This window comes from Spirosoma gilvum (assembly GCF_054776815.1).
On the sequence record NZ_BAAHBH010000025.1, the window covers coordinates 1 to 49,199 of the forward strand.

General features: G+C 49.4%; 39 protein-coding genes. 13 read left to right on the forward strand and 26 right to left on the reverse strand.

The genetic code is table 11. The features are described 5' to 3' along the window. Positions 1-226: 226 nt before the first annotated feature. The 3 genes from ACYVFD_RS35035 to ACYVFD_RS35045 all read right to left on the reverse strand — a co-directional run bounded on the left by ACYVFD_RS35035 (position 227) and on the right by ACYVFD_RS35045 (position 2,479). Positions 227-574, reverse strand: a complete 348-nt coding sequence (locus ACYVFD_RS35035; RefSeq protein WP_461095279.1) for a YciI family protein — start codon at positions 572-574, stop codon at positions 227-229. 93 nt (positions 575-667) lie between these two features. After that, on the reverse strand, positions 668-1,441 hold the full coding sequence (locus ACYVFD_RS35040) for a helix-turn-helix domain-containing protein (RefSeq protein ID WP_461095280.1): 774 nt from the start codon (positions 1,439-1,441) through the stop codon (positions 668-670). Positions 1,442-1,684: 243 nt separating this feature from the next. Further along, a complete protein-coding gene (locus ACYVFD_RS35045) occupies positions 1,685-2,479 on the reverse strand; it encodes a hypothetical protein (RefSeq protein WP_461095281.1) in 795 nt (264 codons plus the stop codon). A 59-nt stretch (positions 2,480-2,538) separates the two neighbouring features. On the opposite strand from ACYVFD_RS35045, the gene ACYVFD_RS35050 reads away from it, so the two are divergent. After that, complete coding sequence (locus ACYVFD_RS35050; RefSeq protein ID WP_461095282.1) at positions 2,539-3,252, forward strand: pseudouridine synthase; 714 nt, start codon at positions 2,539-2,541, stop codon at positions 3,250-3,252. A 447-nt stretch (positions 3,253-3,699) separates the two neighbouring features. Further along, positions 3,700-4,815: a type I restriction endonuclease gene (locus ACYVFD_RS35055; RefSeq protein ID WP_461095283.1), complete on the forward strand. Its 1,116-nt coding sequence runs from the start codon at positions 3,700-3,702 to the stop codon at positions 4,813-4,815. A gap of 225 nt (positions 4,816-5,040) precedes the next feature. Here the strand turns inward: ACYVFD_RS35055 and ACYVFD_RS35060 are convergent, their stop codons facing one another. From ACYVFD_RS35060 to ACYVFD_RS35095, 8 genes are all read right to left on the reverse strand, one after another. Continuing rightward, positions 5,041-6,108 (reverse strand): PDDEXK nuclease domain-containing protein, encoded by a 1,068-nt coding sequence (locus ACYVFD_RS35060; protein WP_461095284.1) that lies wholly within the window; start codon positions 6,106-6,108, stop codon positions 5,041-5,043. A gap of 107 nt (positions 6,109-6,215) precedes the next feature. Continuing rightward, the gene (locus tag ACYVFD_RS35065; protein WP_461095285.1) at positions 6,216-7,265 is read right to left on the reverse strand and encodes a glycoside hydrolase family 43 protein; all 1,050 of its coding nucleotides are present in this window, start codon (positions 7,263-7,265) and stop codon (positions 6,216-6,218) included. Positions 7,266-7,538: 273 nt separating this feature from the next. Then, positions 7,539-9,062 carry a RagB/SusD family nutrient uptake outer membrane protein gene (locus ACYVFD_RS35070; protein ID WP_461095286.1) on the reverse strand — a complete coding sequence of 508 codons (1,524 nt, stop codon included), beginning with the start codon at positions 9,060-9,062 and terminating at the stop codon, positions 7,539-7,541. 29 nt (positions 9,063-9,091) lie between these two features. Next, the gene (locus tag ACYVFD_RS35075; protein WP_461095287.1) at positions 9,092-12,553 is read right to left on the reverse strand and encodes a SusC/RagA family TonB-linked outer membrane protein; all 3,462 of its coding nucleotides are present in this window, start codon (positions 12,551-12,553) and stop codon (positions 9,092-9,094) included. A 51-nt stretch (positions 12,554-12,604) separates the two neighbouring features. Beyond that, positions 12,605-13,663, reverse strand: a complete 1,059-nt coding sequence (locus tag ACYVFD_RS35080; protein WP_461095288.1) for a FecR family protein — start codon at positions 13,661-13,663, stop codon at positions 12,605-12,607. Positions 13,664-13,910: 247 nt separating this feature from the next. Then, positions 13,911-14,507, reverse strand: a complete 597-nt coding sequence (locus tag ACYVFD_RS35085) for an RNA polymerase sigma factor (RefSeq protein WP_461095289.1) — start codon at positions 14,505-14,507, stop codon at positions 13,911-13,913. A gap of 179 nt (positions 14,508-14,686) precedes the next feature. After that, positions 14,687-15,013, reverse strand: coding sequence for a nucleotide pyrophosphohydrolase (locus tag ACYVFD_RS35090; protein WP_461095290.1), 327 nt, complete (start codon positions 15,011-15,013; stop codon positions 14,687-14,689). A 97-nt stretch (positions 15,014-15,110) separates the two neighbouring features. Then, positions 15,111-16,346, reverse strand: a complete 1,236-nt coding sequence (locus ACYVFD_RS35095; protein WP_461095291.1) for a M16 family metallopeptidase — start codon at positions 16,344-16,346, stop codon at positions 15,111-15,113. A 29-nt stretch (positions 16,347-16,375) separates the two neighbouring features. Here ACYVFD_RS35095 and ACYVFD_RS35100 point away from each other — a divergent pair, with 29 nt between their 5' ends. Then, positions 16,376-17,416 carry a glycosyltransferase family 9 protein gene (locus ACYVFD_RS35100; protein WP_461095292.1) on the forward strand — a complete coding sequence of 347 codons (1,041 nt, stop codon included), beginning with the start codon at positions 16,376-16,378 and terminating at the stop codon, positions 17,414-17,416. 527 nt (positions 17,417-17,943) lie between these two features. Next, entirely contained in the window at positions 17,944-19,098 is a 1,155-nt protein-coding gene (locus ACYVFD_RS35105) for a pyridoxal phosphate-dependent aminotransferase (protein ID WP_461095293.1), read from the forward strand. A gap of 93 nt (positions 19,099-19,191) precedes the next feature. On the opposite strand, the gene ACYVFD_RS35110 is transcribed toward ACYVFD_RS35105, so the two are convergent. After that, complete coding sequence (locus tag ACYVFD_RS35110; protein ID WP_461095294.1) at positions 19,192-21,330, reverse strand: alpha-glucuronidase family glycosyl hydrolase; 2,139 nt, start codon at positions 21,328-21,330, stop codon at positions 19,192-19,194. A gap of 567 nt (positions 21,331-21,897) precedes the next feature. Between ACYVFD_RS35110 and ACYVFD_RS35115 the strand changes: the two genes are divergently transcribed. Beyond that, positions 21,898-22,377 (forward strand): RidA family protein, encoded by a 480-nt coding sequence (locus tag ACYVFD_RS35115; RefSeq protein ID WP_461095295.1) that lies wholly within the window; start codon positions 21,898-21,900, stop codon positions 22,375-22,377. A 178-nt stretch (positions 22,378-22,555) separates the two neighbouring features. On the opposite strand, the gene ACYVFD_RS35120 is transcribed toward ACYVFD_RS35115, so the two are convergent. The 6 genes from ACYVFD_RS35120 to ACYVFD_RS35145 all read right to left on the reverse strand — a co-directional run bounded on the left by ACYVFD_RS35120 (position 22,556) and on the right by ACYVFD_RS35145 (position 28,313). Continuing rightward, positions 22,556-24,679, reverse strand: a complete 2,124-nt coding sequence (locus ACYVFD_RS35120; protein WP_461095296.1) for a GDSL-type esterase/lipase family protein — start codon at positions 24,677-24,679, stop codon at positions 22,556-22,558. A 186-nt stretch (positions 24,680-24,865) separates the two neighbouring features. After that, entirely contained in the window at positions 24,866-25,702 is an 837-nt protein-coding gene (locus ACYVFD_RS35125) for an alpha/beta hydrolase (protein WP_461095297.1), read from the reverse strand. 328 nt (positions 25,703-26,030) lie between these two features. After that, positions 26,031-26,171, reverse strand: coding sequence for a hypothetical protein (locus ACYVFD_RS35130; RefSeq protein WP_461095298.1), 141 nt, complete (start codon positions 26,169-26,171; stop codon positions 26,031-26,033). A gap of 125 nt (positions 26,172-26,296) precedes the next feature. Then, positions 26,297-26,428, reverse strand: a complete 132-nt coding sequence (locus ACYVFD_RS35135) for a hypothetical protein (protein ID WP_461095299.1) — start codon at positions 26,426-26,428, stop codon at positions 26,297-26,299. Further along, positions 26,429-27,478, reverse strand: coding sequence for an Atu2307/SP_0267 family LLM class monooxygenase (locus ACYVFD_RS35140; protein WP_461095300.1), 1,050 nt, complete (start codon positions 27,476-27,478; stop codon positions 26,429-26,431). It lies immediately after the preceding gene. Positions 27,479-27,551: 73 nt separating this feature from the next. Then, complete coding sequence (locus ACYVFD_RS35145; RefSeq protein WP_461095301.1) at positions 27,552-28,313, reverse strand: SDR family NAD(P)-dependent oxidoreductase; 762 nt, start codon at positions 28,311-28,313, stop codon at positions 27,552-27,554. A gap of 122 nt (positions 28,314-28,435) precedes the next feature. Here ACYVFD_RS35145 and ACYVFD_RS35150 point away from each other — a divergent pair, with 122 nt between their 5' ends. Beyond that, positions 28,436-29,050, forward strand: coding sequence for a 2,3-bisphosphoglycerate-dependent phosphoglycerate mutase (locus ACYVFD_RS35150; RefSeq protein ID WP_461095302.1), 615 nt, complete (start codon positions 28,436-28,438; stop codon positions 29,048-29,050). Between the two features lie 76 nt (positions 29,051-29,126). On the opposite strand, the gene ACYVFD_RS35155 is transcribed toward ACYVFD_RS35150, so the two are convergent. From ACYVFD_RS35155 to ACYVFD_RS35170, 4 genes are all read right to left on the reverse strand, one after another. Further along, positions 29,127-29,582, reverse strand: a complete 456-nt coding sequence (locus tag ACYVFD_RS35155; RefSeq protein ID WP_461095303.1) for a RidA family protein — start codon at positions 29,580-29,582, stop codon at positions 29,127-29,129. 47 nt (positions 29,583-29,629) lie between these two features. After that, positions 29,630-32,110 (reverse strand): DUF11 domain-containing protein, encoded by a 2,481-nt coding sequence (locus tag ACYVFD_RS35160; protein ID WP_461095304.1) that lies wholly within the window; start codon positions 32,108-32,110, stop codon positions 29,630-29,632. A 436-nt stretch (positions 32,111-32,546) separates the two neighbouring features. Further along, on the reverse strand, positions 32,547-34,886 hold the full coding sequence (locus ACYVFD_RS35165; RefSeq protein WP_461095305.1) for an FdhF/YdeP family oxidoreductase: 2,340 nt from the start codon (positions 34,884-34,886) through the stop codon (positions 32,547-32,549). Positions 34,887-34,934: 48 nt separating this feature from the next. Then, on the reverse strand, positions 34,935-35,993 hold the full coding sequence (locus tag ACYVFD_RS35170; protein WP_461095306.1) for an App1 family protein: 1,059 nt from the start codon (positions 35,991-35,993) through the stop codon (positions 34,935-34,937). 49 nt (positions 35,994-36,042) lie between these two features. On the opposite strand from ACYVFD_RS35170, the gene ACYVFD_RS35175 reads away from it, so the two are divergent. Then, the gene (locus ACYVFD_RS35175; RefSeq protein WP_461095307.1) at positions 36,043-36,930 is read left to right on the forward strand and encodes a diacylglycerol/lipid kinase family protein; all 888 of its coding nucleotides are present in this window, start codon (positions 36,043-36,045) and stop codon (positions 36,928-36,930) included. A gap of 33 nt (positions 36,931-36,963) precedes the next feature. Here the strand turns inward: ACYVFD_RS35175 and ACYVFD_RS35180 are convergent, their stop codons facing one another. Next, positions 36,964-37,395, reverse strand: a complete 432-nt coding sequence (locus ACYVFD_RS35180) for a DUF1801 domain-containing protein (protein WP_461095308.1) — start codon at positions 37,393-37,395, stop codon at positions 36,964-36,966. Between the two features lie 84 nt (positions 37,396-37,479). Then, positions 37,480-38,325: a formate dehydrogenase accessory sulfurtransferase FdhD gene (gene fdhD / locus ACYVFD_RS35185; RefSeq protein ID WP_461095309.1), complete on the reverse strand. Its 846-nt coding sequence runs from the start codon at positions 38,323-38,325 to the stop codon at positions 37,480-37,482. Positions 38,326-38,586: 261 nt separating this feature from the next. Between fdhD and ACYVFD_RS35190 the strand changes: the two genes are divergently transcribed. Both ACYVFD_RS35190 and ACYVFD_RS35195 read left to right on the forward strand, forming a co-directional pair. Beyond that, positions 38,587-39,672, forward strand: a complete 1,086-nt coding sequence (locus tag ACYVFD_RS35190; RefSeq protein ID WP_461095310.1) for a sensor histidine kinase — start codon at positions 38,587-38,589, stop codon at positions 39,670-39,672. Between the two features lie 5 nt (positions 39,673-39,677). Further along, positions 39,678-40,712, forward strand: coding sequence for a sensor histidine kinase (locus ACYVFD_RS35195; protein WP_461095311.1), 1,035 nt, complete (start codon positions 39,678-39,680; stop codon positions 40,710-40,712). 68 nt (positions 40,713-40,780) lie between these two features. Here ACYVFD_RS35195 and ACYVFD_RS35200 read toward each other — a convergent pair whose 3' ends face one another. Next, positions 40,781-43,354 carry a DUF5686 and carboxypeptidase-like regulatory domain-containing protein gene (locus tag ACYVFD_RS35200; RefSeq protein ID WP_461095312.1) on the reverse strand — a complete coding sequence of 858 codons (2,574 nt, stop codon included), beginning with the start codon at positions 43,352-43,354 and terminating at the stop codon, positions 40,781-40,783. A 120-nt stretch (positions 43,355-43,474) separates the two neighbouring features. Further along, positions 43,475-44,014 carry a bifunctional pyr operon transcriptional regulator/uracil phosphoribosyltransferase PyrR gene (gene pyrR / locus ACYVFD_RS35205; protein ID WP_461095313.1) on the reverse strand — a complete coding sequence of 180 codons (540 nt, stop codon included), beginning with the start codon at positions 44,012-44,014 and terminating at the stop codon, positions 43,475-43,477. A gap of 128 nt (positions 44,015-44,142) precedes the next feature. Between pyrR and ACYVFD_RS35210 the strand changes: the two genes are divergently transcribed. The 4 genes from ACYVFD_RS35210 (at position 44,143) to ACYVFD_RS35225 (ending at position 48,793) form a co-directional block, all read left to right on the forward strand. Then, positions 44,143-45,999 carry a T9SS type B sorting domain-containing protein gene (locus ACYVFD_RS35210; RefSeq protein ID WP_461095314.1) on the forward strand — a complete coding sequence of 619 codons (1,857 nt, stop codon included), beginning with the start codon at positions 44,143-44,145 and terminating at the stop codon, positions 45,997-45,999. A 63-nt stretch (positions 46,000-46,062) separates the two neighbouring features. After that, positions 46,063-46,623, forward strand: coding sequence for an aminoacyl-tRNA hydrolase (gene pth, locus ACYVFD_RS35215; RefSeq protein ID WP_461095315.1), 561 nt, complete (start codon positions 46,063-46,065; stop codon positions 46,621-46,623). 240 nt (positions 46,624-46,863) lie between these two features. Further along, positions 46,864-47,304: a hypothetical protein gene (locus ACYVFD_RS35220; RefSeq protein WP_461095316.1), complete on the forward strand. Its 441-nt coding sequence runs from the start codon at positions 46,864-46,866 to the stop codon at positions 47,302-47,304. 409 nt (positions 47,305-47,713) lie between these two features. Beyond that, positions 47,714-48,793, forward strand: a complete 1,080-nt coding sequence (locus ACYVFD_RS35225; protein ID WP_461095317.1) for a sensor histidine kinase — start codon at positions 47,714-47,716, stop codon at positions 48,791-48,793. Positions 48,794-49,199 lie beyond the last annotated feature (406 nt).

Below are 49,199 nucleotides of genomic sequence, written 5' to 3' on the forward strand. Positions count from 1 at the left end.
CTTTGGTAGCAGTATTCTTGTAGTTACCGAAGATGCCGCTTCGGCGGTCCGATTCGTTCCTCAGCATGACAAAAAAGCGACCCAGCTTTAACGAAATTGAAAAAGTTTAAACAGGTTCATTCCGATGAACAACCGGGCCGCCGGAGCGACAGAAAATTTAGATTACAATGTCATTAGTCAGTGGTAATTAGAAGACCAATCAGCATTGACAAATGACACGAATTAACTAAGCAAGAACGGGTCTTGCTTGCACTTCCCGAACTTCTATTTTACCCTGATAGGCCAGAATCGGGCAGGATTTTGCCATCTCAACGGCTTCGTTCAGGTCGGCGGCCATGACCCGAATCGCGCTTACGACCCGAAAATCTGCATTAGGCAGATACCCCTGCGAAACCGTCCGCTCTGGTCCCGAAATGACAACCCCCGGCTGGTTGATAAGGCTACTGCCAACAAATACACCCTGTTCGGTCCAGTGTTGAATTAACTTCCCCCAATCGGCAGAATTTTGCTTTTGCTGTTCCGGGGTTAACGTCTGTTGAAGGCCAAACTGCACTAAAAACACATATTCTTTCATGATCGTCATTGTTTTGTTAGGGCAACGCATCCCGCGTCTGACATGGCAAAACTACTCCGGCGACCCGTGCTGGAATTGTAAAAAATCATTGATTTACCAGTAGCGACCCGCCTTGAAAAATTGCTGCGGGGCCTGCCCGGTAAACGACTTAAAATCGTTGATAAAATGTGCCTGATCGAAGTAGCCAGCCGCATAGGCCGTGTCGGTCAGGCTTGTTTCTGGTGAGTATTTGCTGATAATATGCCGGAAGCGAACAATTTCAGAAAACTGCTTGGGTGAGGTTCCTACCAGTCGACGAAACCGTTTTTCGAACGGATCGCGACTGATAGGTAAGTCAGCCAGTAGTTCTTTTATACGCATAGTCCCGTTGGTCTGCTGAATGTTCTGAATCGCATTCGAAACAAGCGGATCGGTCGGAACACCAGTCATTCGACGAATCAGAAATTTCTCCACAATAGACACTCGCTGTTGGTTGCTTTTTGCTTCGGCCAGTTGGTCTTCCACATCGCGGATTGTTTGTTGAGGAAATAATATATCGAGCGACACGTTTAAGCCGAATAGTTCGTGGATCGGCTCACGCAACAGTGCAGCCGCCCTACCTTCCTGAAAAATGACCAGCAGATTAGCCGTTTCGCTAGCGTAGTTTACCAATCGGGTCGTATTTCGAAGGCCCGTAATGACCGATGTCGGTAAACGGGTATCGCTATTATCGGAAGCATAGCTTACTCCTCCTCTATACCGAAAGGCCATCACCACCGACGTGGCGGGTAGAATTTTATTGACCATCCCCAGATTACTTTCAATGATCATAAACCGTTTTACCAGGTGATTCAATTGGAACGTGGGGAGAAATAGCTCGGTATTCATGTAAGGAGATTTACGAAACTAACCACTCCCTGCAACAGATTTTGAGACTATTTCATTCAACCAGGGAAGCTATTTTAAACTTCACCTAACCGAGTCCTAATGGGCATTTTTTGTCCTCCCGACGCAGGAGGGATCTTCGGATGAGCCCATTGAATAGTCAGTCACCGAAGATCCCTCCTGCGTCGGGAGGACAAAAAAACTACTATAGTAAAAGGCTAAACAGCTTTAGGATTAACCAGAATGTCACTCTAGTGTCGAAACGACCACATAATTATCGTTTCGCGTAATGCCATACAGGATCACCTTATTTTTTACGCTTCGGTCAATCGCAAACGCCTGTCCTTCACTGAGGGTCGGAATGGTTTTCACGTAGTGCAACGTGTGGCCGCGCTCGGGCAATTTGAGCACATATAACTCCGGCTTGTCATGACCGGTGCAATAGATGAAGCCATCGTTGCTCCAGGTTCCGCCCGACGTACTGTAAGGCGAAAAGCTCTGTAATACATTGGCAGGAAACGCCCAGGCTTCCACCTGCTGCCAGGTTGAGGTGAACTTAACTAACGTTGTCCACCGATTATCGCGCCCCTCAGCCATGGCTTTGTTCGAGTAATTAGCAAAGGCGACCCACCAATGCCCCTGATAAAAATCAGCCCAGGTCACCGAACCCGGAAACAACCCAAAACTATGATTCCCAATGTGCTTCAGTGTACGGGTATCGAAAATCTCGATCGAGCTAGCCATCGGAACATCCGGGTAATTGGAGTGCGTACAGTACAGTTTTTGCCCGATCACAACCCCACTGTTCATGTGTTTGAGTAAGCCGGTCGTATCTTCCCAGGCTGCCACCTGTTTGCCATCGACTTTCGCATGTTTGGTCAGCGAATGGTTGTTGATGACATAGAAATGTGTTTGATCGACCGCTACGCCCTGTTGCACCTGCTTGAGTTGGAACCGTCGGATTTCAGAAGCCTTCTGTGCCCGACCAATTAAAGGGAAAGTCAGACAGATCAGTATACCCAGTACTGGATAAAATCGCATAGTTTTGAGGTTCGATAGAAACGGCGGTAAGTTACAAGTCAGCCGTTATTTCTCCACATATGCCTGATACGAGTCCATCCAAATCGCTCCCACTTTCCATTCTCTATCAATCGACCGATCTGGTAGCGATCAACAAGCCGCATGGATTACTGGTCCATCGGTCGCCAATTGCGAGTGATGCCAGTGAGTTTGCCGTTCAACTCCTACGCGATCAATTGGGCCAGCGCGTGTATCCCGTACATCGACTGGACCGTAAAACCGGGGGTGTGCTGTTATTTGCGCTAACCGAATCCATGAATTCCGCCATGCAAACCCTCTTTGCCGAGGGTGGTGTTCAGAAAACATATCTGGCGATTGTGCGCGGCTACTCACCCGATGAACAGACCATCGATTATGCGTTACGAAACGATGAAACGGGCGTAGTTCAGGACGCCGTGACCCACATCAAAACGCTTCAACGCACCGAAATTCCCCTACCGTTTGGCAAACATGCTACGTCCCGTTATTCGCTGGTCGAACTAACCCCAACCACTGGCCGGATGCATCAACTGCGCAAGCACATGGCCCATATCCTCCATCCCATCATCGGCGACCGCCCGCATGGCTGCAACAAACAGAATAAGCTTTTTCTGGAGCATTTTCAGATGAACACCATGCTCCTCCACGCCCAACAGCTTGCGTTTACTCACCCTGTAACGTCGGAACAGATTACGATTTCAGCCCCCTGGCAAGCAGAATTTGAGCGGATGAAGAGGGAGTTGTTTGGGAATTGATTAGCTTTTTATACCACTATTTTCACAAATTCCCTGCTGTTTAACATAACTAGCTACGGTCATTCGGTGTACACCCAATACACCTAAAATAAGGCTGATTCCGTATACCGATATTTTCTTGTCAAACAGTCAATGGATTCTATTTTTCTTGCCAATTAACTTTAATTATTTCGACTGTTACTGAACAGAGTAGTTTTCCAAACTCACCTCTAAATGTATTATAGCACTAAAGTAAAAGAATAGAAAAATACCTTAATTAGTAGAATATCTATTAGCTATCTCAGGTCTTTAGGAAATTGATATTTTGGAAGATCATGCGCATGAATGCGTGACCGGCTAAGGTACTTGCATACGACCCGACTAGCTGTTTTTTGCACAAAACAAGCAGCCGATTTATCTATTGTTACCTTTGACTTTTCGACTATTCGTTAGTTCTAAACCTACACCATGCAGGCAGATTTACAAAGCTACATCGAAACAAAAAAAATAACCGGTTCGCTACCGCAGCAAAGTGAAGAAGCCACAAAACAAGGTTTTATTCTGCCAGTGTTTCAAAAGCTGGGCTGGAATCCGTTCGACGTGCAGGAAGTATATCCTGAATTCAGCGTTCAGAACGGCCGAGTTGACTATTCACTGCGTGTTGATAATCGCAACAAAGTGTTTGTTGAGGTAAAAAAACTAGGCGAGGATTTGGATAAACACCAAGAGCAATTACTCCAGTATGCCTTTAAACACGGGGTAAAGCTGGCGATTCTCACGAACGGCACCATCTGGTGGTTTTACCTGCCATTGCACGAGGGTAGCTGGGAACAGCGACGCTTTTACACAATTGACATACAAAGTCAGGCGTCGGCCGACATTGCCGAAAAACTAGTGTCTTTCCTAGCTAAGACAGCCGTGGTCAGCGGTCAGGCCGTATCGAATGCGGAGAACGTTTATTCCAGTCGGCAACGGAAGGAAGTAATCGAGCAAACACTACCCAGAGCATGGCGCAAACTGCTGGCCGAAAACGATGAATTACTGACCGACGTTGTGGCAGAAGCCGTTGAAAAACTAAGCGGCTACAAACCGGAACCAACAGTGGTCATTCAGTTTTTGAAAGATATTTCCGGCAACACTTCGTTACCATCAACTCCTTCTTCAGCAAAACCGGCCAGGGTTAAAAAAGACATGCCAAAAGTTGTCTACGCTGCGCCAGCCCCGCCAAAAATAGAGACTAAATTTCTGTCTTTCGAGTACAGCAAGCCAACCGCGTTTCGAGTTGATGGCAACGAATACCCAGTTTCAAACTGGGCGAATTTATTAAAAACTTTTGTTCAACTTATCGCCCAGAAGCACCCCGACAACTTGAAAAATCTTACGGCACTGGTTGGCAAAAAACGGCCTTATTTCACCACCGATAAAAGTTTATTGAGGCAGGCTATACAAATCTCTGGCACAGATCTCTACTACGAAACGAATCTGAGTGCCAATAACATCGTCCAATTGGTTTATCAAATTCTCAACACGATGGGCTATCCAAAAGAAGCCCTGCAAATTGATATTTCTGCGGGCACAATTTAACCTATCCAAGCAACTTATTGACGATCGACAGGATAGCCTGCGTAGGACTTTATAATACAATTTCTAAGTATTAATGATTATAAGCTGAGCTTTGTAAATCAGCACTGACTTTGACTGAATTATCAGTAAGAACTAGATAATCAACCAAATATCTGTTAATCGATATCCTCGAAAAATTGTCGTATAAAATTTTCAGCTATACTTCATGATGCATGATAGGAGAAGTTAGTTGAGAAGCTTTTTAAGAGTGTCAGGATCAGGCAATACGTTGCGCAGGTGATCGGGTAAGTCTGAACTGAGTTGATATATTGCTACGCCCATTGGGTTGTCGATAGACTGGAAGGCGTACTCAACGATCTTGTCATTCTTCTCCTTGCAAAGCACAATGCCAACAGCAGAATTTTCGTCGGGAAGTCGTTCCTGATCGTTCAATACGTTCAGGTAAAAATTGAGTTGTCCGGCGTAACTGGGTTTGAATTTGCCTTTCTTCAGTTCAACCGCAACCAGGCACTTCAATTGCCTGTTATAAAACAGCAAGTCTACAAAAAACTCCTCATCATCCACTAGCAATCGGTGCTGATTGCCGATGAACGCAAAGCCTTTACCCGCTTTTAGTATAAATTCTTTAATGTTCTGCACAATGCCTTTCTCGACAACCCGTTCATCGTCGGTTTCTACATTAATGAAGTCGAGGAGATATTCATCTTTGAACGCTTGCAAGGCCGTGTCGTGGATGGTCTCGGGTAACGTTGTATTAAAATTATTCGGTAATGTTTGGTCTCGTTTTTGATAAGCCTTCACCTTAATGTGCCAGTCGAGCATCTCAACGGTCCATTGCCGATCAACCGCTTTTTGCATATAAAACCATCGTTCATCCCAATCCGAACAACGGTTAAGGAGCAGGATGTGATGCGTGAAACTGACACTTAAGAAAACGTTGAGTCTCTCTTCATCTAATTGGCCAGTTAACAACTGGCCAATTGGGTTCTGTACTGCCGCAAAACCTAATTGGCTATAAACTTCGGCGAATTGCCGCATATTTTTGAGGTTAGTGGCTGAGAATCCTCTTAATCCTGGCCACTGCTTCTGCAAGTCGATGGAGAGTTGATTTATTACTTTAGCTCCCCACTTTTCAGCAGCAATTTTTTCAGATATCCGTTTACCGACTTCGTAATAGAGCCTCAATAACTCACGATTAACCAGTCTAGCGGCCCGATAGCGGCTCTCCCTTATCTGGCGATTAATATCCTGAAGTAATAGCCCATACTGTTCTGACGAATCATCTTTTACCATAATAGCATCTTTATCTAAGCTTTTATTAGCAACGATAAATATACTATTAGCATAATTATAAATACATATAATATTTACAAACACTCAGCTCTAATTAAATAAAACCCTTAATCACCACTCGGGCGTTTGATCCAATCCGTGAGGGGTGTTGGGGAGCCGAAATCGGGGGAGCCGTCGGCTTTCCAGGTGAAGGGTTGTATTCGCATCGAGCGTTGATCGCCACAGCCCTGACCCGGTCCGGCGTTGGCATGGTAGACGAGCCAGTTCTGTGACCCATCGGGCGTTGTGAAGAAACTATTGTGCCCGACGCCGTAGGCCCCGTTTCCGCCGTTGGGACCGAAAACGGGGTTGGCGGCTTTTGCCCAGGCTTTTGTGTCAAGTAAGTTGGCGCTGGTGTCGGCGGAGAGTTGGCCTAAGGCGTATAAATCCGTACCGCAATAACTGGCTGAGTAAATCAGAAATACTTTCGCATTGTGTACTAAAAATTCAGGGCCTTCATTCACGCCGAAGCCCTGTTTCTCCCAGGCATAGTCCGGTGTTGATACGCGAATTCGGGATGTACTACTTACGGTGTATGGATTGGTAAGGCTGGCCAGATAAATGTTCTGTGAACCACCGAGGTCAGTCTCCCAACCCGACCAGGCCATGTATAGCTTGCCGTTCAGTTGCAGAATAGTCCCATCAATAGCCCATTTGTTATCGGGTAGGTTGAGTTGGCCCCGGTCTGTCCAGGTGCCCTGTGTCGGGTCGGCCGAGCTGTTTTCGAGCACGAACATCCGGTGGGTTGCATCGACGCCATTGTTGTCGGCCGTGTAGTAGATATACCATTTCCCGTTGATGAAATGTAGTTCAGGCGCCCAGATGTCGCGTGAGTTGGGACCGGTGGCGGGTGGTGTCCAGACCGTTACGGGCCTTGCCTGATTTAGTCGACTCAAAGCCTGCGTCTTGTAAATCCGAAGACTATTGCCTGTTGTGTGCATAACGTAGTAAAACCTATCTTTAACGGTCACCCACGGATCGGGGGCTGAGGTCAGGAGTGGATTCTGGAATTTACCAACGGTATCAACCGCCGTTACGGGAGGGTTCGGCGTGGGTTTATCGGACGACTTACAGCCGTACAGAACAATCAGGAGAAGAAACAGCGTAGTTTTCATCATTGAGTGGAAATAAGAATAGCGGCCCCAAGGCTGCTCTGGGAGGATTCTGCCTTTTTTGAACTGCGAGGACGCGAAGACGCAAGGAATGGTCGATTCTTTGCGTCTTCGCGTCCTCGCAGTTCATTGAAAGCGCATTAAGTTATTTTTTGTCATGCTGACGAAGGAAGCATCTTCGTAGGTAAGATAAAAGGATATCTACGAAGATGCTTCCTTCGTCAGCATGACAAAAATGCTTTTATAGGGTACTCTTAACTATTTATACTTGAGCACTTATTAATAATTCGGGTTCTGAACCAGATTTGGATTCAGGTCCCGGTCCAGTTGTGGAATGGGCAATAGTTCGCTTTTGCCTTTCACAAACGTGGAGAATGCTGCGTCTCGGGTGGCAATTTGTGTCCCCAGGTCACCCCAGCGGGCAAGGTCGTTCCAGCGGGTGCCTTCGCCCGAAAGTTCGGTGACGCGCTCGTGTTTCAACTGAGCCAGAAACTGATCCTGGGTAAGGCCCGGTTTAGCCATCGTGAGCGTAGGCAGACCTGCCCGCTGACGAACCTGATCCACATAGGTATAGGCTTGCGTCGTTTTACCGGTGGCGTTCAGCGCTTCGGCATACATCAGCAACACATCGGCATAGCGTATATACCGCCAGTTGTTGGGAGATCGATAGCCCTCTTCATTTTTCCAGTGATCGTTCTGAAACTTCCTGAACCAAACCCGCTTATTATCCCGTCCATAGCGTTGCGTAAAGGTCTGGCCGTAGATCATCGTAAAATCCGGTCCCCGAACGTCGGTCGAATCGAACAGGAACGAGGCTTCCAGACGAGGGTCACGACCACCCGTTGTGGTTTTTTCGTAGAACTCACGCGTTGGCCAGCGCTGCGCTTCCCCATCCGACCAGCCGATGCCACTAGGGCCGAAAAACTGCGCCAGCGAGGTACCATAGTTCTGGTTGGGTGTTTCCGTATCGTCGTCGGTGTATTCGGACGGGTTCATCTGAAATTGCCACTCAAATATCGACTCTTTGTTGTTTTCGGTCGTGATCAGGAAATTGTCCCGATAGTTGGGCATCAGCGCATACACGCTTTTGCCCTCGCCTTCCACCAGCCATTGTAGCGGAGTCAGTGCTTCGGTATATTTTCGTTGCTGCATCTGCGCCCGTGCCAGCAAAGCATAAGCGGCTCCTTTAGTTGCCCGGCCCAGATCGGCAGAGCCATAGGTATTCGGCAACACGGCGGCTGCTTCGGTCAGGTCTTTTTCAATTTGCGCCCACACCTGCGCAATGGTAGCCGAACCCGGTTTATCGCCCACAACCGGTGTTTGGAGCACCAGCGGCACATTCCCCCAGAGCGTTACCAGGTGATAATAGAACATGGCCCGCATAAATTTGGCTTCGCCCAGATACCGGTTTCGCAGGGTCGCGTCCATCTGGATATTCGGGACATTTTCAATCACCTGGTTAGCCCGGTTAATCCCGATGTAGTTGTCGTTCCAGATACTGTAGGCGTTTCCGTAATTGTAATCGGTGACCAGAAACTGATCCATGTTGTTGACAATATCGGTAGCCGGACTCTGGCTACGTCCTTCGTCGGAATGGATGATGTAATAAAACGGCATCCAGCGGGAAATGCCCCCCCGGTGCGTAGTGCTGTACACGGCGTTGACCCCAGCCAGGGCATCATCGCCCGTTTTCCAGAACGACTGGGTCGTCACCTGGTTGGGGTTCACAATATCTAAACTCCGGTCGCAGCCGGTTAGTAAACCCACAGCGACAATAGCCAGCGAAATGAATGTATGTTTCATAATTGGTTTCAGAACTAAATACGTTGGCATTAGAAATCACAGGTAAGCCCAATCGATGTCACGCGGGGTGACGGCCAGTGCCCATTATCGACACCCCGTTCCTGAATATTCGCGCCCGTTACGTCCGGATCAAGCCCTTTGTACCCCGTGATCGTAAATAGATTTTGTCCACTGATGAATGCGCGGGCATTGCGTACGTTGATCCGGCTAAGGAATGCCTTGGGAAGCGTGTACCCGATCTCGATGTTGCGCATTCGCACGTATGACGCATTCTCCAGCCAACGATCACTATAGGCGAAATTGTTGGAGATAATGCCCTGATCGCCCGCTTCCAGACCCAGACGTGGATCGCTGGTAGCCGTATTGCCTGACGACCACGGACTCACATCCCGACGGAAGTTGGTTAACTGATAGGTATCCAGACTGCGACGCACGTCGTTATACACTGTGTAGCCAAACACGCCCGTCAACTGAACGTTCAGACTAAACTGACCATAAGAGGCATTGAACTGAGCACCCGCCTGTAGCTTGGGCCAGGGCGACGATACAAATTGACGGTCATCGTTCTGGGTGATCTGTCCATCGCCGTTGGTGTCTATGTATTTAATATCGCCGGGTTTGGCAAACGGCTGAATGGGTTTGCCATTGGGACCTTTATAGTTGTTGATCTCTTCCTGGCTCTGGAAAATCCCGGCCGTTTTCAGTACGTACCATTGCCCTACGGGTAAGCCCACCTGCGAACGGGTGTTGCCACTCTGGATGTAGTTGATGTTCTGTCCCTGATTCCCTACGTTTTCGACCCGGTTTTTAATCGTGGTGAAATTGCCCGACACATCCCACTTCAGCTTGTGCTCGTTGTTGCGATAGGTAGCCGAAAACTCAACCCCTTTGTTTCGGATCGATGCGGTGTTGACATAGGGGTTGCCGCGTAGATTACCCAGATAACCCGGTACGGCCAGGTTCAGGATGGCATCGTTCGATAACGAGTTATACACGTTGATTTCGGTCGTGATGCGGTTGTTGAGGAAACTGGCCGATACGCCGTAGTTCTGCTGAATGCGTTCTTCCCAGCGCAGATCGGGGTTAGCTAACTGGGCCTGATAGGCGCCCACGTTGGGAGTTTGATCAACACCGAAAATAGCGCGGGGATTACTGTTGATAAAGGCTGTATAAGGGAACGAACCCAGTGTTGGTACTACAATGCCCAGTTTACCATACGACGCATTCAATTTCAGATCGGAAATCCAGTCGACGTGGAAGAATTTCTCCTGACTGATACGCCAGGCTCCCGCGATAGACGGGAAGAAACCTGTTCGGTAATTAGAGCCAAACCGCGAATCCTGATCGACCCGGCCGGTCAGCGTCAATAGGTACTTGTCGTTGTAGGCATAGTTGACCCGGCCAATGTAGCCCAGTATCCGGTAGTCGTCGGGGGTGCTTCCGGCGGAGTTCGAGATACCCGTGGCGGCATTAATCGTCGTGAAGTACTGGCCACCCGCAAAGCCCAGATTGGTGCGTGAGCCCGAGGTAATATCCCGACGAGTCGTTTGCTGGCTAATCCCCAGTACGCCGTTGATGCTGTGCAGGCCAACCGTTTTGTTGAAGTTCAGCGTATGCTCGAACAATAAGCTCAGGTAGCGCGACCGATCTTCGCTGACCGAGCTTGGCACCGGCGAAGCACTATACTGGTAGGTCCCGAGCTTCCGAAGGTTCTGGGTATAGTCGAAACTAACTTCCAGACCCGCATTGGCCCGGTAGGTCAGCCAGTCGGTCAGTTTGATGTCCAGATAGGCATTGCCCACCATCTTGGCAAAGTTGCTCTTGTTGCTGGCCAAATCCCGAACGGCTACCGGATTGTAGTAGTAGGTTACCGCATCGGGGTTCGTGCCGATACCGTACCCGCCCGGATTACTCGCATTAACATACCGTGGGTCCTGAACCGGGATCACCGGCAGCATACCGGCCATGTCGTAGATCGGGTTACCCGCCGGGAAGTTCTCTATATTGGAGTTGGTCAGTACGGCATTTTCGCCAAATGTAAACCGCCCGATCTCACTACGAGTGTTGATCCGCAAGCTGGCCCGCTCGAAACCACTGCCAGTAACATAGCCTTTATTATTGAAATAGCTCCCCGAAATCAGATACGTACCCGTTTTGCTACCGCCCGATAAGGTCAGGTTATAATCCTGCAAGCTGCCCGTCCGCAGCACCTGATCCTGCCAGTCGGTATTGATATTCGGATTGAATGTTCCGGTAGCTACACTGGCGGGTGGGGTCTGTCCGGCATTCTGATACTGCTGCCGTTGGAGAGACGCAAAACCGGCTGCATCGGTCAGGTTCCATCGTTTATAGACCTGTTGAATGCCGTATTTACCCGAAAAAGAGACTTTAATCGGCCCTTCTTTCCCCTGTTTGGTCGTGATAATCACCACGCCATTGGCCGCCCGTGACCCGTAGATAGCCGCTGCCGATGCATCTTTCAGGACTTGAATACTTTCAATATCATCCGTATTGATGGTTGGGTTGGCGTCGGCAATCATGCCATCGATCACATATAACGGATCGGTATTCAAAAAGCTGGCTACCCCGCGAATCTGAATCGATGCCTGCTGACCCGGTACACCCGTATTCCGAACTGTCACACCGGGCGATAAGCCCTGAATCGACTCGGCCAGTGAGTTGGCCGTTACCTTAGCCGCCTGAGTGGAACTGATGACGTCGTTGGCCCCGGTCACATCGCGTTTTCGGACGGTCTGATAACCGATTACCACCACTTCGTTCAGCGTTCGGTCGTCAGGAACGAGCTTTACATTCACGACCGAATTGCTGCTAATCGGTACTACCTGCCGGGCATACCCAACACTCGAAACGGTTAGGGTTGTGGCCCCGTCGCTGACATTCAGGATGAAATTCCCGTCCGCATCCGAACTGGTTCCGTTGGTAGTTCCTGTCTCGATGATGTTAGCGCCTGGTAAGCCCTGATTGTTTTCGTCGGTAATCTGGCCTGTAATCCGCCGGATTTGGGGAGCCTCTTCAACGGTTGTAGCAACGTCAATCGGGTCGTTTACGAGCGTTTTGGTTGGTTCGGCCGGGAGTCCGGCTCCGGCGTTTTTTACAGGTAATGCCTGAATCGCGATGAGTGTCGAATTGACCTTGCGGTAACGTAATCCCTGCGATTCGGATAGTTGGATCAGTGCCTGATCGAGCGACAGGCCATCAATATCCAGTTCCGACTGCCGGGTAGCCATCAATTGTTCATCGTAGGCAAAATTGACATTGAACCGCCGTTCCAGTTCGCTCAGGACTTTCTTGAGTGAACGAGTCCGGTGAGACCGTTGGCTGGTCGGTACGTCGAGTACCGACGGCTGTTGACGACTGGCCGTACTGGCACTCAGAGGTTGGGCGCGGGTCAATAGCTGCGCAACGGAAGGTTGCGGCAGCGTATAGACCCCGACCAACAGCATCGAAAGGGTAATGTACTGATTTTTCATAGGTTATACAGAATAATAGGCTTTGTCATGTTCAGGAACTCCATAGTAAAATCAGGGATTATGGCGTAAACTGATCTGGTCGCCATTACGTTGAACGTTGAGATCAAATGTGAGCGAAAGGGTTGTCAGCAGCGTTTCGATGCTCTGATTCGAGAGGTTACCCGTAAACCGACGGTTAGCCAGGTCGCTGTCTTCAAAGACCACATCCAGTCCGTAGGTGTCGTGCAACTGCTGGGCAATCTCGCGAAGGGCTGTGTTGTCAAAAACGAACTGATGAGCTATCCAGGACGTATGCATCTGGGGTTTTTCGTCGCGCACTTCTACCTTTTCGATGTTGGGCTGTATGGACGCAAACTGACCGGGCTTCATATCAATAATCTTCCCGCTATGCTCCGTTGGCTTGGTGAGCTGTACCCGTCCTTCAACCAGCGTAACGGCTGTACTGCCCCGCCGGGTATTGACGTTGAATTGCGTTCCGAGAACCGTAATGTCCAGATTAGGTGTGTGGGTCACGAACTTGATACGGCCATCGGGTGCCTGCTTTTTCGTGACCTTAAAAAACCCTTCCCCATCGAGCCAGACTTCCCGTGGTTTGTCGTCGGTCCATCGATCGGTATAGGTAAGTGTCGAATTGCCGTTCAGCAACACGGTCGAACCATCGGGAAGCGTCACACTCCGGTTTTCGCCAAAAGCGGTATGAATACTCTGCTGCTTTGGCTGTAACTGGTAGTAAATAACTCCGCCCGCTATCAGCAGGACACCCGTCAGTGAAGCTGCTACCTGCCAGATGGCAGCCGGGTAAGCCGTTCTGAACCGTTGCCAGCGCGAGAGGGGCACCACAACCGACTCCGTAACCAATTGGTCGTCAAATGCCTGCTCCAGCACCTGCCAGATACGCTGCTGGCTGGCCTCGGTCAGGTCGTCGTACCGGGCGTTGAGGTGCAGCAACAGTGAGGTCGCTTCATCGATCAGTGCCTGCTGTTCGGGATTCCGGAGCATGTAGGTGTGCCAGAACGTCATGTTCTGCTCGTCGGGCTGAAACACCCATCGGCGGAACGCATCGTCAAGCACAAAATCGCGAAGAGTATAATTCTGGTAAGGCTGCGCCATGCGATGGAAATGGTCTATTTACCACCAGAAGAAAGCGGATCGCCGAATTATCCCTCGGAAAGTGAAAATTTTTTATCAGAAAAATGACAGAGTAGCCAGAAGTCGTTATTCGTCAGACAGTAGCAGTATCCGCTTGTGGCGTCAGATTCTCAAATCTGATGGGTGAGGTTTCTCAAAACCCAGCCAACAGCAATACGTTCGTTTCGAGAAACCTTGATCGTCGGTTACTTATAACCGACGCCACCAATCAACTAAGAACAAAGCTCAACAGGACCAGTAGATCGGCTGGCATTCGTTTCTGGAGAGAGGCAATAGCTTTGTAGATAACTTTGTAGGCCGAGGTGGTTTCGATGCCCATGATACCGGCAATCTCTTCGTAGCTTAGGTTGTCGAAAAACTTCAGGAACAGGGCTTCTTTTTGCCGGGCAGGCAGGTGATTCAGCTCGCGCAGAACGGCCTCGGACTGCTCCCGACTGATCTGCGAATCGAGCCAGGTAGGTTCGTAGTGAAATTCGACTTTAAAATCGATCTCGTCTTCGTGGCCCGACTGAAATCGGTGACGTTCGTTGATCTTCCGAACCAGGTCGCGCCGGAGCGAACGCATCAGGTAAAATTTTATGGAATCGGTTTGCCCCAGTCGTTCGCGCGTTTCCAGAATGGTCAGAAACAGGTCTTGCAGACAATCTTCGGTCAACTGGCGATCCTGGGCAATCTTGTAGCCATAGTTGTACAGGACTCGGGCGTACTTTTCGTACATAAACGAATAAGCGGCCTTACTGCCGTGCAGAAAGTCGTCCCAAAGCTGGGCATCTGTCGCCTGATCGTAGTTGAGTCCCGAATCCATTGTCACTATATCCGAATGGATGGTTAAAGCTATGCAATTTCAGGCATACCCTTAGTGCTTTCCTGCTACTATTTCTGCGTATACTGCTATCTTTCGTTTTAAGCTGTGCCACAGTTTGCATACGCATTTGGGAACCGTGGCACGGCTTAAAACGAAGTAGTCCTGATCGTACCGGCGAATTATTTCAGCTTTTCGTTGTTCAGGTGCCGAGTGGCATCGCGGATGTTCTTTTTATCCAGATTCTTCTGAAAGGCTTCGGTGAGGTCGATGCCGGTCTGGTTGGCGAGGCAGATGAGTACCCACAGCACATCGGCCATTTCGTCGCCCAGATCCTTCTGTTTATCCGACTCTTTCTCCGACTGTTCACCATACCGACGGGCAATGATCCGGGCCACTTCACCGACCTCTTCGGTCAGCATAGCCAAATTGGTCAGTTCATTGAAATACCGAACGCCAACGGTTTTAATCCACTCGTCGACAGTTGTTTGGGCGTCTTTAATGGTCATAACTTGGCTACTACACAGAGATGCACGGAGTAAAAAGAGATGCGCTGAGAACTCTGTGTATCTCTTTTTACTCCGTGCATCTCTGTGTAACAATCCTTTATTTTTCCGGCATAAAGGTCAGCGAGCTGAATTGACTTTCGTCGAAGGCTTCCTGCGCCAGGGTTTGTAGCTGTTCGGAGGAAACGGCGTTGATGTCGTTGAAAATATCGGTCAGCGCTTCTACCCGGTCGATGTCGAGCAGGCTTTTGGCCATCATCAGCATAAAGCTGTTGTTGCTTTCTTCGGCCATGGCCAGTTGCCCGATCAGTTGCTCTTTCGTCTGATGAAGTTGCAAGGTCGTTAGTGGTTGATCACGAAGGCGTTTCAATTCTTTCATGATCAACGCGTGTGCCTTGTCTACTTTTTTAGGATCGGTGCCAAAGTAGATACCCAGAAAACCCGTGTCCAGATAAGGCGTATAGGAGGCATCAATCGAGTACACGAGTCCGTATTTCTCCCGCAAATTCAGGTTTAGTCGCGAATTCATGCCGGGGCCACCCAACAGGTTGATCAGCATAAAGAAGGGTAGCCGTCGGGCATCCGCCAGTCCATAGGCGGGGCGGCCCAGCGCACACTGTGCCTGCGTAATGGGGCGCTCCACACGGGTCTGGCGGGGGACATAACCGGTTGGAGTTTTACGATGGCGGGTCGTATGCTGGGCAGGCACATCAAGGAAGTACTTCTCGGCCACTTTTACCACCTGCTTAAACGGCAATTTACTGACCGACGAAAATACAATCCGGCTGGTGTCGTAATTCTCAGCAATAAACCGCTGGAGATCCTCCCGACGAAACGACGCTACGGTTTCAGTTGTCCCCAGAATGTTGCCGCCCAGGGCGTGGTTCGGGAAGACGAGTTCGTCGAAATCGTCCTGAATAGCATCTTCGGGCGAGTCGTAATACATGGCCATTTCCTCCAGAATCACCCCACGCTCACGCTCGATCTGTTTCTCCGGGAAAACCGAGTGAAAGGTAATATCGGCCAGTAGTTCGGCCGCTTTTTCAAAGTGTGCATCCAGCACCGACGCGTGAAAACAGACTTTTTCTTTGGTCGTATAGGCATTTAGTTCCCCACCCACCGTTTCCAGACGGGTGATGATGTGGTAGGATTTTCGTTTCTCCGTACCTTTGAAGGCCATGTGTTCCCAGAAATGGGCCAGCCCCTGCTGGTGAGGTTGCTCATCGCGGCTTCCGATGTCGAGCATAATGCCACAATGGGCAATCTGCGTATGTGGTATTTGTTTGTGCGCAATCCGAATTCCGTTGGGCAGTGTATAAACCTGGTAATCTTCCATTCTAAAATTTTTACGCCTTAAGCGTACTAATGATAACCGCAACAACTCCACCCCGGTTCCTGATTATTCAAACTGCTTTCATCGGCGATGTGATTCTGGCAACCGCTTTGCTCGAACAACTTCATGCAACTTACCCCGAGGCTGTCCTGGATGTGCTCGTTCGCAAAGGTAATGAGATGCTGCTGGCCAATCATCCATTTCTGAACGAGGTGCTGATCTGGCACAAAAAGGGCTCCAAATATCGAGATTTATGGCGACTGTTGGGCATCATTCGGGGCAGGAAATATGATGCGGTACTGAATCTGCAACGCTACGGGTCTATGGGTTTACTGACGGCCTTATCGGGCGCAGGTATTACCATCGGCTTTGATAAAAATCCATTCGCCCGCTTTTTTACCCATCGGGTCGAGCACCGTTTTGAGTCGGGTGTTCACGAAGTGGATCGAAATACGGGCTTGCTTACGGCCCTACAGTCCGTTCCTGCTTTTCAGTCGCACGCACCAGGCCGTCAGTTGCCTGCCCGCCCAAAGTTATATCCATCCGAGGCCGATTATGCCGCTGTTCGCTCGTATCAGGCAGAACCTTACACCTGTATGGCTCCGATGTCGGTCTGGTTTACGAAGCAGTATCCGTCCAAACGATGGAACGAGTTAATCAACGCTTTACCGAACGACCTGACCATTTACCTGTTGGGCGCGCCTACAGATGTACAGGCCTGCGACGCCATTCGGGTATCGGCCGGTGAAACACGAAAAGTGGTGAACCTGGCCGGAAAACTAAGTTTGCTCCAATCGGCAGCCTTGCAGCAGGGGGCCATGATGAATTATGTAAACGACTCGGCTCCGTTGCACCTTTGTTCCTCCATGAATGCACCCACCACGGCGATTTTCTGTTCGACCGTACCGGAGTTTGGCTTTGGTCCGTTGGCCGATGTATCGCGGGTCGTACAAACGCCAGAGCCTCTGGAATGTAAACCCTGTAACTTACACGGTCGAACCGCTTGTCCGTTAGGCCATTTCCGCTGTGCCTGGGGCATTCAGCTAGACGAATTGACGAAGTTAAGTTGGTGACACAGTTGGTAAAGTTTTTTAACAGTAAACGACTAGGCTAATTTTTATAAGTGGGGTCGTGAAAATTTTCTGTCATCCCGAGGAACGAGGGATCTTCGGAGATTACCTTTTATGTCCTCTCCGAAGATCCCTCGTTCCTCGGGATGACAGAAACGGCCTTGCAAGCATACTTTAAAACTATTTCCACTTAAGTACTCATTTACCGTCCCATCGGGGTCATACACAATAAGCAAGCTTGAGCAACCTAATGATTTAGGTTCATAACGTCTTGAAATTCAACGAACAGCTTCCGTTTAAGCCTAACTTGCTCGCATCAGCAACCATTCATTATATTTTATTTTTAATTTATTGCATTAAATAGAAGATTATACGATAAAATAATAAAAAACAAAAATAATATTTGAAACACATGCCATTAGAACCTATTTTTGACTTATTAGCATCCGATACAGCGAAACAAGATATTGTCTAGCATTAATTCTACTGCCTTCATCCGTTCATTGACGCATTAAGACCGAACTTATCTTATGTCTATCAACCGTCGAGACTGGCTCCGGGCCAGCCTATTGTCTGGCCTTAGTCTGACTGCCGCTCCTGCCGCCTTTTGCGAACCGGAACAAGAAATCCCCCTGGGCTACAAAGCCCCGAAAGGCCCTCTGAAAGCTCGATTGTCAGCGAATGAAAACCCGTATGGCCCATCGCCGAAAGTGCTCAAGACCATTACCGAAGCGGCTCCCGACGGCTATCTCTACGCGATGGAGCATGCCCGCAAATTCCGGAAACTGGTTGCCGATACCGAAGGTGTACCCGAAGAATATGTGCTGCTGGGTGCCGGTTCGGGCGAGTTGCTGACAGCCGCTGCGCTCTGGGCGGCTTATCGACCCAACCGCGTCGGCGGACCGGCCGGACGGACCATTGTAGCGCCTGATCCGACGTTCGACCAGCTTCCCCGCGCGGCCATGAAACATAATGTCACCATTGATCGGGTTCCGCTGGTGGCGGCTGATGGCTACGACATCAACCTGAACAAACTGAACGAACGGGTGAATGCACAGACGGGTATGGTGTATCTCTGCAACCCCAACAACCCGACGGCTATTATCGTCGATCCATCCAAACTGCGGGCGTTCTGCGAATCGGTAGGTGCCAAAACCCCGATCCTCGTCGATGAAGCCTACATCGACTACACACCCGATCCGAAAGCGTATTCGATGGTCGATATGGTGAAAAAAGGCCACAATGTGATCATCACCAAAACCTTCTCAAAAGTCCACGGCTTTGCTGGATTGCGTACGGGCTATATGATCGCCAAACCGGAATTGCTGGAAGAAATCAGCAAGTTTGCTACGGGCGGTGGTTGCATCAGCATGACGACCCTGCGAGCAGCTATGGTCAGTTTACAGGATAAAGAGTTCATCAACTACTCGCTCGGCAAAGCGAAAGAATCGAAAGATTTTCTGTTGGGTATTCTGAAACAAACTAACTACGAACCACTGCCATCGGGCGCTAACTTCGTAATGTTCCCCATCCGTATGAAGGGCGAAGATTTCGTAACCCGCATGATGGACCAGGGCGTGAGCATCCGCCAGTGGAAGTTCGATGGTCAGTACTGGTGCCGCGTTAGTCTCGGCACGATGGACCAGATGAAAGCCTTCGCCGATGCGCTGAAACTAATTTCGTAACGTTCAACCTTCCTCTTTTTTAATGATAGAATGATTGAATAAAATAGCTTGCGCCAGCTTATTCAATCATTCAACAATTCAATCATTCTATCATTACCTTAATAGGTACACATTCACTGACTGTTTGACCTCGTCCAGGGTTCGGTCGGGTTGTTTGAACGGGGCTGGAATGGGTTGTTTTGAGAATGTTTGCAGGTAAAGTACCCAGGCATCGCGCCACCAGATTGCTTCTTTTTGTTGGGTAGTCAGTCGGGAAGCTACATCGGTAAATGTTTCGGGGGCGACCACATTTTTGACCTGTGCCCATTCCTGCTGCATCCACCGTACCGAATCGGCTCCGGTGTAAAAATGCGTACAGAGTTCATCCCACAGGGTTCGACCAGTCGACAGCTTTTTAGTCCAGGGTACATGATGAAACCAGAGTAAGTAGGAAATGGGACAGGTTTCGGGATTGCTCCACTGCTGCTGCACCTCGGGTCGGTATTGCTCCAGTGCCCGGCTTCCCGAAGTGGTCCGGTCGAAGCCAACGCCATTGGAATCGGCTCGGTGGTAATAAACGGCGGTCCAGTCAGGCCGTGGGCTTCGGGCTTGCCAGGGTTCGGGGGCAAAGTGAACGCCCGTCCAGGGCCGCGAAAGCCCCATTGGTGTATTGTAATTGACGTAAATATCCCGCGATTTTTGCATCAGGTTCACAATCCGTTTGGTAGCCTGCGGTTCGTGCGTCAGCGTCATGGCCACCCACTCGTTGGCAATGGCTTCCGACGATAACGTATGATCCCAGGCCAACCGTCCAAAGGCATACCAGTTGGCTTGCGCCATCGGGTGCCCCGTCCAGTTCAGGTTCGAGCCCGTATTGGCAACACCTGCCATCACACTCATCGAATAGCCGTGCAAGCTTCCATCCACTACCTTCGCCACGGTAGAACCTTTGCCGTTCACATACGTGTCGGCCTCCAGACATTCTTTAAACAGGGGTGCTTCGTAGACCAGATGCGTAGCAAAGCCCAGGTACTCCTGCGTCAACTGGAATTCCATCCCTAACGGTGTTTTGGGCATATTGCCGAACAAAGGGGAGAAGGGTTCACGCGGTTGGAAATCGATAGGGCCGTTTTTTACCTGTACAATCACTTTTTTGTCGAACTGGCCATCCAGAGGAACAAACTCTTCGTAGGCTGCTTTGAATCGATCGGCTTTGGGGTCGGCTTTGTAAACGAACGCTCGCCAGATCACCACGCCATCGTATGGTTTCAGAGCTTCAGCCAGCATGTTAGCCCCATCGGCATGCGTACGACCATAATCCTGCGGGCCGGGCTCCCCTTCGGAGTTGGCTTTGACCAGAAAACCGCCAAAATCGGGAATAACTTTATAGATATCCTTCACTTTATCGGCCCACCACTGGCGTACCTGCGGGTCGAGCGGGTCGGAGGTTTTCAGGCCACCCAGGGTTTTAGGAGCGGCAAAGTAAACTGACAAGTACAACCGAATACCATACGGCCGAAACACGTTGGCCAAGGCCGCCACTTTCTCGATGTACTCGGTCGTCATGAACCGGGCACTGGCATTTACGTTGTTCACCACCGTACCGTTGATGCCAATGGATGCATTGGCACGCGCATAATCCCGATAGCGCGGGTCGATGCGCTCGGGCAGTTCATACCATTTCCAGAGCGACGAACCCGCATACCCCCGCTCAATAGAGCCATCCACATTATCCCAGTGATTGAGCATTCGAAATTCAACCTTCGGGTTACTCATCAACGACATATTTTGAATTGGCTGAAGGGTCTGCATCTGCCGCAATAGCACAAACGCACCGTACAACACGCCAGCGTCCGACTTGCCGGAGATAATTAGATTACCCCCTTTCGACTCAATCCGGTAGCCTTCTTTGTTTAGGGATTGTACAGCAGCATCTGTTGCATTTACTGATAAAATAATACCGCCTGTCCGGCTGCCAGCACTGCCAACAATGGGAACTGTTTTCCCTAACAAGCCCTGCAAGCCCATCTGTAATTCGTCGGCGGCTGATTTCAGAATAGGACTAGCCGCTTTTGTGGCTATATATTGGGCCGTTTGTGCATACATCTGACGCTTTGCTACGTCGTTGATGAGATCATATTTTAGCCACAGTCGATAGCCATCGGCATAAGCTGGGTCGTTGGCAAAACCCTTTAGTACCGAAGCCAGGGCTATCAGAAGGGTTACACTAATTCGTTTATACGTCTTTGTCATTCTGTTTATCAGCTTTCTACAAGCTACCTAATCTGAACATGAGTATGCACATTTACCGAAACCATACCCTCGCGGATCGAAACTTTAATTTTAAACTGGTTTGACGCTAAAAATCTACTCAGCACGGAATCATTTTTGGCATTGAATCGCGCTAGAGGCTGCTCGCTGAACCGTGGCACGGCTGTTACAGACATCTTATGATCTGGGATGAAATCAGCCGTGCCACGGTTTTGTGGTGTCGGTTGCTAACAACCGACACAGCGAGGTTTCTCAAAACCTCACTAAGCCAGCTTGATGAACCGACACCCATTTCAGTCTTATGGCCTCTAAAAACAAGTAAGGTCTCCGACAGAGCCAGAGACCTTCACCAAACCAACCTATGATAAACAGTATTTCAGAAAACCGTAATTGTGCCGGTCACTGCTAACCTGTATGTAATAGGCTGATTTAGCCATTTCGTACCCTTCCGGTCAATAATTTTTTTGCGCAGTAGGCATCTTCGGCCTGGCTGTTATTTTTACAAAAGTCAACTACTAATCAATTCGTTAACACAGCCCAATGACAACCATGAAAAAAGTACTCTACACTCTTGCCGTAAGCGGCTTAACCCTTCTCCTCTCAGCCACGCTTCCAGCCAACCTTACCAAACTGACCGAAGGAATGGCTGACAGACCCGGTCAGCAAACCCCCTCGTATCCGTTCTCACGCGCCATGCGAGCCGGTGATTTCGTCTACATATCCGGGCAGATCGGCGTTAAGGCCGACGGTAAACTAGCCGACGGCTTTGAAGCGCAATCGAGACAAACCATGGACAATATCGTCGCGGCTTTGAAAGAGCAGGGACTGACCACGGCCGACGTCGTAAAATGTACGGTGATGATTGGCGATATGGCCAAATGGCCGGATTTCAACACCATCTACCGGGGCTACTTTAAAGAAGGGCATTTCCCGGCTCGTAGTGCCTTTGGAGCCAACGGACTGGCCTTAGGTGCCGCCCTCGAAGTGGATTGCATTGCCTACGCTCCGCTGAAGGGCAAAGCGAAATAGTAGGCGATTACGGCTCACGGCTCGTCCGCGATTGCATCGCGGATGCGCGAGGTTCGCGTCTGCGACGCGCAGGACAGTCAATTCATGTAGCATCGCGTCACAGACGCGGACCTCATCCATCCGCGATACAATCGCGGACGAGCCTTATACTTACTAAACCTTGTGAGACCTCTCCCAATTAATGACGTGACAATCCGATCTTGTCAATCGTCTGACGTAGTGTCGTAGCCCAAATTGTATAGCCTTTTCTGGCTAGATGGATGCCATCGCCCGAGTAAGCGCCAGAGACCAGGTTGCCCGTGTTGGCATCAATCAAGGCTGCTGATGGGTCGCAGAAGAAAACGGTTTTGTTGTCGACGAATGGCTGAATCTGCTGATGGACTACCGTATATTTTTTTCGTTTGTCGTCGTCGGCAGTTGTACCAGCGGGCAAGGGCCCAACCAGCACCAGCTTCGCCTGTGGTAGTTTCCGACGGAGGGCTTTCAGAATGGCACCGATCCCAGCGGTAATGTCTTCAGCTTCGTCTTCCCGGAAGTTATTGACGCCAATGGTAACGACAACCAGTGCCGGATTGGCTTTGGTAAAGTCCAGGTTTTCGACACGCCAGAGCAGGTGCTGTGTTTTATCGCCCGAAATAGCCGCGACGCCGTATCGATACCCCGCCAGCGCACTGTCGAACGGAGCCTGACCAGCATGATGAACAACTAAACTGCGCTTGCCGATAGCCTGCGTAATGGAGTTGCCCATCAGCAAAATATCAAGCTTACCTACGCTGTCGAGCGTTTGCTGAATATTGCTGTAGTTGTCCCACCAGTCATTACCCGGTTTCCACCCACCAGCCGACCGATACTCTGAACCCGGCATAGCCATCAGCGCATAGTGTGGATACTGCCCCGATGCTTTCAGAATAAAATCAACAATGGGCGACGGATTCGGCAGACTATGTGGATGATGGTTAACGCCCGGCTTATGGATGACGGTAATCCGACCACCGAGTGCCAGCGCCTGCTTTTCAAACGGTTCGGTATTCTCGCTGACGGGTACAGCATCGTCGGCATCACCCACCACGTGCAGCATCGGAAAGTTACCTTTGACAATCTCGGGAACCCTATCGAGCGGATTACCTTTAAACTGAAGGGCTTCTTCTTCTGATTTCAGGCCGTAGTCTTTCTTGAAAATCTCCCAGTCGCTGGGGCTCCCCTTGCTTTTTCCTTTACCACCCGGCCAGCTTTCCAGGTCCAGTACCGGCGCGTCCACATACACGCAAGCTACTTTCTTCGGGTTTTCGATAGCCCAGTTATAGGCATAGACACCGCCCCGGCTCAAGCCTTCCAGCGCAACTTTATCGGCCAGTCCAGCTTTATGCATGTATCGGTAAAATTTGTTCCAGAGCCCAATGGCTTCGGCATTGCCAAAGAGTTCGGCCACATCGCAGTAGACCAGATGAAAGCCGTGGTCGAGCAGGGCGATGTCGGTTTGCGGCTCATGCCCCCAAAAACGCGCCCGCCAGATCCAAGGCTTATCTTTCGCTACAATTCTCGGTTTAACCACCTTACAGGCCCGCCCTTCGAAGGTAAAGTCGGCACAGTCGTAGCCATAAAACGACGTTATTTTTTTGGGCTCTTTGATCTTCCGGAAAATGTCGAAATCAGGCTGGGCTTTCGTCGTAACCACTTCGTACAACCGACGGGCAATGCGGGTCATCACCAGCGAAGCCGGGTGGAGTTTATCCGGAAATAACAGGCTATCTTCCAGGGTCAGCGAATGCAGATCGACCAATTCCAGCTTCTCCTCAAAGGCCACCTGCCGAATTCGGGGCAGGATGTGCTTTTTAATAGCGGCTTCGGTCTGGCGAGTCGTATCGGTCAGAAAGGAAGCGACCGGCAGCAAGAGCACAATGCGGGGGTGGGTCGGCAGGTCTTTAAAGGATTGAACCAGTGCTTTGTAATCGGGAATAAACTGGTCGATCTTCAATCGGTAAGGTAATCGGCTGTCATTCGTTCCCAGCTTGATGAGTACAATATCAGGGTTGCTTTTCAAGGCTTCCTGGTATTTGTCGGTTGACGTATAAGGTGCTGTTGTCTCCCGAAGTACCGTTCGTCCGCTGACGCCAAAATTCATGACCTCATAACCCGAGCCAAGCAGATACTGGAGTTGAGCCGGAAATGAGTTCTGCTCCCGATGCGTCAGTCCAGCCCCATATGTAATGCTGTTGCCCACACAGGCAATCCGAACAACTTTCTGGGCTCGAACCGTAAATGAGAGAACCAGTAAAAAAGCTAACGAGAGCGAAAAGCGCATAGTAAAGAGTGATTAACGGCTCAATATCGAAAGAAGAATGGAAAGCAGTTTGTCCGCGATTACATCGCGGATGGGTGAGGTCCGCGTCTGTGACGCGACAATATACAGATCGCCTGTCTTTCGCGTCACAGACGCGATTCTCGCCCATCCGCGATTGTATCGCGGACGATCAGTGGACGAGTTGCTTCAACGAGTACTTGCCGTGTTTTGCTTGTCGAAATACTGGCGCATGAACAGCAACTGGTACGTGATGGCATTGGTCCAGTAAGTCCAGTTGTGGCCACCGGGTCGGGTGATGTAATCATGTGGGATGTTTCGCTCCAGTAGTTTCTCATGCAGGTTGTTATTGACCCGGAAAAAGAAGTCTTCGCTACCACAATCGATAATCAGCGACAGTGAATTAGGGGTAAGCAAATGGAGTAAATTTATGACCGTATTCTGCTCCCATCGGTCGGGGAACTGCGCATAGGTACCCAGCCGTTTGGCCATGTCCCAGTTGTTCGGAAATGGTCGAATATCGACGCCACCACTCATACTGCCTGCTACCCCAAATACATCCTGGTGGCGCAAAGACAGATACAGAGCGCCATGACCGCCCATGCTCAGGCCCGTTATGCCCCGCCCCTGACGGCTTTTGATGGTTTTGTAATGACTATCAACCCAGGGCACCAACTCGCTGGCTACGTAGGTTTCATACTTAAACGACGGATCGGCGGGACTATCCCAGTACCAACTACCGAATGCGCCATCGGGACAAACGACAATCACCTGGTTTCGTTCGACAAGCTGGGCCATATTCGGTGATTTTTTAGCCCAGTCGCTGTAGTTGCCGCTGTAGCCATGCAGCAAATAGACGACTGGAAACTCGGTTCCGACGGTATACGAATCGGGCGTCATCACAACGGCCTTGATGGTCTTTTTCATTGATGGACTGTAGGTATCCACCGTATCAATCTGAGCCGCCAGACAATAGCTGCCCAGGGATAAAAAACTAAGAATAAGTAGCGAACGAAAGAAGGTCATGAAGTACTGGTTTAAACAAGAAAAGCAACTACGCTTGTTAAGAAACGAGTCGGCTGAACCTACCCATACTGATTCACGATTACCAAACCTATAGACAGCCAAGATGTCAAGTTTCCAGTCGTTTTACCGGATAATTTGTAAAATTTTCAGACAAATTATCCGGTAAAATGGTCGATTAGTTGACAAATAAGGAAGCAGTTTAAACTTTTAAAGGAAATTCAAAAATGCGTGTTTTTGTCATGCTTCCTGCGACTACGCGTCCCGGTCAGCATGACAAAAAAAGCTACCCGGTTTTAATGAAATTTGAAAAGTTTAAACAGCTTCAAGATCACTTTTTGACATACTTATCCATAAAGGCCAGATACTGCGCCCAATCGTAGGCCGTTACATCGTGTCCTCCAGTTCGGATATGGTAGCCAATTTGCCCCTGGACGGCCTGGTTTAGAGGTGGGCGCTGTGTAGTAGGCAATCGCCTAGCGCCCTCGGATCGGTATCGAAAACCTCAAATCGCATCTGGGCAGGTTTCGCTGGCGAATAACCATACATCTGGCTGGTAAACAGTTCCAGTAATTCAGGGCGTCGCTGAGTTCGCCATTATTTTACGGAAGTAACCCGTCTCCCATTAGTCAATACGAGTGGATCAGGCAATGGCGTTTGTTGCTGCGCCTGTAGTACCTGAGCGTATCCGTATAGAACCGCGAAAAAGGCAAGGGTTTTATTCAGCATTTACACGTTGGTCGTTTTCTGTTCAAGTGCTTTCCGAACGGCCGGCGCCACTTTTGTTCCGAATAACTCAATAGCGTGGAGCGTTTTGGCGTGGGGTGTACCATGCCCGCTGATCATCTGCGCCAGATAGCGGGTGTTGCCAAACAATTCATGGAAATACAGAATCTTGTCGATAATCTGCTGCGGACTTCCGACCATAAGTGGGCCATGTTGCCGCATCTGTTCGAAATGCATGCGGGTAATGGGCGACCAGCCCCGTTCCCGACCAACCCGATTCATCAGCAGTTCGTAAGGCGGAAAAAACTCATCGGCCGCCTGCTGCGAAGTGTCGGCAGCATAAAACTGTGAATTGATTCCTAACTGCAACTGGCTCATGTCGTGCCCAGCCCGTTCGGCCGCCTGACGGTACAGATTCACAAATGGAACAAAACGGTCAGGTGTACCGCCCAGAATAGCCAGCATCATCGGCAGATTCATCGTTCCGGCCCGAGCCGCTGAAGCCGGAGTTCCGCCTACGGCCAGCCAAATGGGCAATTTCTCCTGGTAAGGTCGCGGATAAACACCCCGGTGCGGAATACCCGCCCGGAATTTACCCGTCCAGTCGATGACTTCCTGTTCGTTGATGTTGACTAGTAAGTTCAGTTTTTCGGTGAACAGATCGTCGTAGTCTTTCAGGTCGTATCCAAACAAAGGAAACGACTCGATGAACGACCCTCGACCCGCCATGATCTCCGCCCGTCCGTTGGAGATCAGGTCCAGCGACGCAAAATTCTGAAACGTCCTGACCGGATCAGCCGAACTCAGTACGGTTACCGAACTCGACAGCCGTATGTTTTTGGTAATGGCAGCTGCAGCCGCCAGAATCACCTCCGGGGCCGAAATAATGAAGTCGGGCCGGTGGTGTTCGCCCAGCGCAAACACATCCAGCCCGACTTCATCAGCCAATTTTATTTCTTCGAGAATTTCCTGCATGCGCTGGTGCGCATTGATCGCTCTGCCCGATACACCATCCGGTACAATTTCGCCAAAACTGCTGATGCCTAATTCCATGATTGTGGTTGCTGATATGCTGTACAATCACTTACCCGTTCCGACAGTTCCTCACACCGAACAAATCGATGGATTAGCGGCCCATCCAGCCTCCATCGACGGTCAGAAGCGTACCGTGGACATAAGCACCAGCATCGGAAGCCAGGAAAACAATCGGCCCTTTAAAATCGGATGGATCGCCCCAGCGACCCGCCGGAATTCGGTCGAGAATAGATTTAGACCGGTCGGGATCGGCCCGTAAGGCAGCCGTGTTGTTGGTGGCAATGTAACCGGGCGCAATGCCGTTGACGTTTACCCCTTTCGAGGCCCATTCATTGGAAAACGCTTTTACCAAACCCGCTACGGCACTTTTACTGGCCGTGTAACCGGGCACCGTAATGCCGCCCTGAAAGCTCAGCAGCGAACAGGTGAAGATGACCTTACCGGCTCCTTTGGCAATCATGTCTTTCCCAAATTCACGGGCCAGAATAAACTGGGCATCCAGGTTCACCGCGATCACCTTATCCCACCAGTCATCAGGATGTTCGGCCACGGGTTTACGCAGAATCATCCCGGCATTATTAACCAGAATATCGACCGAGTGAGCCGCTTTTACTGAATTAATAAATTGATACAGTCCTTCCCGATCCGATAAATCGACTTTATACCCGCTGAACTGACGACCCAACTCTGTAACGGCCTTCTGGGTATCGCTCAGGTCGCCCGTGTTGGCCGTGCTGATAATATCGGCACCTGCTTCGGCCAGTGCGATGGCCATAGCCTGCCCTAATCCGGTATCGCTTCCGGTCACTAAGGCTGTTTTACCGGCCAGATTAAACTGTTCTAAAACACGCATGAAGAATTAACTAGAGAAGCTTTTGGAAACACTTACTAGGTAAGAATAGTCGTTCGGGACAACCGAATACCCTTGAAAACCGTTTTTTTGTAACAGATTACCGTTTAACAACCTGAAGAAATATGCCCTTATTCGTCATCGTCCGTCACGGCCAATCGCAATGGAATGCAGAGAACCGGTTTACGGGTAATACCGACACGCTACTAACTGACCTTGGGCGGCATGAAGCGCGCGAAGCCGGGGTACTTCTTAAAGCCCATCAGCCGCCTGATTTTGGTATCGGTTTTACATCCGTACTGCAACGAGCCGTTGAAACTATGGCTATTATTCTGGATGAAATTGGCCAGGCCGATTTACCGGTCGAACGAAGTGCCGCCCTGAACGAACGCATGTACGGCGATTTACAGGGAATGAACAAAGCCGAAGCCGAAGAGCGGTTTGGTGCCGATCAGATATTCTGCTGGCGACGCAGCTATACGGAACGCCCTCCGCACGGTGAAACACTGGAGGAAACCCGGACTCGGGTGGTGGCTTATTTCCAGTCAACGATTCTACCGCATCTTCAGGCCAATCAGTCGGTTCTGGTAGTAGCCCATGGGAATAGCCTGCGGGCCTTGTTGATGGAGCTGGAGCATATCAGCCCAGAAGACATCGAGAAAGTAGAGTTAGCGACCGGAATCCCACGTCAGTACCATTACGATGTTGAAACGGGAGAATTTCAGTTGCTACCTAAGTAGTTTAAACACAGAGACGCAGAGAACACGGAGGGAAAAATTAAAACTCTGTGTTCTCTGCGTCTCTGTGTTTAAACCATCATTTCACAGCGATTACTTCAATTTCGATCAGCACATCCTCGCGGACGGTTTGTGAAACACCTTTTTGCTCAACCAATTTAGGCGACTGTGCAAAATAGGATGCTTCTACAGCCTTAACCGACTGCGCGTTAACGGAACTCACCTGAGTAGTACCAGTTGCTTCTTTTACTGAATACGTAATCTGGGTGATGTCCTTAAGGGTCATATCTACCGTTGCCAGCGATTTTTTTATATTTTCAAACACCTGTCGAGTCTGCGCCGTCAGGTTACTGGGGCCTACCAATTCCCCAGCGTCGTTGAAGGGACGCTGCCCACATATATACACGATTTTTCCAGGAATACCCGGTTCAACTTTATAGAGGTAACCCATAGGTACCTTAGGCAGGGCGGGCGTCTGTGCCTGGCTGCACGAAGCCAATGCCAGCCAGATGAGCACATTACGAAAATAATTCATCGAGGTAATATCTAGTAGTTCAATGGTTCAAGTTTCAGGTTTACTGTTTACTCACTCGTTCGTAGCGAGGTGCTGGTTTGATCATCTTCGCCGTTTGTATACCCATTACCGGGTGTAGAGTCGGGGTCCGATTGATCCGCCGTAAGAATCTGTGCCCGATTGGTAAACATACCTGCCGTTGTTACCTGAACCGTAAACGTTACACTAGCCGATTGCCCAACGGGAATTTGGGCAATCGTTCCACTGACCACCAATCCGTTGACAGTCATCCCCGATGCCGAACTCACAAACTGCAACCCGGCAGGCAATGTATTGTTCAACACGACATTGGTTGCCGCTAATCCACCCTGATTTTGAACAGTAAGCGTCACGCTGAACGTTTGGCCTACGCGAATCACCTGGCTGCTTAACTGCATACGCAAGCTCAAATCAGCTTTGGCCGGATTGGGCGCCGGTTGGTTCGACTGAACCGGCGGCAAAGGCCCCTGATTCGGATTGGGCGACACATATACAGCCGAAGACGCGTTTTTTGTTCGTAAATCGACCTGTGCTTCGTCAGATTCGCCATTGCCAGTACCATTATTCGGGGTTGCATTGGCCAGCGGACTGGTCGAAGCCGACAAGTCGGCAGCGGCCACATAGGTTCCTTCAGCGGTCAGTCGGGCTATGTATCGCCGGGTCATAAACGCACCCGACGGAAGCCCACCGACGGACCCATTTACGACATTATTAGCCGCATTCAGATTATCTGTCGACGATACGAAGTTCATATTTGGCGGCAGCCGATTTTGAATGGCAAATGCGCCCACATCGCAACCGCCCGTGTTCTGAACGGAAAGCCATAAACTGACCGTATCGTTGACAGCCACCACCCGCCGGGAGGTTTGCATCGATAGGCGCAGGTTTGCGGCAGCCAGGCTAACCGTTTGCGATGACGGATTCGACAAACAACCGTATACCGGGTTTTTAGCCTGTACACTGTACGTACCGGGGGCAGTTACCGTAATTGACGTGGAGGTAACGCCAGTACTCCACTGACTTGGCCCGGAATAGGATGAGGTAAGTCGTAACCCCGTACCGTTACAAATAGACAGCGTTCCGGTATTCGATGAGATGGTTGGCGCAGCAGGCTGAACCGTTGATGGCACAACAACTGCAGGTGGAAAATATACTTTGTTTTGCGCCGTGAGCAGCCGGGCCGAATAGGTACCCGCGCCAACCGTCAGGCTACTGGCACTATTGCCCGTATTCCAGATGTACTGATAGCCACCGGGTTGGGTCAACGTAAGCTGATTGGAAGATGCGCAGGAAATGCCCGTGAGCGGCTCCGTCTCGGCCGGATACGGTGAAATACTGGCCAGATACGCATCACTAATCGCATTAGACCAGGCATCGCCTACTTTCGTTTGGCCCGATGGTGAAAAATGGATGCCATCGGGTCGATCATCGAGCGAGTTGACATTATCGAGGTCGGGGCCCTGGTAGGCCATATTCCCGGGTTTACCAATAATTTGAAACTGGGCCGACCGAACATTATCGAAGCGGGCGCCAACAAACGACGAAAGCGCAACAATACAGGCCAGGTTCGGTTTGCCGAACTCCCCCCGGATTTTATCGATCACTTTCTGATAATATTTCGCCGTTGAGTCAGTTGGGTTATCCCGGTCGTTTTCACCGTGTTGAATCAGAAACGCCCGTATGCCGGTACTTGGCACATACAGGTTCATCAGGTTCCGAAAATTGGCATAGGGCATGCGTAAATCATAGCGAACAAACGAATGCTGAAACGGAATGTCGTAGGCAGCCCAGTAGGTTTGCTGCATGTTGGTGCCACCAAATCCAGCATTGTACATCAGAACAGGGACATTGATCCGCTGTACCAGTACATCGCCCATATGTGCCCAAAACCACGGAACACTGGCAAAGGGCGAAAAGCCACTGTTCGACTGCAACTGACTAAATACCATACCCGGCAGGTAACGCGTATCGGCGGTGTTGAGATACTGCTGCTGATAAACCGTTCCATTATTGTCAACCGGCACAACGGTCACCCGGTCGTCAGTAGCTCCCGGAAGCGACGGGCACATGTTGACGCCATTTACCGTACAACCCGACCCCTGCGCATTGGAATGGCCCATAATGGCAAACACCTCGCCTACCCCGAAACGATCTACGGAGTCTGTCGCCACAACCACGCCACCGCTTAAACCCCGCACATACACACTGTACCACCCTCCCCGAACGGTGAGGGTCCCATTGAATTGCCCATTGGTTGGATTGGTCTGGATGGTTGTCCAGGGAGTTGTTGTTCCCTGCCCTGCCACACGAGCAACGGCCCTTGCCTCGATGGCATCCAGCGGTTGTGCGTAGCTACCGGCTATCTGTACGGCGGCCTGATTGGCATTGTTACGCTGTACTACCAGTCGACTAACCGGGAAAGTAATTTTGACCTGTGCATTTGCTTGAAATGCGCCAAAAAATAAGGACACGAGTGTTACATACACCGCCACAATCGCCCGCACATCCATAATGTAAACACATATAGAATTTTATCAACTCTATATTTCCCGTTATATTAGTTCAGTGCAAAAATTATAGTAATATTTTAAACAAAAAAGGTATTTAGTGATAAAAGTTTACCGTTTAATCATAATCTGCTCATTATGAAACTTTTACACTGCATATTATATCTATCAAGTAGATTACTAAAACACAACCGCTTAATCAATGATTAGTTAATTAGTATATTATTTTGTATACTATTAGTTAACTACGTTTAAATGTCCATTTTTCCCTGTGAGGAAAACCTGATACGCATCTTTTCGATAGCTATGCACCTTATTTTTCAGGCAATGCAGTAGTGCTTCGGGTCAATAATAAACCGAATAATAACCCTATACTCAAGTCGAGAAACCTGATGATTTGCCAGCCCGATAGCGATGGTATATCGCCTTGCTGGCTAGCTTAGGCCGTTGTTGGCGTTAGGGTGATGATGATCGATTTGGAAGTAGGTGTATTACTTTTCTCCGCCGTCGAATCGATAGGTACCAGCACATTCGTTTCGGGGAAATAAGCAGCGGCACAGCCTCTTGGGATATTGTAGGAAACCAGCACAAATCGATGGGCCGTCCGCGTTTTGCCGTCATAATGACTATGCAAGTCTACCACCTGTTTTTCGTGCAGACCCAGATTGGCCATATCGTCGTGATTGATAAAGACAACCCGCCGTTCGTTGTGGATACCCCGGTACCGGTCGTCGTTGCCGTAGATGGTCGTGTTGAACTGATCATGGCTGCGAATGGTCATCAGCATCAGTTCGCCGGGTTGCAGTTGGTGGTGCGTGGGTGTATTGATCGTGAAGTGCGCTTTCCCATCAGCCGTTTTGAATTCTCGGACACGCGGGCCGTTCGGAATGTAAAAGCCTCCCTCCTGACGTACTTTTTTGTTGTATTGGTCAAAACCGGGAACAACCTTCTCGATCAGGTCGCGGATCAGATCATAATTCCCCACCAGCGCATCCCAATTGATGTTGGGACGTCCTAACGAATCAACCGATGCCCGTGGATTATTTCCCAGGGTTGCTTTGGCCAGTTCCGCAATAATAGCCACCTCACTTTTCAACGTCGACACAACCGGCTCGACTACTCCATGCGACTGGGCCACTACGCCGGTTGTACTCTCACAACTGACAAATTGCTCACCAGATGCCTGCATGTCCCGATCCGTACGACCCAGGCAGGGCAGAATCAGCGCGGTTTCACCATGAATCAGATGGCTCCGGTTCAGTTTGGTCGACACATGTACGGTAAGTTTGCATTTTTTTAAGGCTTCGGCGGTGTAGTTCGTGTCGGATACGGCCATAGAGAAATTACCACCCAGGGCGAAGAATACTTTTGCTTTCCCTTCATGCATGGCCTGAACGGCCTTTACGGTATCATAGCCATGCTCGCGGGGCGGTTCAAAATCGAACGTCTTTTTGAGTGCGTCCAGAAACTCGGGTTTGGGCTTTTCCCAGATACCCATCGTTCGATCACCCTGTACGTTGCTATGACCACGAATCGGGCTGGCCCCTCCCCCTTCAATACCAATGCTTCCTTTCAGCAGGAGCAGATTAATGACTTCATTAATTGTGGGCACCGCATTCCGATGTTGAGTCAGTCCCATCGCCCAGCAAATAATCAGCTTGCGGGTATGCTTAAACAGGTCGACAGCTTCCTGAATCTGAGAAATGGTCAGTCCACATTGCGTCGCTAAATTGGAGAGGTCAAACTGATCCAGACTTTTCACAAAATCGTCGTAACCGGCGGTGTATTGCTGGATGAAAGCATGGTCCAGCACGTTGCCAGGCCGGTCGGCCGTTGCGGCTTTTTTCTCTTCTTCCAGCAAAAGCTTACACATCGCTTTCAACAGGGCCATGTCGGAGTTGATGGGCACTTGCAGGAACAAATCCGCCATTTTTTCGCCCCCAAACAACACATCCCGTGGACTTTGTGGGTCACGGAATGCCAGCAATCCGGCTTCGTGCAAGGGATTGACGGCAATGATTTTGGCTCCGTTACGCTTGGCTCGTTCCAGTGGAGTTAGCATACGTGGAGCATTTGTACCGGGATTTTGGCCCATAATCATGATCACGTCGGCCTTTTCGTAATCTTCGTATCTGACCGACGCTTTCCCTAAGCCAATCGATTCTGTCAACGCTACACCAGTCGACTCATGGCACATGTTGGAACAATCAGGCAGGTTGTTGGTACCGTACATCCGCACAAAAAGCTGATACAGAAAAGCCGCTTCATTACTGGTCCGACCCGACGTGTAGAAAACCGCTTCGTTGGGCGAATCGAGGGCATTGAGCTGATCGGCAATCAGCCGGAATGCATCATCCCAGGCAATGGCTTCATAATGCTGTGCGCCCGGCCGTAAAATCAGTGGCTGCGTCAGACGCCCCTGCTGACTTAACCATAAATCCGTTTTTTGCAGTAACTCGGCTACCGTATAGCGCTGAAACAACACGGGCGAGGCCGTATGCTTGTTCATGACTTCTTCAGCAACCGCCTTAGCACCACTCTCGCAGTATTCAGCAATTCGGGAGCGGTGACCATCGGGGTCAGGCCAGGCACAGGACGGGCAATCGAAGCCATTTTTCTGATTCATGTTGACGAGTGCTTTCCAGCCACGCGCCAGATCGGCCCCTTCAAAGACGTGCTTAAACGATTGAATCACTGCGGGTAACCCAGCGGCTTCATCATATGGCTTTGTTACCTCAAGCTGGCCAGTGAGTTCTTCGGGGGGCGTGTTGGTATTCATAAATCAGATCGAAATGAATGATAAGGGTCTAAAATCCAACTGAATTGATTACGAAGCAACCAACCCAATATCGATGGAATGTTTCTGCGCATCGGCACTATGTGCAAAGTAACAATAAGGAATGCCCAATGCCTCAATTCGTTTCAATATGGCTTCGGTTTTGAGTTTATTTTTTGCCCGTACCTGTCGGATATATACGCACCGAATCTGTGTCGGGAAATGTTCAGCCACCGACGCGTAAATAGTTGGATCTTCCTGCGTATCGTCGCCCAGGAGCACAAATTGCTGCTGCGGATACATTTCCAGAATGCGCACAATCCGCATAAATTTCGTCATGTGTTTTCCCTGTCCTGTTTTCAGGACTTCGGCCAGTCGTTTGAGCGGACTCAGCAGGTACACGCCAGTGGGCAACCCATTTTTCTTCGAGAAGTCGATGATGTAGTCGTACAGATTCCATTCGCTGCTCGACACGTAAAAGAACGCATTGGTCGCATTAGGGCCGCTGTTGGCCTGAGCGAGAAGTTGATAATGCGCTACAACCCCTTCGAATGGGGCTCGGGTATGGGCATTTTTCGTAATCAGTACATTCAGGCGTTTCAGCAAATTAGCCGAGTGCGACACCAGAAACGTATCGTCAATATCCGAAATACAGACAAACGGGGTCGGATCGGGCACCAGCACCTGTCCTTCACCTTCAGCCGATACCTCGTCGGTCAGTAGTTTTACCCGAATGGTATGCCAGCCCGATGCGAGTGGTTTACTTAAGGGAACATCGACCCGGAAATAGCCATCTGTATCGGATTGCGTATCAACCGATTGCCCGTCGACAACAACCTGAACAGTCGCCCTGGGGTAAGGCTGGACTAAAAAAAGTCGAATCAGGCCAAACAGATTAACCCATAGGCTACTGCGATACTTAATCCGGGGCAACGCACTTCGCTTTAGCGCACTGCCATGAATGGTAAGCTGCTGGGCATTGCCAAAACTACGATAAACCTTTACGGTTGGCTGGTCGGTTAAACGCAACCACGATAAAATATGACCCTTCAGCTTACCCTTCAGGCTTAAATTTTGTTTAGGTATCAATTGAACTTGCGTGGCTTCCATAGCGCATCAATCAGTACATCCCATCTATAACTCATAATTCACGGAGAAGTTGACTTTTTTATTCATAATTAATCCCGTTTCGGGCGGGCACGACAAATCAGACTGGGAAAAACGTATCGATGAATTCTTTACCGATAAGCCCTATACCGTTCACCGCTGCTACCTCGACGGCAAGACCGATACCGAAACCATCCAGAAGCAACTCGCTCAAGGCAAACCCGACCGGGTCGTGGCTGTTGGGGGCGATGGAACGATCAAACTCGTCGCCGAACAGTTGCTCGATAACCCTATCCCACTGGGAATCTTGCCGGGAGGGTCGGCCAATGGTATGGCTAAGGAGCTGGGAATTCCAACCGATCTACAGAAAAGTCTGGAGTTGCTGATTGACGGGAAACCCAAACCCATCGACGTTATTTCGGTAAACGACGACATCTGCCTGCACCTGAGCGATATTGGGCTGAATGCGCATATCGTAAAATATTATGAGCAGAACAATTTACGTGGCAAACTGGGCTACCTGCGAAGCGTTCTGAACGTGTTGCGTAAACGACGGTTGCTTCGACTGGAAATCAAGACCGACGACGAGTGTGTGCAGCGGGTTGCCTTTATGGTAGTGCTGGCCAACGCCCGTATGTATGGCACCGGAGCCGTTATCAATCCCGATGGCGACCCCTCTGACGGACGCTTTGAAGTTGTCATTTTTCGGCGACTATCATTCGGTGAGATCCTGAAACTGTTCTGGCGTTTCCGGCCTTTCGATCCCAAACACATTGAGATTTACCCGGCCACGTCTGTCACCATCGAGACCCACAAACGCGCTTATTTTCAGGTAGATGGCGAATACCGGGGCCGCATCACCAAGCTCTCGGCCCAGATTAAACCCGCTGCCTTAACCATGATTTTACCTGAACGAACGAAAGAAGCAACGAGCGGGTAGTGAGGTTTTCGGATAGTGTGTTAAGTGTAACATTTAATAGGCACTTGTCACCTCAACTCCATATCGTATGGCTGCTATAAGTACGTCAATGTTTATAGCCTCTAACCGTTTGAACTTAATGCAATAGCCGCTTATACTGGCCTTGCCAAGTGTTTCTCCATAGGTCTGGGCCAAGTATTTTTTATCATCAATGCCAAGGATATAGACTGAGATCCCTGTTGTATTCGCACTGAGACCAATCTGATAGAACGCTCGGGTTTTTCCATCAGCATAGTGTATGGTATACAATCCATAACCTATATTTGGATTACTAACAACCTTATTATCAGCATTTTTCCCATCCAGAAACCAGAGCTTACAGGCTGGCATTTCCTGCAGAATAATGTTGTGCAACGCCTTCATGTCGCTTCGTTTTGGTTCAGGCTGGCTAGAAATATACGTTTCGATTTGTTCTTCTATGCGCATATACGATCGTTCATTGCTGGTTACAAATTCGCCATTAAAGATATTGTTTCGCCCAATCACTAATTCACTCAATCACTCAATTAGTTAGGCCAATTGGCGAATCTGAATCCGGTTGGGATGGCTGTAGAGGTTAAAACGCTCGTCGCGGACGAAACCTGCTACCGTGATGGCTGCTTCCTGCGCCATTTGTACGGCCAGACTCGACGGAGCCCCTACAGACGCCAGCAACGGAACTCCCGCCATCCAGCTTTTCTGCACCAGTTCAACGCCAACCCGGCCACTCAGAAAAATGCCATACTGACTCAGGGGTAGCCATCCTTGCCAGAAAGCAGCGCCTATGAGTTTGTCCAGTGCATTGTGCCGACCGATGTCCTCACGAACCAGCAGCAAATTGCCCTGCGTATCAAACAAGCCAGCCGCGTGAATACCTCCCGTATAGGCATAGGCTCGCTGCGTATCCCGAACGCGGTTGGGCAGGGCATGTAGCACGGATGGCTCCAGCGAAAAATCAGCCAATATAGGTCCGGGTGTACGAGCTTTTATGGCGTCGATGGTGGTTTTGCCACACAAGCCACAACTGGCTGAGGCAAAGGTACTACGCTCCAGTCGCGACCAGTCGACTATGACCTCTGGCTGAAGTTCAACCCGAATCACGTTACCCTCCTTGTCGGCATCGTTTACGCAATGCCGGCACGAGACAATATCGGCTGGAGACTGAATAATGCCCTCTGTAAACAGAAATCCCATAGCCAGTTCGGCATCATGACCGGGCGTCCGCATGGTTACCGCCACCGAACGCTGCTGACGGTCCTCGACCGGGCCGAAACCCAGCCGTATCTCCAGTGGCTCTTCAACAGCGAGTAGATCGGGCTTTTCAATAAGTGTTTCGCCAGACACTTTCTGAATGGTTATGGGAGCGACAAGCGACATGCGGATACGGGTTTTGGAAACAACGTAATGGCAAGGATAAAAGTTATGGTTGACTTGTTTAAGCTTTTACCTAGTCGCCATTTTTGTCATGCTGACGAAGGAATCGGACCGCCGAAGCGGCATCTTACAAGTATCCTTACGACTAAATCAGGGAATCTTAAGATGCTTCCTTCGTCAGCATGACAAAATGCCCCCATTATAAGCTTATTCCCTAAACCTAGAACAATAAACTTTTCCGGCAAAATATCGTAATTTTCATCCATGAAAGTTCCCTTATCAGCTCTTTCGTTCGACGCCCTGCACGATCGCTGGCTCCGCCTGATTGGTATTCCACTGGCGGTGGTGCCGTTTGTGGCGCTGACGATTGCTGCCTATGGGTATAATACCCAACTGGTTCTGTTGATGAGTGTCTGGGGGCTGATTTCAACGTCTGTACTCTGGCATTTGCTGCTTTGGTGGGTCATCCGCGTACGTATGGAATACCCCGGTCGCGAAAACACCCGCAAGCGAATTGTCAAAACGTTTGGTGGCTATTCGCTCTTCACCATTCTCGATCAGTGTTTTGAAACCCGCGTACTATATCAACTCGATCCGACTGGCTTGCTACCCGAACCTGCCTTTCCAGTCGATTATTTGGTGCCGATAGCGATGGCGTTGTTTTTCGTTGTTGTCGTCGGGAGCTATTATGAAGGCTCGTATAACCTGAGCCAGTATCGCAAGGCGGTTGAACGAACGGAGGCCGTGAAGAAAAAGCGACTAGAGAATGAATTAGCCCGGTTGAAGAGTCGGGTAAACCCGCATTTTCTGTTTAATAGTCTGAACTCGTTGTCGGCACTGATCAATGAAGATCGTCAACGTGCCGGGGCCTTTCTGGACGAACTGTCGAGCGTATACCGGTATATGCTCCAGGCCAGTCAGCGATCGCTGGTACCTTTGCGTGAAGAATTGGCCTTTCTGGAGGCTTATCGGTATTTGCTGAACGAACGCTATGGGTCTGCTCTACGCTGGCAACTGAGACTGAATGATGTCTCCAATGAATGGATGCTGCCTCCGCTCACACTACAAATATTGGTCGACAACGCCATCAAATACAATCGACTACTACCCGATGAACCGCTGACGATTACCATTCAGTATTTGGATGATAATCGGCTGGAGGTTTTGAATACGGTTCAGCAAAAAGGCATTCAGGTAAAAACGCAACCGGGTGGACTGAGCCAGCTCATTGCTCAGTATGGCGCCCTTGGCCTTCCTCCTGTTCAGGTTTCCGATAATGGAAAGACATTTCGGGTAAGTCTGCAAATGACCTCGCAAAACCAGAACGAAACCAATCCTATAGCGATCTGACGCCCGTGAATCTGAATATTTTTACCCGACAGGATACGCGCATTGCCTTGTTCATTTTGCCAGGCATTTACGGATTTAACAACTTTGCGCTGTTTGGTTCAGCTTACTTCGAGCGTTGGGACATCTTTTTGCTGGCGACGGTAGCCATCATCTTTATCTGGACACCCGCTTACTTTCTTCATGCGGTTCCGGCATTGTGGCTACGTCAGCGATTTCCGCTTGTTCGCCAAACAGCCATGCGGTTGTGTCTGGCCTGGGGCATTCATGTATTGATGTCGTCGACGGTGATACTGGCGTGCTTTTATGGCTACAAGTGGCTCCACTTTCCGGGTTTCGTATTCAATCCCGACCGTTTGCAGCTAACAATCCTGCTAACCGCCATCATCAATCTCATCGTCAATGTGGTGCATGAGAGTATCTATACCTTCGAACAATGGGATGCAGCCTTGCGCGAAGCCGATCAGCTACAGCAGGCCAATCTACGGAGTCAGCTCGATGGCCTGAAAGGGCAGATCAATCCGCATTTTTTGTTCAATGCCCTTAATTCGCTCTCGTCGCTGATTGAAGAAGATCCTGAGCAGGCCCAGCAGTTTATCGATGAAATGAGCAGCGTCTACCGGTATATGCTTCGGGCCAACGAAACCGAACTAGCGACCCTCGATCAGGAACTGGCCTTTACCCGTTCGTATTTCCATCTGCTTCGAACCCGGCATGGTGATCATCTGCGTCTGGAAGAAGCCATCAGCGGGCAATTTTACAACTACCTGATTCCACCACTTACCTTACAGTTGCTGCTCGAAAATGCCGTAAAACACAATATCATTCTGCCCGATCAACCCTTATTCATTCGCATCGAAACCCGCGAGGATGGCAAACTTATTGTTCAGAATAATTTACAGCGCAAGAAAAGCCGTGTTTTGTCGAACCGGGTTGGTCTGGCCAATATCGTCACCAAATACAAACTGCTGGGTGAAGGCGATGTAGCCGTCGAAGACGAAGAACCGTATTTTACAGTGACGATTCCGCTGATAAAGGGATAATGGATAATGAATAATGAATAATGAATGTCTGGTAACTGTATTCATTGTTCATTATTCATTATCCATTATTAAAAACTAATGGTTGCTGAGGCTTTCAGGGCGAAGGAATTTAGTGGGATGCCGTTCGGGCCGTCGTCAAGGTAGTTGAGCCGGTGAATGGCTTGTATCCGAATCAGTTTGAAAATATTATCGATACCATAGCCCAATTCCATATAGGGAATCGCTTTGTCGAGCGCTCCAAAATAAATAGGCCGCACTCCACCGGGCAGTGGCTTACCAGTAGCTACCTGTTGATTCTCCTTCGACAAACTTCCCCAGAGTGCATCTACATTGGCAATTAAGCGCCAGTTGAACTTCCGAATACCCGGCAGACGATTGAATAGTAATCCCTCAAATCGATGCTGTATATGCATGGCTACAAACCGATCGCTGACGAACTCGTAGAACTGCATACGGTTGAACGTATTGACTGTTAGCAAAGGCGTAGGGTTGCCAATATGCGGGAATAGCATTGGCGCAGGCATCACATTGGGTGTATATCCAGCCGACAACAGGTAGGTCATGCGGCCGAGTGGCCCAAGCCGGAACGACTGTTGCGCCCGCATTGTGACCCGATGATAATTGTATTCACCTCCTAACGATTTTAGCCCGCGCGTATACCGGATGGTAATGACAGGAGCCCGTTTGGTACCCAGTGTGATGCGTTCGTTACCGTCCATGATGTATTTCTCTTTGCGGGCCAGCCGGGCTTCTATCGACCAGAAGGCATCGTCAATATCGGACCGTAACGGCGACTGATCGCCCAATTCGGGTTCGAGTCGGTAATGGAACGGAAAGAGCGGGTCGAATGTACGTGTACCCAGCATGGCGGTCAACAGCACGCCCTTGACCGGTTCTGTCTTGAAAAAGATTTCTTTCTGGTAACTCTGGTAACCACCCCGGTACCGACCAAACCGGCTTAACGCATAAAACATCCGATTGCCGCCAATCAACTCTGGCGTTAGCCCAAGCCGTTCCAGATCGTAGGATATCCGAACGCCCGCAATAGTCCAGTGCTGCCGCGAAAACAGGTAATCTATTTCGGCTCCGTACTTAAATTGGTTGTCGAGCGTTCCGTAGGCCAGATAGCCCCGTAATATCCAGTTTCGGCTAAATTGCTCATTGGTCCGGAAGCCGATCCGCGTTCGTAAGCCTTCCACGCTGTTGATGGCAAACAGGTATGGATAAGGCCCCAGATCGAAACCACCCAATTTATAAAAGCCCGTAACCAGAATTTGCCCAACGGCTTCAGCTTTCTTAACCGCCGGAACCGCACGGAGCTTATCAATCACTTCACGGGTTTTTCGGTCTTCGGTATTCAGCGAATCGGCCCCGGCCAGGTTTTTCTGAACCGAATTCCAGAAGGCGTCATTCTGCGTAGCTACCGTATCGCTCGGCTCAATGGCCTGCTCATAAAAGGAGGGTTGATGAGGTCGGTTCACCACAATATTGTTATTACGGAGAGTCACCTGCGCCCGCAACCCAAGCGATTGCTTACCAACCCCGGTCAGATTAGCCGATAGACGAATGCTCACAGGCAACCAGCCAGCCGTCCCCGTAGCCCCTGCGGTTGAATCGGTTGTCGACTCCAGTTCCTGTTCAATCGTCAATGAACGCACATAGTTCAGGTTGGCCGCGTTGCCAATTTTGGTCTCAATCTGGCAAAGAGCAAAGGTGGTGGTATCGATCCAGGCTTTGCCGGTAAAGACCAGGTCTTCGGGTCGTTTGGGGTCAAACTGAATTTCGTAGCAGATATGATCGCCAATCTGAGTGGTATCGGCCAGAAAGAACTCGTACCAGTTTTTCCAGTTATCGCCAATAGGCGACGCAAAATCTTTACCCAGAATCGGGATGTAATTGTCGTAGAAATTTTGACTGACCAGGTTTGTACCACCCAGCAACTGCGAACTTAGCCCCGCATCATCAACGGCTACGCCTTTGATCCGGGTTTTCCGAATGTCTTCCCGTTTGCGTTCGGGGCCGGTTCGATAATAATACCGTGATACGGATTCCGACGCCAGGAGCGGTAGTAATCGATGTCCTTCATCGTCCACAATTGAATCCTGCTGGCTCATAGCCTGATTGATTCGTTTGATGAGCGGATTCCGGCGCATCCGATCCGAAACATGACTCAGCGCAATTTCGGTTTTTACGTAGCTATCGTATTCATAAGCGGCTAGGCGTTTTCGATCGTTGATGTTCCGATTTTTACGTACCTGACGAAGCACACGCCAGGCAGGGTTTTCGCCCGCTTTAACAGTTACCTCCTGCAAGGCCGTTCCGGCCGATTGCAGCTTGAAATCAACGGCCTGTGATGTACGCTCAGGGTTAATGGCCAGCCGCAGGATTTTATACCCCATCGAGCTCACAGCCATGGAGTCCGTTAAGATTTTAGCAACTAATGTGTAACGGCCTTTTTCGTCTGTCAGCGTACCTACCCGTCGCCCTACCAGTGAGACACTCGCAAAGGGAATCGGCTCGCCCGTATGCGAATCTGTAACCAGACCTGTAACAGTAAAATTAGTCTGCGCTTTTACCACGCTGAAGGTATTGGCAAGGAGAAGGCAGGAAAAGAAAAAGAATAGACGTTGCAGACGTTTCATAGATTAAATTACGGTCTGCTAAGTTACAAAAAACATGTTAATACTTAAGTAAAAAGTACTAGCCAATACTACAATTAAATTCCTAACTGTCAATACATTATAGGATAGTGTCACATATTATTAACCAACCAGCCATATCCGGTCGGCATCGGCCCCCTGTTCGGTCCATTCGACCAGCACCCGTTGCGATTCTAACGTATTCACCCGCTTGCCTGTATAATCAGGTTTAATAGGTAAATCGCGGTTGTATCGCCGGTCGATCAAGACCAGTAGCTCCACTTTCCGGGGTCGGCCAAAAGCGGTCATCGCATCCAGGGCCGCCCGAACCATACGCCCGGTTGCCAAAACATCATCGACCAGAATGACTCGCTTATTTTCAATAATAAACGGCACATGTGTTGTGTTGGGGCGAAGGGGCGTATCGCGCCGACGGAAATCGTCCCGGTAAAAGGTGGCATCCAGATAACCAAGTGGTACAGCGTATCCCAGCGTATTTGTTAACTCACGAGCTACCCGTTCGGCAAAATAAATACCCCGGGGCTGCATTCCCAGAATCACGGTATCAGCAAAATCCTGGTAGGTTTCAATTAATTGCTGCGCCAGTCGACTAATCACAATTTCGAGCAGCGGACTGGACAAAATCAGGCGTTGTTGGTTCATGGGGTAAAGATAGTCGTTTAGATGGTAGTCAAAAGTCGCGGGCGAACCCTAAAATCCTACAAATGCAGTATTGTCGCTATATTAGATGCTCCTTAGAATTGCACTTCGTTTGAAACTACGCGACGGCTATGAAACGAAGGATACTCCTAACCTTCTTCCTGCTCCTAAAAACTGCCTTTAATTCTGTTCATGCACAGAATATTGCGGGGTATTGGCTGGGTGTAACTACACCAAGCGTTCCTAGTCAGGAAATCTATAATTATGCCATGATGCTTACGCAGACGAATTTCGCCATTAGCGGCACGGCACAAACATCTGATCCAAATGTACCTTTCAGCGGAATTGTTTACGTAACCGGCACGCTGGCCAACCCCATATTTTCATTTTCAGAATCGGATAAAAATGGTAGTATCGATGTCAAGGATGTTTGTTTCTGGCGGGTGAAATTGACTTACAGTCCTGTCGAAGAAAGCATGCTGGGCACCTACGAACACATTGTCAACGGCACTACCTGCACCAAAGCCGGTGGAGGAAAGATGGATCTGTTCCGAATCGTCTTAAAATCTGGAACCAAGTATTGCAAAGGAAAGCCCGTTAACTTACTGGTCACGGGTCAGAACATCCGCTGGTATTCGTCAGCGGCTAAAACAACCCTACTCGCTACCGGCAATCGATTCAGTCCCAACATTACCCGAACAACTACCTTTTACATAACCCAAACGCTGTATCAAAACGAAAGTCCGCCCGTTCCGATTACGGTCGAAGTGGTTGATCCAACGATTAAAGCGGTATCTACTAACTCAGGCTGCGATAAAGCGAACGGCTCCATCTCAGTAACCGCTTCGGGCTCCACTGGCTGGCAATACAATATAAACGACGGCCCTTTTCAGGACACACCTCTGTTTGCAGGTCTTCGTCCGGGCTCTTACAAGATTGTAGCTAAAGATACCGCTGGTTGTCAGGCAGCGCAGACTGTTACCATTACCACCGATGCGGGTCCGTCCATCACTAGTGTAAAAAGTACTCCACCCCATTGCGAAACAGCCAATGGCGAAGTGAATGTTGTAGCATCGGGCGGAAAAACGCCCCTCACCTACTCCATCGATTATGGGATTACCTATCAATCCAGCCCCACATTTACCAAACTAGCTGGTGGAGCTTATACCCTGCGGGTACGCGATGCCAATGGCTGCGAAACGAATAGTGCGGTCAATCTGCCCAATGCCAATCCAATCGTCATTCAGAGTACCGCAGTTTCGCCTACCTCCTGCGGTCAGGCCAATGGGCAGGTAAGTTTGAGTACATCGGGCGGAAAATCGCCCGTCCAGTATAGCATTGACAATCAAACGTTTCAGACTAACATCATTTTCACGGGTCTTCAGGCAGGCACGTACACACTTCTGGCGAAGGATAGCGAAGGCTGTACAGCCAGTCAGTCGGTGAGTATAGCTGCCAGTACAGGCCCTTCCATTTCTGATGTAGAAACGACTCCGGAAAACTGTGGACAGGCCAATGCAACGTTGCTGATAAAAGAAAACAATGGCCCTTCGTTATTTTATTCACTCAACGGCAGTCCCTATAAACCAGCCACCTCGTATTCGGGCCTAAAAGCTGGTGCTTATACACTTTCGGCCAAAGATGCCACGAACTGTATCGCCACCCGAACGGTCGACATTCGGCTCGATTGCGTTAATCTGATCCATCTGCCAACAGCCTTTTCGCCAAACAGAGATACTTACAACGACGAGTTGAAAGTGTATTTCGCGTTTCCATCGCTTACCATTGCCCGCTTCACAGTTTATGACCGATGGGGAACGGTAATCTATAATCGTGCTAATTTTGTGCTGGCAAGTGGTGACTCAATCTGGGACGGCCAACAGAACGGCCAGCCAATACCCGTTGGAATGTACACCTATCGACTGGACTGCCTGTTTCCCGATGGTACTCAAACCACTTACCGTGAGTCGGTATCTTTACTGAATTAATCCACAATTAGCTCTTGTAAGCTCTATGGGCTCCCATACGAACGGAGCCGTTTCGTTATTTTTATGAAATTTCTACTTGTTGGTTTGGGCAATATTGGCCCCGAATATGCGCTAACCCGCCACAATGCCGGTTTTATGGTTCTCGACCGGCTAGCTGCTCAACATGGTTTCTCCTTTTCGATGACTCGCCTGGCCTATACGGCACAATGGCAGCATAAAGGCAAGCAATTATTTTTTGTGAAGCCAACCACGTATATGAACCTGAGCGGCAAAGCGGTTAACTATTACCTGAAGCAGGAGAAGATACCCGTTGAAAATCTGCTGGTTATTACCGACGATAAAGATTTACCGTTTGGCAAGCTACGCCTGAAACCTAAAGGCTCAGCAGGTGGGCATAATGGGTTGCGCAATATTGATGAGGTTCTGGCCACACAGGAATACGCCCGACTGAGGGTTGGCATCGGCAATAATTTTTCGAAAGGCCGACAGATTGACTTTGTGTTAGGTCAGTTTCCGGAGGATGAATTGATCCAATTACCTGACTATTTAGACCGTGCGGGCGATGCGGTTCTCTCTTTTTGTACTTTGGGCATACAGACGACCATGAACAATTACAACCAATGATATAACTTTTTAAAGAATTTTATAATTTTACCAAGGCATATTTTATAGACATCAACCTCATACTAGTTAAAATTATATTTGGTTTTAAGTTTAAAAATAGCCAAATTTTCAAAAAAACACGGTACAATCAAGATTAAATTCGGAATATAATTCTAAAACGGGCTATATAGGCCACTTGCGATTCAGGAATTTCTACGGATATTTGTGCGTTCAATAACTGAAACCAAATAGAACAAAACAATGAAATCGCGTGTTATCTTTGCATCACTGATTCTTGGATTAGGATTAGCGACATCTCAGGCAGACGCGGCTACCACCACCAATACTGATGATAGCCCGGCCGCCAACAAGCCGGCAAGTACAATGCTTGTCAATGGTTCGCAAAAGAATTTTACTTCTTATGTAGAACAAAACATTGCCAAGTACACAAATACTACCAACTGGCAAAACTTTATGAGCGTAGTCTCGTTGTACAATCAAAACCCGGCCGCCGTGCTGAACCTCAGCGCCAACGATCAGGTTAAATTCAACGAAGCAGTTGCTCAATTGAAAAATAAACTGGCCAAACGTAACGATGCGGTCGCCAGTCATTGGATGAATCAAGCCGGTCACACGGCCAAGATGATCAATTTCCTTTGGGATGCGAATCAAACCTTGAGCCAAGCCGCTGACATTCAATAATTTGAATTAAATCCGGTTTTCAAACGGGATTTGGAACAGAAAAGAGTAAAAGTTAGTTTTTCATGTAGAAAAGGTTAAGGGTTTAGGAATAGTCAGTATAAGGTTCTCTGCAATGATCAGGGAACCTTATCTTTTTTACAGGCCCTTCCTCCTGAAAATTCTTTGCATTTAGCCAATCCGAAAACGTTTACTCCATACCTCGCGACACCATTTGTCTACCCAGCCAGTTTGCTTGAATATGCTTTAAGAGTCAGCACAGCTTATCACCCAAACTGAGTGCCTGACAATTCTTTCTCTTTTTTCGACAGGACAGCCCACAGAAACGACACTTCATAAGTAAAGCAAATGCAGTTTTCATAAAATAGCCTCTATTTGCAGCCCTAACGATCTTACTTACGTTTAGTCCATTATGATTGAGTCCGTTGCGGCTTTATACCGACGCCTACCGCCTGTTCGCCCCCAGACCCAGTGGCATTTTCTGCTGCTGTTTCCCTGGTTTATCCCGTTACTGACCTATTGGGTTATTGGCGAACGTTACTGGTCTGACCCCTGGACGTTTATCACGGCGACAACGCTCAATCTGACTATTGCAGGCACCTGCCTGATAACGCTCGATCAGCTTACCCAACTGGTGATTCGTCGCTACCCCGACCTTGACCAAACCTGGCATCGAGTCTGGCGGTTATTGGCCGTATTTATGCTGGTAACTCCCTGTTTTGTTTTCGGAACGATCACCTTATATGGCAGCTTTCACCTGTTCGGCTACACCTATGATGCAACCGCCTTACCAGTTAGTCGTATCGCCCTGATTAATGCCCTGGCTAATATATTATCGGTTAGTATTGACGAGAGTACGTATTCGCTGAAGAAGTGGCGGGAGAATACCTTCGAAAAAGAACAGCTAAAGAAGATCAACATTCAAAGCCAACTGGAAAGCCTGAAAAGCCAGGTAAACCCGCATTTCCTGTTTAATAGTCTCAATACCCTATCGTCGCTGATCGACGACGACCCCGAAAAAGCCGAAGAATTTGTGGATGAGATGGCAAATGTCTATCGGTATCTGCTGCAAACCAATGCGGGTTTGTTAACAACCCTGCAAACAGAGTTATCGTTTATCCAATCCTACTTCCATCTGCTCAAAACCCGCTACGGAGCCGGTATTCATCTATCGATTGATGTGGCCCCGCAGTACACCAACTTTTTGCTCCCTCCGCTCACCCTACAGATGCTGGTTGAAAATGCCGTCAAGCACAACGTCATTCTGGCCAGTAAACCCCTTTCGATCGATATTAAAACCACCGACGATGGCCAGCTATTAGTTGTGAACAACCTCCAGCGGAAAACCGGCCGTGTACTATCCAATCAGGTTGGGCTGTCGAACATCACCACCAAATACCAGCTCCTTACGCATACGTCTCCCGTCGTTTCGGACGATGATCATTACTTTATGGTGCGGCTACCCTTACTCAGCCCGGCTAAAACGACCTGATTTTGCCACAGTAGCCATACAGTTACGTCACCTCGCGAATACCGGGGTTTCTGTGTTTTCAGTAAGAGTGTTTAAGCTTTTGTAGATAGGCTAAAATGAGCGTTTTCATGTCTTTTCGATCTGAATACGCTGTAATTTAAGTTTTCTGTCATTCCGACGAAGGATGAATCTTCGGATCAGTACAGTCGTTTCTCCCTTACCCGAAGATTCCTCCTTCGTCGGAATGACAGAAAAATACTATAAAACTTTTATTACGGTGTAGTTAATACACTGTAATAAAAGTATTATAGTATTTTAGGAGTATGAAAAAGCAACACGTAATGCTGAGCGATGAACATCAGAATCACCTGCGTCAACTCCTGAGCAAAGGTACTCTGTTCGCTAAAACCTTCAAACGGGCTACGGC

What these genes read in the sequence shown, in the direction of transcription:
- ACYVFD_RS35115 (WP_461095295.1), top strand. Translation starts at nt 21,898, where the DNA reads ATGAAAAAAGTACTCTACACTCTTGCCGTAAGCGGCTTAACCCTTCTC.
- ACYVFD_RS35110 (WP_461095294.1), bottom strand. Translation starts at nt 21,330, where the DNA reads ATGACAAAGACGTATAAACGAATTAGTGTAACCCTTCTGATAGCCCTG.
- pth (WP_461095315.1), top strand. Translation starts at nt 46,063, where the DNA reads ATGAAATTTCTACTTGTTGGTTTGGGCAATATTGGCCCCGAATATGCG.
- pyrR (WP_461095313.1), bottom strand. Translation starts at nt 44,014, where the DNA reads ATGAACCAACAACGCCTGATTTTGTCCAGTCCGCTGCTCGAAATTGTG.
- ACYVFD_RS35050 (WP_461095282.1), top strand. Translation starts at nt 2,539, where the DNA reads ATGCCTGATACGAGTCCATCCAAATCGCTCCCACTTTCCATTCTCTAT.
- ACYVFD_RS35145 (WP_461095301.1), bottom strand. Translation starts at nt 28,313, where the DNA reads ATGCGTGTTTTAGAACAGTTTAATCTGGCCGGTAAAACAGCCTTAGTG.
- ACYVFD_RS35035 (WP_461095279.1), bottom strand. Translation starts at nt 574, where the DNA reads ATGAAAGAATATGTGTTTTTAGTGCAGTTTGGCCTTCAACAGACGTTA.
- ACYVFD_RS35225 (WP_461095317.1), top strand. Translation starts at nt 47,714, where the DNA reads ATGATTGAGTCCGTTGCGGCTTTATACCGACGCCTACCGCCTGTTCGC.
- ACYVFD_RS35150 (WP_461095302.1), top strand. Translation starts at nt 28,436, where the DNA reads ATGCCCTTATTCGTCATCGTCCGTCACGGCCAATCGCAATGGAATGCA.
- ACYVFD_RS35120 (WP_461095296.1), bottom strand. Translation starts at nt 24,679, where the DNA reads ATGCGCTTTTCGCTCTCGTTAGCTTTTTTACTGGTTCTCTCATTTACG.
- ACYVFD_RS35070 (WP_461095286.1), bottom strand. Translation starts at nt 9,062, where the DNA reads ATGAAACATACATTCATTTCGCTGGCTATTGTCGCTGTGGGTTTACTA.
- ACYVFD_RS35170 (WP_461095306.1), bottom strand. Translation starts at nt 35,993, where the DNA reads ATGGAAGCCACGCAAGTTCAATTGATACCTAAACAAAATTTAAGCCTG.
- ACYVFD_RS35100 (WP_461095292.1), top strand. Translation starts at nt 16,376, where the DNA reads ATGATAACCGCAACAACTCCACCCCGGTTCCTGATTATTCAAACTGCT.
- ACYVFD_RS35155 (WP_461095303.1), bottom strand. Translation starts at nt 29,582, where the DNA reads ATGAATTATTTTCGTAATGTGCTCATCTGGCTGGCATTGGCTTCGTGC.
- ACYVFD_RS35165 (WP_461095305.1), bottom strand. Translation starts at nt 34,886, where the DNA reads ATGAATACCAACACGCCCCCCGAAGAACTCACTGGCCAGCTTGAGGTA.
- ACYVFD_RS35060 (WP_461095284.1), bottom strand. Translation starts at nt 6,108, where the DNA reads ATGGTAAAAGATGATTCGTCAGAACAGTATGGGCTATTACTTCAGGAT.
- ACYVFD_RS35125 (WP_461095297.1), bottom strand. Translation starts at nt 25,702, where the DNA reads ATGACCTTCTTTCGTTCGCTACTTATTCTTAGTTTTTTATCCCTGGGC.
- ACYVFD_RS35065 (WP_461095285.1), bottom strand. Translation starts at nt 7,265, where the DNA reads ATGATGAAAACTACGCTGTTTCTTCTCCTGATTGTTCTGTACGGCTGT.
- ACYVFD_RS35040 (WP_461095280.1), bottom strand. Translation starts at nt 1,441, where the DNA reads ATGAATACCGAGCTATTTCTCCCCACGTTCCAATTGAATCACCTGGTA.
- ACYVFD_RS35055 (WP_461095283.1), top strand. Translation starts at nt 3,700, where the DNA reads ATGCAGGCAGATTTACAAAGCTACATCGAAACAAAAAAAATAACCGGT.
- ACYVFD_RS35160 (WP_461095304.1), bottom strand. Translation starts at nt 32,110, where the DNA reads ATGGATGTGCGGGCGATTGTGGCGGTGTATGTAACACTCGTGTCCTTA.
- ACYVFD_RS35045 (WP_461095281.1), bottom strand. Translation starts at nt 2,479, where the DNA reads ATGCGATTTTATCCAGTACTGGGTATACTGATCTGTCTGACTTTCCCT.
- ACYVFD_RS35200 (WP_461095312.1), bottom strand. Translation starts at nt 43,354, where the DNA reads ATGAAACGTCTGCAACGTCTATTCTTTTTCTTTTCCTGCCTTCTCCTT.
- fdhD (WP_461095309.1), bottom strand. Translation starts at nt 38,325, where the DNA reads ATGTCGCTTGTCGCTCCCATAACCATTCAGAAAGTGTCTGGCGAAACA.
- ACYVFD_RS35210 (WP_461095314.1), top strand. Translation starts at nt 44,143, where the DNA reads ATGAAACGAAGGATACTCCTAACCTTCTTCCTGCTCCTAAAAACTGCC.
- ACYVFD_RS35075 (WP_461095287.1), bottom strand. Translation starts at nt 12,553, where the DNA reads ATGAAAAATCAGTACATTACCCTTTCGATGCTGTTGGTCGGGGTCTAT.
- ACYVFD_RS35095 (WP_461095291.1), bottom strand. Translation starts at nt 16,346, where the DNA reads ATGGAAGATTACCAGGTTTATACACTGCCCAACGGAATTCGGATTGCG.
- ACYVFD_RS35090 (WP_461095290.1), bottom strand. Translation starts at nt 15,013, where the DNA reads ATGACCATTAAAGACGCCCAAACAACTGTCGACGAGTGGATTAAAACC.
- ACYVFD_RS35085 (WP_461095289.1), bottom strand. Translation starts at nt 14,507, where the DNA reads ATGGATTCGGGACTCAACTACGATCAGGCGACAGATGCCCAGCTTTGG.
- ACYVFD_RS35105 (WP_461095293.1), top strand. Translation starts at nt 17,944, where the DNA reads ATGTCTATCAACCGTCGAGACTGGCTCCGGGCCAGCCTATTGTCTGGC.
- ACYVFD_RS35220 (WP_461095316.1), top strand. Translation starts at nt 46,864, where the DNA reads ATGAAATCGCGTGTTATCTTTGCATCACTGATTCTTGGATTAGGATTA.
- ACYVFD_RS35140 (WP_461095300.1), bottom strand. Translation starts at nt 27,478, where the DNA reads ATGGAATTAGGCATCAGCAGTTTTGGCGAAATTGTACCGGATGGTGTA.
- ACYVFD_RS35080 (WP_461095288.1), bottom strand. Translation starts at nt 13,663, where the DNA reads ATGGCGCAGCCTTACCAGAATTATACTCTTCGCGATTTTGTGCTTGAC.
- ACYVFD_RS35190 (WP_461095310.1), top strand. Translation starts at nt 38,587, where the DNA reads ATGAAAGTTCCCTTATCAGCTCTTTCGTTCGACGCCCTGCACGATCGC.
- ACYVFD_RS35180 (WP_461095308.1), bottom strand. Translation starts at nt 37,395, where the DNA reads ATGCGCATAGAAGAACAAATCGAAACGTATATTTCTAGCCAGCCTGAA.
- ACYVFD_RS35135 (WP_461095299.1), bottom strand. Translation starts at nt 26,428, where the DNA reads ATGCTGAATAAAACCCTTGCCTTTTTCGCGGTTCTATACGGATACGCT.